62 protein-coding genes and 1 riboswitch (2 of these 63 running past the window's edge) are annotated in these 57,671 nt (G+C 35.7%); of the genes, 50 read left to right on the top strand and 12 right to left on the bottom strand.

Annotation, left to right across the window (positions count from 1 at the left end; translation table 11 throughout):
* The 7 genes from CSE16_RS10020 to CSE16_RS09995 form a co-directional block, all read left to right on the top strand.
* Positions 1 to 84, top strand: the end of a protein-coding gene (locus CSE16_RS10020) for a D-glycero-alpha-D-manno-heptose-1,7-bisphosphate 7-phosphatase (RefSeq protein ID WP_099425804.1). Its footprint begins 453 nt before the window's first position; the window shows 84 of its 537 coding nt (coding positions 454-537); its start codon lies beyond the left edge, outside the window; it ends in the stop codon at positions 82 to 84.
* A 760-nt stretch (positions 85 to 844) separates the two neighbouring features.
* Positions 845 to 1,237: a topoisomerase gene (locus CSE16_RS10015; protein WP_099423769.1), complete on the top strand. Its 393-nt coding sequence runs from the start codon at positions 845 to 847 to the stop codon at positions 1,235 to 1,237.
* 241 nt (positions 1,238 to 1,478) lie between these two features.
* The gene (locus tag CSE16_RS10010) at positions 1,479 to 2,756 is read left to right on the top strand and encodes an IS110 family RNA-guided transposase (protein ID WP_099423704.1); all 1,278 of its coding nucleotides are present in this window, start codon (positions 1,479 to 1,481) and stop codon (positions 2,754 to 2,756) included.
* A gap of 781 nt (positions 2,757 to 3,537) precedes the next feature.
* A complete protein-coding gene (locus CSE16_RS10005) occupies positions 3,538 to 3,846 on the top strand; it encodes a hypothetical protein (protein WP_099423768.1) in 309 nt (102 codons plus the stop codon).
* 197 nt (positions 3,847 to 4,043) lie between these two features.
* Complete coding sequence (locus tag CSE16_RS10000; protein WP_099423767.1) at positions 4,044 to 4,337, top strand: hypothetical protein; 294 nt, start codon at positions 4,044 to 4,046, stop codon at positions 4,335 to 4,337.
* A 96-nt stretch (positions 4,338 to 4,433) separates the two neighbouring features.
* The gene (locus CSE16_RS21355) at positions 4,434 to 4,601 is read left to right on the top strand and encodes a hypothetical protein (protein WP_157764786.1); all 168 of its coding nucleotides are present in this window, start codon (positions 4,434 to 4,436) and stop codon (positions 4,599 to 4,601) included.
* A 51-nt stretch (positions 4,602 to 4,652) separates the two neighbouring features.
* Positions 4,653 to 5,018 carry a hypothetical protein gene (locus CSE16_RS09995; protein WP_099423766.1) on the top strand — a complete coding sequence of 122 codons (366 nt, stop codon included), beginning with the start codon at positions 4,653 to 4,655 and terminating at the stop codon, positions 5,016 to 5,018.
* A 355-nt stretch (positions 5,019 to 5,373) separates the two neighbouring features.
* Here CSE16_RS09995 and CSE16_RS09990 read toward each other — a convergent pair whose 3' ends face one another.
* On the bottom strand, positions 5,374 to 6,597 hold the full coding sequence (locus CSE16_RS09990; protein ID WP_157764785.1) for a DUF418 domain-containing protein: 1,224 nt from the start codon (positions 6,595 to 6,597) through the stop codon (positions 5,374 to 5,376).
* A gap of 243 nt (positions 6,598 to 6,840) precedes the next feature.
* Between CSE16_RS09990 and CSE16_RS09985 the strand changes: the two genes are divergently transcribed.
* The 20 genes from CSE16_RS09985 to CSE16_RS09880 all read left to right on the top strand — a co-directional run bounded on the left by CSE16_RS09985 (position 6,841) and on the right by CSE16_RS09880 (position 24,919).
* Positions 6,841 to 7,521, top strand: coding sequence for a response regulator transcription factor (locus CSE16_RS09985; RefSeq protein WP_099423764.1), 681 nt, complete (start codon positions 6,841 to 6,843; stop codon positions 7,519 to 7,521).
* Positions 7,509 to 8,975 carry a HAMP domain-containing sensor histidine kinase gene (locus CSE16_RS09980; protein ID WP_172954375.1) on the top strand — a complete coding sequence of 489 codons (1,467 nt, stop codon included), beginning with the start codon at positions 7,509 to 7,511 and terminating at the stop codon, positions 8,973 to 8,975. The genes CSE16_RS09985 and CSE16_RS09980 overlap by 13 nt, the downstream gene beginning before the upstream one ends.
* Before the next feature lie 1,007 nt (positions 8,976 to 9,982).
* Entirely contained in the window at positions 9,983 to 10,387 is a 405-nt protein-coding gene (locus CSE16_RS09965) for a hypothetical protein (protein ID WP_099423760.1), read from the top strand.
* 128 nt (positions 10,388 to 10,515) lie between these two features.
* Positions 10,516 to 10,827 (top strand): YjcQ family protein, encoded by a 312-nt coding sequence (locus CSE16_RS09960; protein WP_099423759.1) that lies wholly within the window; start codon positions 10,516 to 10,518, stop codon positions 10,825 to 10,827.
* A 274-nt stretch (positions 10,828 to 11,101) separates the two neighbouring features.
* Positions 11,102 to 11,641 carry a hypothetical protein gene (locus CSE16_RS09955; RefSeq protein WP_157764784.1) on the top strand — a complete coding sequence of 180 codons (540 nt, stop codon included), beginning with the start codon at positions 11,102 to 11,104 and terminating at the stop codon, positions 11,639 to 11,641.
* A gap of 218 nt (positions 11,642 to 11,859) precedes the next feature.
* Positions 11,860 to 12,318 (top strand): NUDIX domain-containing protein, encoded by a 459-nt coding sequence (locus tag CSE16_RS09950; protein ID WP_099423757.1) that lies wholly within the window; start codon positions 11,860 to 11,862, stop codon positions 12,316 to 12,318.
* A gap of 174 nt (positions 12,319 to 12,492) precedes the next feature.
* Positions 12,493 to 12,711, top strand: coding sequence for a DUF3923 family protein (locus tag CSE16_RS09945; RefSeq protein WP_099423756.1), 219 nt, complete (start codon positions 12,493 to 12,495; stop codon positions 12,709 to 12,711).
* A 494-nt stretch (positions 12,712 to 13,205) separates the two neighbouring features.
* On the top strand, positions 13,206 to 13,700 hold the full coding sequence (locus CSE16_RS09940) for an RNA polymerase sigma factor SigV (RefSeq protein WP_099423755.1): 495 nt from the start codon (positions 13,206 to 13,208) through the stop codon (positions 13,698 to 13,700).
* A gap of 2 nt (positions 13,701 to 13,702) precedes the next feature.
* Entirely contained in the window at positions 13,703 to 14,590 is an 888-nt protein-coding gene (locus CSE16_RS09935; protein ID WP_099423754.1) for an anti-sigma-V factor RsiV, read from the top strand.
* Positions 14,591 to 14,806: 216 nt separating this feature from the next.
* Positions 14,807 to 15,262, top strand: coding sequence for a hypothetical protein (locus CSE16_RS09930; RefSeq protein ID WP_099423753.1), 456 nt, complete (start codon positions 14,807 to 14,809; stop codon positions 15,260 to 15,262).
* Positions 15,263 to 15,422: 160 nt separating this feature from the next.
* Positions 15,423 to 15,812, top strand: coding sequence for a hypothetical protein (locus CSE16_RS09925; protein WP_099423752.1), 390 nt, complete (start codon positions 15,423 to 15,425; stop codon positions 15,810 to 15,812).
* A gap of 337 nt (positions 15,813 to 16,149) precedes the next feature.
* Complete coding sequence (locus CSE16_RS09920) at positions 16,150 to 16,710, top strand: GNAT family N-acetyltransferase (protein ID WP_099423751.1); 561 nt, start codon at positions 16,150 to 16,152, stop codon at positions 16,708 to 16,710.
* A 539-nt stretch (positions 16,711 to 17,249) separates the two neighbouring features.
* Positions 17,250 to 17,531 carry a hypothetical protein gene (locus tag CSE16_RS09915; protein WP_099423750.1) on the top strand — a complete coding sequence of 94 codons (282 nt, stop codon included), beginning with the start codon at positions 17,250 to 17,252 and terminating at the stop codon, positions 17,529 to 17,531.
* Positions 17,532 to 17,850: 319 nt separating this feature from the next.
* The gene (locus tag CSE16_RS09910; RefSeq protein WP_099425803.1) at positions 17,851 to 18,081 is read left to right on the top strand and encodes a hypothetical protein; all 231 of its coding nucleotides are present in this window, start codon (positions 17,851 to 17,853) and stop codon (positions 18,079 to 18,081) included.
* Positions 18,082 to 18,385: 304 nt separating this feature from the next.
* Positions 18,386 to 18,973 carry a helix-turn-helix domain-containing protein gene (locus tag CSE16_RS09905; RefSeq protein WP_099423749.1) on the top strand — a complete coding sequence of 196 codons (588 nt, stop codon included), beginning with the start codon at positions 18,386 to 18,388 and terminating at the stop codon, positions 18,971 to 18,973.
* 538 nt (positions 18,974 to 19,511) lie between these two features.
* The gene (locus tag CSE16_RS09900) at positions 19,512 to 20,660 is read left to right on the top strand and encodes an acyl-CoA dehydrogenase family protein (protein ID WP_099423748.1); all 1,149 of its coding nucleotides are present in this window, start codon (positions 19,512 to 19,514) and stop codon (positions 20,658 to 20,660) included.
* A 9-nt stretch (positions 20,661 to 20,669) separates the two neighbouring features.
* Positions 20,670 to 21,254, top strand: coding sequence for a TetR/AcrR family transcriptional regulator (locus tag CSE16_RS09895; RefSeq protein WP_099423747.1), 585 nt, complete (start codon positions 20,670 to 20,672; stop codon positions 21,252 to 21,254).
* A gap of 13 nt (positions 21,255 to 21,267) precedes the next feature.
* Positions 21,268 to 22,770, top strand: a complete 1,503-nt coding sequence (locus tag CSE16_RS09890) for a class I adenylate-forming enzyme family protein (RefSeq protein ID WP_099423746.1) — start codon at positions 21,268 to 21,270, stop codon at positions 22,768 to 22,770.
* A gap of 97 nt (positions 22,771 to 22,867) precedes the next feature.
* Complete coding sequence (locus tag CSE16_RS09885; RefSeq protein WP_099423745.1) at positions 22,868 to 24,064, top strand: acetyl-CoA C-acetyltransferase; 1,197 nt, start codon at positions 22,868 to 22,870, stop codon at positions 24,062 to 24,064.
* A gap of 15 nt (positions 24,065 to 24,079) precedes the next feature.
* Positions 24,080 to 24,919, top strand: a complete 840-nt coding sequence (locus CSE16_RS09880; RefSeq protein ID WP_099423744.1) for a 3-hydroxyacyl-CoA dehydrogenase NAD-binding domain-containing protein — start codon at positions 24,080 to 24,082, stop codon at positions 24,917 to 24,919.
* Between the two features lie 229 nt (positions 24,920 to 25,148).
* On the opposite strand, the gene CSE16_RS09875 is transcribed toward CSE16_RS09880, so the two are convergent.
* Positions 25,149 to 26,435 (bottom strand): helix-turn-helix domain-containing protein, encoded by a 1,287-nt coding sequence (locus CSE16_RS09875; protein WP_099423743.1) that lies wholly within the window; start codon positions 26,433 to 26,435, stop codon positions 25,149 to 25,151.
* 422 nt (positions 26,436 to 26,857) lie between these two features.
* Between CSE16_RS09875 and CSE16_RS09870 the strand changes: the two genes are divergently transcribed.
* The 5 genes from CSE16_RS09870 to CSE16_RS09850 all read left to right on the top strand — a co-directional run bounded on the left by CSE16_RS09870 (position 26,858) and on the right by CSE16_RS09850 (position 31,529).
* Positions 26,858 to 27,709: an ABC transporter ATP-binding protein gene (locus CSE16_RS09870; RefSeq protein WP_099423742.1), complete on the top strand. Its 852-nt coding sequence runs from the start codon at positions 26,858 to 26,860 to the stop codon at positions 27,707 to 27,709.
* A complete protein-coding gene (locus CSE16_RS09865; RefSeq protein WP_099423741.1) occupies positions 27,710 to 28,363 on the top strand; it encodes an ABC-2 transporter permease in 654 nt (217 codons plus the stop codon).
* 767 nt (positions 28,364 to 29,130) lie between these two features.
* Positions 29,131 to 29,553 (top strand): ester cyclase, encoded by a 423-nt coding sequence (locus CSE16_RS09860; RefSeq protein WP_099423740.1) that lies wholly within the window; start codon positions 29,131 to 29,133, stop codon positions 29,551 to 29,553.
* 280 nt (positions 29,554 to 29,833) lie between these two features.
* Positions 29,834 to 30,586: a hypothetical protein gene (locus CSE16_RS09855; RefSeq protein WP_099423739.1), complete on the top strand. Its 753-nt coding sequence runs from the start codon at positions 29,834 to 29,836 to the stop codon at positions 30,584 to 30,586.
* A gap of 1 nt (position 30,587) precedes the next feature.
* Positions 30,588 to 31,529, top strand: a complete 942-nt coding sequence (locus tag CSE16_RS09850) for a DUF3307 domain-containing protein (protein ID WP_099423738.1) — start codon at positions 30,588 to 30,590, stop codon at positions 31,527 to 31,529.
* 383 nt (positions 31,530 to 31,912) lie between these two features.
* Here the strand turns inward: CSE16_RS09850 and CSE16_RS09840 are convergent, their stop codons facing one another.
* Positions 31,913 to 32,428: a tyrosine-type recombinase/integrase gene (locus CSE16_RS09840; RefSeq protein WP_099423737.1), complete on the bottom strand. Its 516-nt coding sequence runs from the start codon at positions 32,426 to 32,428 to the stop codon at positions 31,913 to 31,915.
* Between the two features lie 465 nt (positions 32,429 to 32,893).
* Here CSE16_RS09840 and CSE16_RS09835 point away from each other — a divergent pair, with 465 nt between their 5' ends.
* On the top strand, positions 32,894 to 33,145 hold the full coding sequence (locus tag CSE16_RS09835) for a hypothetical protein (RefSeq protein ID WP_099423736.1): 252 nt from the start codon (positions 32,894 to 32,896) through the stop codon (positions 33,143 to 33,145).
* Positions 33,146 to 33,278: 133 nt separating this feature from the next.
* Positions 33,279 to 33,698 (top strand): RusA family crossover junction endodeoxyribonuclease, encoded by a 420-nt coding sequence (locus CSE16_RS09830; protein ID WP_099423735.1) that lies wholly within the window; start codon positions 33,279 to 33,281, stop codon positions 33,696 to 33,698.
* Positions 33,699 to 34,157: 459 nt separating this feature from the next.
* Here the strand turns inward: CSE16_RS09830 and CSE16_RS09825 are convergent, their stop codons facing one another.
* Positions 34,158 to 34,286 carry an aspartyl-phosphate phosphatase Spo0E family protein gene (locus CSE16_RS09825; protein ID WP_099425802.1) on the bottom strand — a complete coding sequence of 43 codons (129 nt, stop codon included), beginning with the start codon at positions 34,284 to 34,286 and terminating at the stop codon, positions 34,158 to 34,160.
* A 135-nt stretch (positions 34,287 to 34,421) separates the two neighbouring features.
* Between CSE16_RS09825 and CSE16_RS21655 the strand changes: the two genes are divergently transcribed.
* Positions 34,422 to 34,550: a Holliday junction resolvase RecU gene (locus CSE16_RS21655; RefSeq protein ID WP_216641137.1), complete on the top strand. Its 129-nt coding sequence runs from the start codon at positions 34,422 to 34,424 to the stop codon at positions 34,548 to 34,550.
* 87 nt (positions 34,551 to 34,637) lie between these two features.
* Here CSE16_RS21655 and CSE16_RS09820 read toward each other — a convergent pair whose 3' ends face one another.
* Both CSE16_RS09820 and CSE16_RS09815 read right to left on the bottom strand, forming a co-directional pair.
* Positions 34,638 to 34,832, bottom strand: coding sequence for a hypothetical protein (locus tag CSE16_RS09820; RefSeq protein ID WP_099423734.1), 195 nt, complete (start codon positions 34,830 to 34,832; stop codon positions 34,638 to 34,640).
* Between the two features lie 162 nt (positions 34,833 to 34,994).
* Complete coding sequence (locus tag CSE16_RS09815) at positions 34,995 to 35,234, bottom strand: hypothetical protein (RefSeq protein ID WP_099423733.1); 240 nt, start codon at positions 35,232 to 35,234, stop codon at positions 34,995 to 34,997.
* A gap of 740 nt (positions 35,235 to 35,974) precedes the next feature.
* On the opposite strand from CSE16_RS09815, the gene CSE16_RS21350 reads away from it, so the two are divergent.
* Together CSE16_RS21350 and CSE16_RS21345 are read left to right on the top strand one after the other, a co-directional pair.
* The gene (locus CSE16_RS21350; protein ID WP_157764783.1) at positions 35,975 to 36,148 is read left to right on the top strand and encodes a hypothetical protein; all 174 of its coding nucleotides are present in this window, start codon (positions 35,975 to 35,977) and stop codon (positions 36,146 to 36,148) included.
* A 71-nt stretch (positions 36,149 to 36,219) separates the two neighbouring features.
* A complete protein-coding gene (locus CSE16_RS21345) occupies positions 36,220 to 36,375 on the top strand; it encodes a hypothetical protein (RefSeq protein WP_157764782.1) in 156 nt (51 codons plus the stop codon).
* Between the two features lie 107 nt (positions 36,376 to 36,482).
* Here the strand turns inward: CSE16_RS21345 and CSE16_RS09810 are convergent, their stop codons facing one another.
* Positions 36,483 to 36,716: a hydrolase gene (locus tag CSE16_RS09810; RefSeq protein WP_172954374.1), complete on the bottom strand. Its 234-nt coding sequence runs from the start codon at positions 36,714 to 36,716 to the stop codon at positions 36,483 to 36,485.
* A gap of 507 nt (positions 36,717 to 37,223) precedes the next feature.
* Positions 37,224 to 37,733: a DUF3231 family protein gene (locus tag CSE16_RS09805; RefSeq protein ID WP_099423731.1), complete on the bottom strand. Its 510-nt coding sequence runs from the start codon at positions 37,731 to 37,733 to the stop codon at positions 37,224 to 37,226.
* A gap of 188 nt (positions 37,734 to 37,921) precedes the next feature.
* Between CSE16_RS09805 and CSE16_RS09800 the strand changes: the two genes are divergently transcribed.
* Entirely contained in the window at positions 37,922 to 38,125 is a 204-nt protein-coding gene (locus tag CSE16_RS09800) for a hypothetical protein (protein ID WP_099423730.1), read from the top strand.
* Positions 38,126 to 38,964: 839 nt separating this feature from the next.
* The gene (locus CSE16_RS09795; protein WP_099423729.1) at positions 38,965 to 39,384 is read left to right on the top strand and encodes an acyl-CoA thioesterase; all 420 of its coding nucleotides are present in this window, start codon (positions 38,965 to 38,967) and stop codon (positions 39,382 to 39,384) included.
* 98 nt (positions 39,385 to 39,482) lie between these two features.
* On the opposite strand, the gene CSE16_RS21340 is transcribed toward CSE16_RS09795, so the two are convergent.
* A complete protein-coding gene (locus CSE16_RS21340) occupies positions 39,483 to 39,638 on the bottom strand; it encodes a hypothetical protein (protein WP_157764781.1) in 156 nt (51 codons plus the stop codon).
* Between the two features lie 190 nt (positions 39,639 to 39,828).
* Between CSE16_RS21340 and CSE16_RS09790 the strand changes: the two genes are divergently transcribed.
* The 9 genes from CSE16_RS09790 (at position 39,829) to CSE16_RS09750 (ending at position 51,291) form a co-directional block, all read left to right on the top strand.
* Positions 39,829 to 43,575, top strand: a complete 3,747-nt coding sequence (locus tag CSE16_RS09790; protein WP_099423728.1) for an AAA domain-containing protein — start codon at positions 39,829 to 39,831, stop codon at positions 43,573 to 43,575.
* Positions 43,576 to 43,617: 42 nt separating this feature from the next.
* Positions 43,618 to 44,370, top strand: coding sequence for a nucleoside-diphosphate sugar epimerase (locus CSE16_RS09785; RefSeq protein ID WP_099423727.1), 753 nt, complete (start codon positions 43,618 to 43,620; stop codon positions 44,368 to 44,370).
* Between the two features lie 223 nt (positions 44,371 to 44,593).
* A complete protein-coding gene (locus tag CSE16_RS09780) occupies positions 44,594 to 44,887 on the top strand; it encodes a site-specific integrase (RefSeq protein WP_099423726.1) in 294 nt (97 codons plus the stop codon).
* 505 nt (positions 44,888 to 45,392) lie between these two features.
* On the top strand, positions 45,393 to 46,823 hold the full coding sequence (locus CSE16_RS09775) for an S-layer homology domain-containing protein (protein ID WP_099423725.1): 1,431 nt from the start codon (positions 45,393 to 45,395) through the stop codon (positions 46,821 to 46,823).
* Between the two features lie 88 nt (positions 46,824 to 46,911).
* Positions 46,912 to 47,043: a hemolysin XhlA family protein gene (locus CSE16_RS09770; protein ID WP_216641136.1), complete on the top strand. Its 132-nt coding sequence runs from the start codon at positions 46,912 to 46,914 to the stop codon at positions 47,041 to 47,043.
* Positions 47,044 to 47,479: 436 nt separating this feature from the next.
* Positions 47,480 to 47,588: riboswitch (SAM riboswitch) on the top strand.
* A gap of 264 nt (positions 47,589 to 47,852) precedes the next feature.
* The gene (gene metA, locus CSE16_RS09765) at positions 47,853 to 48,794 is read left to right on the top strand and encodes a homoserine O-acetyltransferase MetA (protein WP_099423724.1); all 942 of its coding nucleotides are present in this window, start codon (positions 47,853 to 47,855) and stop codon (positions 48,792 to 48,794) included.
* A gap of 255 nt (positions 48,795 to 49,049) precedes the next feature.
* Positions 49,050 to 49,787, top strand: coding sequence for a methionine ABC transporter ATP-binding protein (locus CSE16_RS09760; protein WP_099423723.1), 738 nt, complete (start codon positions 49,050 to 49,052; stop codon positions 49,785 to 49,787).
* 1 nt (position 49,788) lies between these two features.
* Entirely contained in the window at positions 49,789 to 50,451 is a 663-nt protein-coding gene (locus CSE16_RS09755; RefSeq protein ID WP_099423722.1) for a methionine ABC transporter permease, read from the top strand.
* A 15-nt stretch (positions 50,452 to 50,466) separates the two neighbouring features.
* Positions 50,467 to 51,291 (top strand): MetQ/NlpA family ABC transporter substrate-binding protein, encoded by an 825-nt coding sequence (locus tag CSE16_RS09750; RefSeq protein WP_099423721.1) that lies wholly within the window; start codon positions 50,467 to 50,469, stop codon positions 51,289 to 51,291.
* 114 nt (positions 51,292 to 51,405) lie between these two features.
* Here the strand turns inward: CSE16_RS09750 and CSE16_RS09745 are convergent, their stop codons facing one another.
* The 3 genes from CSE16_RS09745 to plsY form a co-directional block, all read right to left on the bottom strand.
* Positions 51,406 to 52,032, bottom strand: a complete 627-nt coding sequence (locus tag CSE16_RS09745) for a YczE/YyaS/YitT family protein (RefSeq protein ID WP_172954430.1) — start codon at positions 52,030 to 52,032, stop codon at positions 51,406 to 51,408.
* A gap of 143 nt (positions 52,033 to 52,175) precedes the next feature.
* Positions 52,176 to 52,466, bottom strand: a complete 291-nt coding sequence (locus CSE16_RS09740) for a HesB/YadR/YfhF family protein (RefSeq protein ID WP_099423719.1) — start codon at positions 52,464 to 52,466, stop codon at positions 52,176 to 52,178.
* Between the two features lie 154 nt (positions 52,467 to 52,620).
* A complete protein-coding gene (gene plsY, locus CSE16_RS09735; protein WP_099423718.1) occupies positions 52,621 to 53,223 on the bottom strand; it encodes a glycerol-3-phosphate 1-O-acyltransferase PlsY in 603 nt (200 codons plus the stop codon).
* Between the two features lie 307 nt (positions 53,224 to 53,530).
* On the opposite strand from plsY, the gene parE reads away from it, so the two are divergent.
* Positions 53,531 to 55,501, top strand: a complete 1,971-nt coding sequence (parE, locus tag CSE16_RS09730; RefSeq protein WP_099423717.1) for a DNA topoisomerase IV subunit B — start codon at positions 53,531 to 53,533, stop codon at positions 55,499 to 55,501.
* Positions 55,502 to 57,671: the 5' portion of a DNA topoisomerase IV subunit A gene (gene parC / locus CSE16_RS09725; RefSeq protein WP_099423716.1), read on the top strand. It continues 260 nt past the right edge of the window; the window shows 2,170 of its 2,430 coding nt (coding positions 1-2,170); it begins with the start codon at positions 55,502 to 55,504; its stop codon lies beyond the right edge, outside the window.

Here is a 57,671-nt window from a genome sequence, read left to right as displayed (position 1 = left end):
GATCCATTAGCAGATGCAGTGTGTCCAAATTTAAAAGAGGCAGCACAATGGATTATTCGTGATATTAAAAATGATAAGAAATAACACATAGTGGAAAATTATCCATTGTGGAATTTAGTAGGGTGCATATTTGGACCGATTTCATTTACACTAACAATCGTTCCTTTACGTCTACGAAGACTCAAAATTCAAATCGAATAGTACTTAACTATCGCAAGCAACAAGAAATGAGGAAATAAGTTTGGGGACACAGAAAACTTTATAAAACGATTCTTTTGGTCATTTGTTTCAGCAATCAGTGGTGTTCTTATAGGTATGACTATTATTGATATGATTAACTGAAGTTTATCAAGAATTTCCATTTCATTTTTAGTGATAGGAATTATAATCATGCTGATTAGTATTTGGGGATATTAAAAATATGTTGGAAAGGCTTACTATTTAAACATAATGAATAATGTGGGATATTATAGACTTTTAGATAATCAAAATTAAAGAGAATAACACATCAATCTAGGGACTTGTGCGTTAAATTACACGCAAGTCCTTTTGTTTTGCTCTCACACTGACCTAGACAATCCACGTAACCAAGTATCCATCTGTCCCATTATCGAATCGTTTGAGCGATGTTTGTGCAAAGGTAAAAGAAATGCACACCTCTATATACCAGTATTTGTAAAAGTGTTAAACTGGATAAAACAGCTGATTATTCCACTAACGGGGCAGATTAGTTAAAGAAGATTATGTTTTAATTTGTAACTTTAACCAATATATACCTTCAAACTTATGTATGTAGAATTGTTGTGGAATGTGCAATTTATTTTTGAAAGGGGAAATAGAGGAGTTGAAAAAAACTATAATTTTAGGAATTGTATTTAGTTCGATTTTGTTAGTTGGGTGTAATGGAGAGGAAGTAATAGATATTACGGAAAACGGGGAAAATGATGCAATTTTATCACCCGAAAGAATTTTTTTATCAGAATTACACAATGAAATAATAATATCTATTACAGAACAAACGGAGCTTGATAGTGAGGAAATATCGATATCCGCAGGTGGAAATTTTAAAGAGTTGTCTGTATCAGTAAGTTTCCCGAAGGATGTAAAAGTTGATGATACGATGATTCAACAAATTGTTAAAGATTCTATAAAGAAAGTTTCTGAAACAGAAAACGTAAAAATTAATGAAGGAGACATAACAATAAAAATTAGAAAATACTATCGCAAAAGTTCTTAAAGGATTCAAACAACCTTAAAAATACAGTTGCTTAATAAGATTGTGAAGAAATGTACTTAAGCTAACGGAGGCTTTACTTGAAGATCATTGAGTTACATATGCAGCTCTTTTTCTTATTGAACTAACGGGGCAGCATTCCTGTTTGAAAGATGTTCGAGGTCTTGAAAGAAAAGGAGCCCTCTAGTATGATGCATGAGTGTCAACGACCATTGACCCATCATCAAACAAGGAGGACTCCTTTATGCATTCTAAATGGAATAACAAAATTAATCAAGTTACTGAAAATACACTGGTTGTCGGCATGGATATTGCTAAGCGTATTCATTACGCATGTTTTGTCGATGAACGCGGGCGAGTAATAGAAAAAGCTTTTGCGGTACATCAATCGAAAGAAGGCTTCGAAAATTTGTATGAAAAGATTCGTCAAATGATGAAGGAAGCTAAGAAAACTGAAGTAATAATAGGGATTGAGCCTACAGGCCACTACTGGATGAACTTAGCCTATTTCTTAGATCAATACGGAATCCCACTTGTCATGGTGAATCCAATGCACGTCAAACGTTCGAAAGAACTTGATGATAATTTGCCGACTAAGAATGATAAAAAAGATGCATTAGTCATCGCACGGTTATTGAAAGATGGACGCTTTAGCTATCCACGAATATTAAAAGAAGTAGAAGCTGAACTACGGATTGGTTCTACTCTTAGATTAAAGTTAACGGAAGATCTAGCAAGTATTAAAAATCGAATCATTCGTTGGCTCGATCGATATTTTCCTGAATTCACTCAAGTCTTTCCTACTTTCGGAAAAATGGCACTTACTGCATTAGAAAGAACACCAATGCCACAGGACATTCAAGGGAAAACCGCGGAAGAACTTGTATTTTTCTACCGTCAGGTAGGGGGTATGAGAGCTCCACAACTACCAAAAGCTAAGCTACTCATTGAAAAGGCTTCAAACTCTATAGGACTGACAGAAGGACAAAAGATGGCCAAACATGAAATCGCCACACTCCTACGTCAGTTTCGCTTATTAGAAACTGAAATCGAAGCAGTGAATGACCAATTAACTGAATTGGCAAAGACAACGATGGAATATGACCTACTCGCGTCAGTACCAGGTTTAGGAGATGCGACAATTGTTGATCTACTTTCCGAAGTAGGGAGTTTTTCACTTTACGAAAATCCACGCCAACTCATTAAACTAGCGGGACTAACATTACGTGAAAACTCTTCTGGTCAACATAAGGGTCAAAAACATATATCAAAACGTGGACGTAAGAGACTTAGACATATCCTTTTCAAAGTGATTGTTCCTTTGATTCGGCATAACCTAGCATTCAAACAACTTCACGAATACTACACCACAAGGAATCAGAATCCCTTACGGGGTAAGCAATCGATGGTAGTTCTCTGTGGTAAATTACTGAAAATATTACATGGTATTTGTAAAAAGAAAGTGTATTTTAACGAGCAACTTATGATGAAAGATCTCTACTCTCTCGGAGAGGCAGCGTAAGCATTTCGATCAAAGAGCTATAACAAAAAGGATGATACGGAGAAGCCGGCAATATCACTAAACTTAGACTATGAGTCCCCGGGGCAGCTTAGCAGGCCTCTGCCTTATGAATAGACCGAACGAAGGAATGTAAGCGCGTTGACGCTAAGAGACATGGGAGGGTACGTCGTCATAAGCATCGCAGAGATCCATTGTGCATCAAAATAATGGATAAAAAAGCTAATGATTTCCATTAGTTTTAGCGAAGCGTACGCTTTAATTGGTAATATAATCTATAAATTCAAGACTCTGTTTATCAGAGGGGAGAAAAATATTTTTCTTAAATCACGAAGTGATGGAAACCGTTGATATCTCAATGTTTATAGAGGGAGGTTAGTCAATCTTGAAAATAGAGTATCAATAAAGAACCTTTCTTTTTAAAATTTAGGTGAGGTGAAAATCATGAAAACTAAAACTTTATCGATTGTAATAATCCTTATTGGCTTAGTCGTTGGGGCTCTAGGCTACTACTTATTTATGGAAGTATTTATTCCAAATATGATGTAATGATTTCCCTAAGATGTACTCTGTATTTTTTGTTCGCAGTAGATACATCTTTCGGAATATTACATTTCAAAGTAACGGAGGCTTTAGTGCAACAAGCATTTCGAAAATTTTCCCAAACGACGCTTTGGTTTTTTTTTCTTTAACTATCGACGCAAATCTTTGAATAAGAAGGAAGTTTTAAAAGAGTAGTGAATAAATATTTATATATATAAAAATTGGAAGGGGAACTTTATTCTTGAACCAAGATTATAAAAAAATCGGGTTAGGTTCGATTTCATTATTACTATTTATATTTGGAATATTATTTTCATTTTCGTTTGGTGATAGAGAATCATACGGAGACAGTATATTAAGATTTATTGGATTAAATCCTTGGTCAAATGGTGACACAGGATTGCATTATACAATATTTTATTCGCTAATTTTCTATATATCAGCATTGATTCTGGGTTATAAGTTCAAAAATGACTTGGGGGCAAAATTGGGTAGAACCTTATCTTTGATTGCGACGATTTTCTTAATTCTGCTTTTTGTCGTAATTTAGTCCAAATATATTGCACAAGAAAATAATTCAAACAAGTGTAAGAGTTTCTAAAATTCTAATGCAACAAAAAATGGTTTTTAGTGCAAAAAGGATTTATAAAGCATACAAAACAAACTTAATAAACGTTCCCAAACCAAAGATTGGTAGCTATATAAAAGATTTAAGAAAGATTGTATAGTAACAAAGAGGTGATTTTTATGAGAAAAAAAATTAATGTATTGTCTTTTGTCCTTTCGATAGTCTGCTTAATATTCTTTTTGATAGCAGCATATTGGAAAGGATTTTCTAATTTTGTTATTGAAATAACAGGTACAGATGTTTTAAATATTATTTGCTTTATATCATGGATAACTTTATTCTTCGGGATAATTGGAATGACAAGTATAAGAGACGGGAAGCCACTTTTAAGAGGAGTAATAACAATTTTAATTACTGTTGGTTTATCAGGAATGTTGACTATTATGATGTTATTAAATCAATCTACATTTTAAATGAATTAACAAGTTTATTCGTTAAATAAAAAGTAAAATATAATGCTGGTGGAAGTAAAAGTAAAATAGAAACCATTCTTAGAAAGGGAGATAGTTATGTACGAATTACGTTGGATTAAAACAGTAATCTTAATGGGAGTCTTTGGTGGTTTTATTGGTCATTTCGTTGCAAAAAATATTGAATTAGGTTTAGTAATTGGAATAGCTATTGGGAGTTTATTAAAGTCTTATATCCAACAGAAACATAATAGACAAGAAAGTTGATTCAAACAAATCAATATAGTCAGCCTTAATTTTTTCGAAGGGAGAAAGATCATGATTGCAGATACTTTATTAGAGCAGTTGAAAAAAATAGATTTTTCAGATATGGATTTTGATAAAGTTTTAGATATGAGGGATTCATCCGTATTTGATAAAGAATGGGTACGTGTTTGGAATGAATTAGAGGCATTAAAAAAGAAAAAAGAAGCTTTAGATGGGGAAGAAAATTTGTCAGAAAGTGTGCGTAAAGAAGTATATTTGGAACTCTATAATTTGACCCAAAATGAAGAAATCGCCGCCTATGGTTCGGACGATTTTGGTTTAATATATGAGAGTGAAATTTGGGGACTTAGTGATGAATGGTTAAGTAAACTAGTAAAATGCTATCAAAATGCTCGATTCCCGCACGGAAAATTATAAACAGTTCAATTGTGGGTAGCTGTAATTTGCGGAATTATAATATTTCCATATAAAATATTCTTCAACTAACGGGGGCTTTAGTGAAAGATCGTTGAGTTGCTTAGGCAGCTCTTTTTTCCTCTTCAACTAACGCAGCAGTTTAATCCAAGAAGGCTAAAGTCACTTAATCAAACTTGGTTAATTAACACGTGTGATGGCGGTTTGAACTTATAATATGAAAAAGTGGATTTAAGAAAAGTCCCCCTCTTTAGGTTGGACGACTTTATCCCGTAAAAGTCCGATTGGTACTGACCAACAGGAAGTTCCTTAAATAATCAGTGGGGATAAAGAATATCCCCACTGATTAAGTTTCACTTTACCTTTTAATACCCCAATAAGTAATCGTTCTCCAAATATACTCCAACGGACCATAGCGGAATTTGGACAACCACCATTTACTAAAGAGCATCTGGAAAGCGTAGATTGCAATTGCAATCATAATTCCTGTTGTTAAGTGTAGCTTGCCATATACGCCAAATACAAAAGGACCGAATAAGAAAGTACATATGATGGATTGGCTAATGTAGTTAGTGAATGCCATTCTTCCTGGGAAAGTAAACCACTGTAATATTTTCTTACCTTTTACCGTGTGATAAATGAAAAGAAGACTAATCGCAAAAAAGATTGTTACAAGTGGTGAGCTTACATATTGAATCGTTTGAACAGCAGATTCATTTTCTAAAAGGAAAGGTAAGATCCAGTTCAAGGTGCCACCAATTATTAATGTAATGAGCCAAGTAATGAAAAAGCCTTTTCGATACTGTTGAAAATGATGTATCCACTTTTTCTTCGCGATAGCAGATCCGAATAAGAACATTAGTAGAAAAGGAAGGTTAGTAAACAAATAGCCGAGTGGCATCCCTGAATAAAGGGCGTATAACCCATTTCTCATTGTATAATAAGTTCTTTCAAATAGATTTGCTTCAAATAGGTCTTTAATGCTTCCATTTTGATGGACTTCTATTGTTGCTTGAATAAGCTGGCGGTCTTCTTCTGATATTTCCATCGTCATAGCGGCGGGATCGGATAACAGTGTTCCTACCGTAAAAAGAATGAATAGTAAGCTATATAAGGTTACGCTAATGATTAGCATAGTTTTAGGTTTTAACTTATGCATAAATAGGAGTAATAAACCTAGGATTGCATAGTCTGTTAAAATATCCCCAAACCAGATGAAATACGCATGTATACAACCGAAAATAAATAAAGCGATAAGTCGTCGAGAATAGATTCCCCAAAAGTGTAACTCATTAGCAGCTGCTCTTTCCTGCATAATGACCATTCCAAAACCGAACAGCATGGAAAAGAGCATCACAAACTTTCCGTCAACAAACATAGAGAGAATGGATTTGGCTGTGTAATCAGACTGATTCCAAAAGGACGTCCATTCATTTGTAAAAGAGGGATCTTGCTGCAAGTAAACAGGATAAAGAAACCAAACAATATTTGCTATAATGATGCCGAAAAGCGCAAAACCTCGTAACATATCGATTGTTTCTAGGCGATCTTTACTTGAAATAGGTGAAAGCTTTTGTTTCATAATCATCCATCCTTTGATTGATATATTGTCTCTCAGCAAATCGTTTTCTGCTGAAAAATATTTGATAATGGAACTTTAACTTGAAATTATCAAGATTTTATAAAGAGAATACATTTTTTTTGCAAAGGGTGCAGCTCTTTATTCTTTCTTGATAATTTTACAGTACTTTTAACTAAGCTCGACTGGACTTAAATTCGCCAAGGCGAATTTGATTGAGATAAATAAATGGATAGGGTGATTTTAATGAAAGAGAAGATTTTAATTATTGACGATGAAGTAGAGATACTTACTTTCTTGCAAGATGCTTTAGAAGATGAAGGTTATCAAGTCTTGAAAGCTGCAAATGGTATAGATGCATTAGGCCAATTAAAGCATAGGCCTGACTTGTTGATTCTTGATGTAATGATGCCAGGAATGAACGGGTTTGAGTTATGTGAGCAAATTAGAAAAAGTGTGAATATGCCTATTTTATTTTTAAGTGCAAAGCAAACAGAAAATGATCTCGTCCAAGGTTTGCTTGTTGGTGGCGATGATTATTTAATAAAGCCATTTAGTTTAAGAGAATTAAAAATGCGAATTTATGCCCATTTACGTAGGGAAGAAAGAAAAAGTAATAGTCAGTTGCATTGTTTATTTTTTGGGAAGATAATCATTGATTTAGCAAGCTATCAAATGTTCTACGATTCTCAAGAGGTTTTATTGACTACGAGAGAGTTTGAAATTATTCAATATCTTGCGGTAAATTGTGGACAAGTACTTACTCGAGAGCAAATTTATGAGAAAGTGTGGGGCTTAGAGGCGTCAGGTGATTCGATTACCATAAATGAGCACATCAAAAACATTAGAGCAAAGCTGCAAAAGGTTGGTGAACAAGTACCTAGTATCACAACGGTATGGGGAAGAGGTTATCGATGGGAAAAATAAATAGAAAAAATCAGACATTAAGAACCAAATTTATTACTTCTTTCCACCTTATTTTAGTCAAGAGTGTTGTAGCAACTATAATAACCTGGGTATTGTTACTCTTTTGTATGTATCTGCTGTATACAACGAATAAGCTAAATCCCGCTAATTATTATGAACAGGAACTACCTGCTATTGAAAAATATATAGATGATGTTGGGGCGTCTTTGCTTTCAAGTAATAGTCAAAAGCAATTAGAGTCAGTAATTCCTATAGATGGGATTGATTTTCAAGTCATTGATTTAAGCGGCGAGGTTGTTTACGGTACTTATCAGACAAATTCTGTTGACAGTGCTAAGGAGTTAAAGCAAAACATAAATGATGGTGTAACGAAAAAAGATGGTGGATTCGTAAAGTATTACCCAATTAAGGACGACCAAGGAAAGGTTCAAGGGGCTATTGCTTTAAAGTATGGACTTAGCCTAATCACATCAAACCCTCATAATGGATGGATGATTATCTTCTTTGGTTTAATGATTCTGTTTGTTGTAACACCATTTATGTGTTTCTATCTTTTTTCTTACTTTGCTGGAAAACTGTTAAGTCAACAGTTTGAACGACCATTTAACGAAATTATTGAAAGTACAAAAAAAATAAAAGAACAGGACTTAGACTTCACCTTGCCGACGATTAGTTATTCTATTGAATTGGAGCAACTAACTCAAGCGTTTGAAGAAATGAGATCGGCATTGAAAGACTCTCTGGATCGCCAACTTCAACTAGAGCAAGAACGAAAAGATATGATGGCAGCCATTTCACACGATTTGAGAAATCCATTAACTATTATTCAAGGTCATGCTGAAGGGTTATTAGAAAGTGGAAAAAGACAAAAAGAACGATTAGTGCCGTATTTACAAACGATTATTAGAAATACAAATTATGCAAGTCATTTAATAAGTGATTTGAATGAGATTGCACTTGTAGAGAAACCCACCTTCATCCTTAATACTAAACAAACAAATATCTATCAATTTGTGCAAATGAAAAGCCAAGAATATCAAAGGTTATGTGCGGAGAAATGTATCGCTTTTAATCATCGAATGATTGACGAAGATGACAAAAGTATACGAATGATTGATCCAGATCGAATTTCTCAGGTGCTTGATAATATTATTACGAATAGTATTCGTTATACACCTAAAAATGGTGAAATTGAATGGATTATAGCCGTAGAGACAGATGGAAGTCTTTCATTTGATATCCTTGATAACGGTCCGGGTTTTTCAATTGAAAGGAAACAAAATGTATTCGATAAATATTATCAGGAAAAAAATAAAGATTCGGAAGAAAATGGACTCTCAGGTTTAGGCCTATATATTGCTAAGGCGATTGTAAAGAAGCATGGAGGAGATATTACTGTCAATAACCGAGAAATTGGTGGGGCGCATGTGAAAGTAACGATCTGTGAGTTATAAAGTATTTGGATTAATTTGTTGTAATATCATTAGGTTTACGACACTTTTATATCAGAGATTATATGACCTTTTCAAATGATTGTATTTATAATTCTGAACATGTCCATTTTGAGAAAATACAAAATTTACTCCGATTAATTAAAAATAAAGAACTTTCTACAGATGAGCGAAATAAATTAAAAATTGAACGTACAAAATTATCTCTCTATATGCCAAATAAATATGAGCAGTATTTTTCATTGGCTATAACTAAAGATATATCAGCTATTAGTTTGAATTTTTTGATAGGGAAATTCAAATATATGACCTTACAAGAAAATTGAAATTAATTTCAACCCCTACTTTAATTGTTTGTGGAAAGCATGATGTCCAATACCCATTGGAATATTCAACCGAGATGGGTACAAAACCCCGTTAGGGGAGCATTTCTTGTTAAACTAACGGGGTGCTTTAGTACAACAAGCGTTTCGAAAATGTGCCCAACGACGCTTCGGGTTCGTTTTAAACAGATATTTACTTTGTATCCATAGGCATGTACACTGATAATAATTTAAATTCTTTAGTCTTTTAAAGTGAGGTTAGTAATTTGATAAAACTAAAAAAAATTCTTCTGCTTATAGGGTTTTTGTTTATGATGTTATATGGTGTCTACATAGCTGGGTACTCAACATCTCCTATTTTTAAATACGCCTTACTTATAGGAATGCTCTTTTGGTCAGTAGAATTGCTCATTCAGACGATAGGATACTCTGATTCTCTTGTTAAGAAGATTCGAGTGAAATGTGATACCAGACATTATAATAAGCACTAGTTATTATAAACAATAAGTTATTCATTACAATACAATAAACGTTCCCAAATCAGACTTTGGTGACTCTACGAGGAAGGCTTTCCAAACCACGCTTTGGTTGCATTTTTTTCACTTAACGGCGCAGAATAGTTGAATAAGAAGATGTAATTTTGATTGATTATCAGCAGTAAAATAAATTGAAAGGGGACGTTTTAGTTTGATTGATTATTTTGAACGTAAAATTAGATTAAGAGACTTTGAAGTGTGGGATGTTCGAATTGGCGACCAACATTATGCTTTAGCCATTTTAGATGAATTTCGACCTGCCACATTTGATGATTTTGAAATTCCAGATTTAATTTATGAAGAAGATGACCAACGTGCAAACTATGTCTCTGCTACATATTTCTCTGATGAAGCTGTTAAAGATGAACATAAAGAAATACTGCGTGAATTTGCACAAATGCTTACAGAACACTTAGCTTTGGCACATTGTGAAGTAATTATAAAGATTTATCAAGAGAACCCTGAAAAAGCGATAGAACAAATGATGTTAAAGAAATATGGTTTTAAAGAATCAGAAATGCCATTAGATAAATTATTGCATTTTAATCAAGAGTAGAGGCCTTTAGTTCTTCTTAAATTAACGGGGGCTTTACATAAAGATCATTGAGCAGCTTAAGGCAGCTCTTTTTCTTATTGTACTAACGGAGCAGCATAGTTTAAGATGAATTTTTTAGGGGGGAGAACGTGGATAAGGAAAAATTGATGTACAGTATACTGTTTGAAATAAATAATGGGAGAATCCCTAATCATATAGATTATAATTTAGAATTGTTTATGTGGGCTGAAATTTTAGACACCATGGAATATTATGGGTATGTGAAGGGTATCACCATTTCTTACTTTGAGGATGATGAGTGGTATGATGAAACTGTTCACTCGGTTGTACTTAACTCAGCACATCTTACTAATGTAGGATTAGAATTCTTAGAAAAAAACATCGTCTGGATTAAAACATATAGTGGCATTGCTAATGTGAATGAATGGTTAGAAATTTAAATGCCCCTTGTTCAACTAACGGGGGCTTTACTTGAATAACATTGAGTTGCCTATGCAGCTCTTTTTTCTTCTTGAACTAACGAGGCAGTTTACTGAAATAACAGTAATGCTTTTCTAATCGTACAAACGTGCAGGTTGATAATACTCGGAATTGGATATTTATGTGAGATAAAATGATTGGGGAGGAATATTTATTAGGACTTTAAGAATAACCAAGAACAATTGGATTACATATACACTAATTGTATTCATTGTTTTATCGATTATTAGTGAAATGATAAATCATTTCACCTCTAGTATTTTAGTTGCGCTTTTTATCTATTTCCCTTTGACGTTGCTTTTGCTTTTAGGAGGAATTGTACTTTTCATACTTTCAGTAGTACATATTTTTAGAAGATATAAAAAGACCAGAGTAAAAAGCTTCCTACCTTTAATCTTAAGTGTTACATTGATTTTTTTGGTAATCGATCGACCATTATCGCCTCTATTTCAGAACGTCGAATTTTCTTTTAAACTGGATAAGCGTGAAGAAGTGGCTAGACAAATTATAAATGGTGAAATCAAACCATCCAATGAAAGTGGGAATTTATTCCTAGTTCCAAAAAAGTACAATAATTTCTCATTGTCAGACGGAAATGAAGTTATGAAAATGAATGATAAATTATTCTTTTTCACAGTAAGGGGAATCCTAGATAATTTTTCGGGATACGTTTTTTCTCCAAGAGGATTAGAACCAACTAACGAAGATGTTCAGGCTACTATAATTAGGATGCAAAAATTGAATAATAATTGGTATTTTGTTTCCTGTACTTAGTGTCCCAATTAATATTTTAACTAACGGGGGCAATACTTGAATAATATTGAGTTGCATAGGCAGCTCTTTTTTCTTTTTTACTAACGGGGCAGGTTAGTTGAAGAAGGAGATGTACACTCTTTTGTTGAATAGAAGCAAAGCTCCTTTTTCTAATGTAGAGGAGTAGTTCATTAGAAAATTGAGAATAAATACTGAATTTTTAAAGGGGAGTATTTAAAATGGCAATAAGAAATTCAGCAAAAGCAGTTATAGTTAAAGACGGGAATTTATTAGTCATAAAAATACAAGAAAATAGTGGAACATATTATATTTTACCGGGTGGTGGTCAAGAACATGGTGAAAATCTTCACCAAGCTTTAGAAAGGGAGTGCAAAGAAGAGTTAGGTGCGGAGGTTGAAATTGGAGAATTGATCTTTGTACGAGAATACATTGGAAAAAACCATGAGTTAGCTTCCTATCATTCTCATGCACATCAAACTGAATTTATGTTTTTGTGTAATGTTAAGCTAGATACATTTCATATTGGAAACAGTCCTGACAAGGGGCAAATAGGTACAGAGTGGTTACCAATTAAGGAGTTGTTAGAATATAACTTATTTCCAAAAGCATTAAGGCCTCATTTAATTTCTTATTTTGACAGTGGAAAATCTACAACTTATGTAGGTGATATTAATTAATTCTAATACTCCCTTCTTCAAATAAAAGGGGCTTTAGTGCAACAAGCATTTCAATAATCTTCCCAAAGGATGCTTTGGGAACTATACTTTGATTTGATTTTAAATATATTTTTGGGGAAAATATGAAACTCCATTAACCTCTTTCCGTAGATTTAATTAAAAGGAGGAATAAAAATGATTAAAAAAATATGGTGGACGCTTACTGCTTTTTGGATTGTCGTATTTGGCGGTTTAGCTACATTTATTTATACTAGAGAAGTAGATGCTGCTGGTGTAGTTCAAACACCTGAATTAAAATGGTTTTCTCTAGTATTGTTAGGTGGTTTATTTATTTTCATTGCTATATGCCATCTTATATTTTTATTTATTATTAATAAAAGAGCATCTGTATAACCATGCATACAAAGTAAAATAACGTTCCCAAATAAAAGTTTTGGGACGAGATAAAACACTTAAAACATTGTCATACCAATGTATTAAGTGTTTTTCTGTATTTCATTCATATACACCTTTTTTTGCACTATCGTTAGAACTTAGATACAACAAAGCTTTCAATGCTGTTCAAAAGAAATTGAACTGGATCATATTTTGAATAAAATCTTGCATATACAGCGGATTCCTTAATTATAACATAGCCTTTTTCTTATTAAACTAACGAAGCAGGTTAGTTTAATAAGAACGACTTTTTGTGAAGTGTGAAAATTTTATCGACATCTAGATAGTTTACTTGTTTTGTTGTTAATCTTACATTATCAGTAACGTAATAAAAGAAGATTAATTGAATTGTTATATTTTATTTGTGTTAGCAAACTTTTTAGATTAGCTGTACGTCAAACTTATAGAGTGCACTTATAATGAATTTTCACCTTAAGGAGAAGTTGTAAAAGATGAACAAAACAGATTTAGGGACAAACATCGCAGATTTTGTGATGCAGAATCAAGAAAAGTACTACAGACTGGCTTACCAATATGTACAAAATCGGGAAGATGCACTTGATGTGGTGCATGATGCCATTAATAAAGCGTTCTCTAATAAGAATTCATTAAAAAATCCTGAGTATATCAGAACATGGTTCTATCGAATTGTCGTGAATACGGCCCTTGACCTGCTTCGGAAACAGAAAAAACTAATGGTTATAGATGACGAGATACTATCTAACTTAGATACAGGAATGATGGATAATTATGAAAATGTTGATTTAAATACAGCAATCAATGCGCTACCCGAGCAGTACCGTAGCGTGATTATACTCCGATACATCGAAGACTTCAAACTAGGTGAAATTGCTGAGATCTTAAACGAAAATGTCAGTACTGTTAAAACAAGGTTGTACAAAGCGTTACAAATATTACGCATCGATATGATTGAGGAGAATTATTAATAATGGATGATAAATTAAAACAAATGAAAAAAGAAAATGACAATATTCCTATTCCAGAAGAATTAGATTTTGTTGTTAGGCATGCAATAAAACAAGGAATGAAGAACAATAAAAATCATAAAAAATTGCCTAAAAAAATTACTGGAGGAGTAGCGGCAGCAGCACTAATTTTTGTATTAGGTGTGAACACGAGTGAATCCTTTGCGGCTTCAGTAAAAGACGTGCCTGTCATTGGTAGTCTAGCAAAAGTTGTTTCCTTCCACGAATTTAAAGAAGATAAAGAAACATATAAAGCAGATATCAAAGTACCGGCTATACAAGGATTGGAGAACACTGAATTTGAAGCAAGCTTGAATAAAAAATATATGGTTGAAGCCCAAGCACAATATGAAGCCTTCAAGGAAGCTATGAAATATGTTGAGAGCATGGGCGGAGGGCATATTGGAGTCGAAGGGGGTTATGAAGTGAAGACCGACAACGATCAAATCCTTTCTATCGAGCGTTATGAAGTCAGCACATCAAATGGTTACTCCGCAAGACAATTCGATACGATAGATAAGAAGAACGAACTTTTAATTACATTACCAAGTCTTTTCAAAGATGATAACTACATTTATAACATCAGCAACAATATCCGTGAGCAAATGATCGCAAATTATAAGAAAGATAGCAGTAATTACTACTGGGTAGCGGGGATTGTTGAAAAGCCTGAAGAGGTATCTTTTGTAAATGTCGATAGAAATCAAAGTTTCTACATCAATAACGAGGGTAAGTTAGTCATTTGCTTTGACAAATACGAAGTAGCACCAGGGGCAATGGGCGCTTTGGAGTTCATAATTCCTACTGAGGTCATTAAAGATGATCTTGAAAGCAATACGTATATCAAATAGTCCGAGAGCAGAGCCTTATTCAACTAACGGGGCTTTAATGCAACAAGGATTTCAAATGGTCCCCAAACGATGGTTTGGGGGCTTTATTTAATTCAAATAACGAAGCAGAATACTTTATTAAAGCGAGGATAAATATTTAAAACAAATGAATGAACAGTATATGATAAGATGGTTATTAATTACATTAAATGGTTTTAATTCATATGGAGGGTATTTATGCATGATTTTTATTTAATAAAAAAGACCGAAACACAAAATGAAGATTTTTTTAAATATTTTTGGAGAGATAAAGAGCATTACAAAGATTTAATTGTTGAATACATTGGACTTGAAGATAACATAGTTGAATATATTTATGATTCACTTACATGGATTCCATGCAGGAACCCTAGCTTGCCTGGAATGCCTAAACACATAGGCTTTAATAACATTGGCGTTACCCTATTTGATGAACATTCGGCTGCTTCCCTTATTTCTATTTTTACTGCTTGGAGTGATTTATTAAAAAATGGTCCAAAAGAAATCCTAAAAATGATTTATTACCATAATTACTCCGAGGATGAATTAGTGCGTTTCGATAGAGACTATGCGATAGCAAAATTTGAAAAATTCAGTTCTATATCCAAACAACTGTCTGAGGGCAATTATTATATATATCATTGTGGGATATGAAAACCAAAAACTAATTTTACTTTGAGCAGAAAGCGATAAGAGTTTATCCTGATTAACAATCATTAAGCAAAAATCGTTACCAGACACCGCTTTGGGAAAGATAATAAAATTAAATACAACTACGAGTGTTTAATTGGCATTGAGGTTGGAGGGGGATTTTTTGCATCCAGTAGATTTATTATTTCTAATAGGTATTGCAATTATTGTGTTAATAGCGGTTGTTATTACATTAATAATTTTTCGAAAAAGAAGAAAGTTGGCACGAATTATTGTTAGTATAATTGTCGGAAGTTATATTGTTTTTTTCGCAATTTATCCTACTATACGCTCAAATATTCATGCACAACGTTATGATGGATTAGAAGAATATTTACAGAACACATATCCTACTGAAGAGTTTTATATTGAATCAAGGGATTACGATAATGTCATTCAATTAGGTGATTTTTATGTAAGTAATAAATCTACACCAAATAGAGGTGTTGTTTATCGTGTTAAAAAAGGTGGAGAAATAATTCAACTTGAAGGTTCTTGGCAAAAGTACCACTAAAAATCCACTTTGCATTTCTCAATGATACATTCAAAATAATTTTAAATAACGTTCCCAAATGAAAGTTAGGTAACAATACACCCCATTCTAGTGTGAGTGGGGTGTTTGCTTTTGGCTGCTTATTAATAGTATGTCCTGAAACGGCGCTTTGGGAAGTTTTTTAGTCTACATAATTGCTAAAAATATTCAATTTATGTAAATTGTGATAAAATAAGGATAACTTTATTTTAGAAAGGATTGATTAATATGAAACAGGTAACAAAGGTGATTGAAAAGTAGATATATTTTTCTCTTTTCAATCTCAATGAAACTAAAACAATTGAAAAGAGGATAAATGATGTATTCAGACAAAGAATTGACGATTCGACCAATAGTAGAAGAAGATTTATTTCGCTTATGGGAGCTCATTTATAAAGATGAAAAACCAGAATGGAAAAAATGGGATGCCCCATATTTTCCCCATCACTCCAAATCATATGAAGATTTTCTGTTATCAAAAGATGAATGGATTGGTGATGAAAGCTATTGGGTGATTGAAGTGAGTGGAATTGTCCGAGGTATTGTTTCTTATTATTGGGAGCATGAGCCGTCTAAATGGCTTGAAATGGGAATAATATTACATGAAGCAGGCTCATGGGGAAAAGGCATTGGTACACGTGCATTAAATTTATGGATAATTCATCTATTTTCAACTATACCTTTAGTTCGTGTTGGCTTTACAACTTGGTCTGGGAACGAAAGAATGATTCGTGTTGGTGAAAAACTAGGTATGCAAATCGAAGCACGTATTCGTAAAGTTCGCTATCACGAAGGTTTTTATTACGATTCAATTCGTATGGGTATTTTAAGAGAAGAATGGGAAAATAATGCATTGCATATGGAATACATTGAAAGATAAATAATCGTTCCCAAATCAAAGTTAGGTAACAAAACACCCAATTCAATTGAATTAGGTGTTTTGTTTTGGCTGCTTATGATCAGTATGTCCCCAAACCTTGTTTTGGTAGCTCTGTTCTTCAACTAACGGGGGCTTTACTTGAATAACATTGAGTTGCAAATGCAGCTCTTTTTTCTTATTGAACTAAAGCAGCAGGTTAGTTTAATAAGGAAAAACTAGTATTTGTGTAGATTTTAAATGAAGTTTTACTGTTTTTAAAAAAGATGTACCGTTTTAAATAAAGTTATACCGTTTTACTCCTTTGGATTACTATAATCTAAAGGAGTGTTTTTATTTCTAAAAGAACTAGGACATCTAAAGTTGAGAAGTCGATTAAAGAAGGTCGAGGATCTGGAGTATTCGCGGATTATAAACTGTGGTTAAATATTCAGGATGTTTCATCATTGGGAAGGCCTACACGTTTAAGAGGAATTAAAACAAATAGACAACATGAATTGTGATAATATAATAATAAGAAGTCTTTGTTTTAGGAGGATTATATGAGCTTGATAGCGCAACATCCTTATATAAAAATAGAAAGAAAAGTGACAAGTATTGAACAGTTTGAAATTGAGCATGACCGAATCATTTACTTATACAATGATAAGGTCGTTACACAGAATAGAGAGTTTCCGATTAAGGTTGTGATGGATTTTTCTTATCGAGAAATTGCAAATCAAGGTGGTATTCTCTATTTACATACGCTACAAGGTGTATATACGTATATCGTGAAATCTTCACCAAAAGATTTTATCACAGCATATAGAGCATATTTCAAGTAAAGGTTGCATTATACGTTCTAGATGAAAAATCGGCAAAGGAGTTTAAATCTGGTTATGAAAAGGTTACGGGAATTCCAGATTTAACAAAATGTAGGGAGCCTTATCGGTACTTATATCGTTTATTGTCAGTTCAAGGGAAAGTTGATTTAAATGTTTGGTTAAATCACAAGATATTATTTTATATAATCCTTATTCAACTAACGGGGTGCTTTACTTCAAGAAGGAGTAAAGCATTTTTTCTTATTAAACTAAAGAAGCAGGATAATTGAATAAAGAAGATTGGAAGGAAAGTAATTCACAAAAAAAGGAGGTATAAATGGTGGACTTATTACTCTGGATAACAATTGCTTTCATAATAATCGGATTTGTTGTTCTCACTTCTATGAAAAAAGGTATGGAAAGTAAGCTCGCTTTTATAACAGTAAATATGGAAGGAGAGGAAAGTTCAACAAAAGATAAATCCATAATTTGGTGGATATTGAGTGCCACAGCTTGGGGAATAGTTAGTATGATTCTTGTTGTTTGGTGTTTTCATAATAACTTTGGATAACTGTTGGTTTCAAATGTACTTAAACAAACGGGGTGCTTTAATTGAAGTTACGTATCCTGAAATAATCAACCTTTATTATAAAAACCAAACTAGATAAATAAAGAACCAACTGTTTTGATCAAATTTTGTTTCAAAACGGTTGGTTTCTTTCTATATAAAATTAGCGTTTGTAACTTACTTTTTATCGAACTTTATTCAAAAGCTACATTTCTTTAAATTATTTTGGGGATTCACAAACTCTACGGAGCGTTTGTTGTAAAGGACATCAATGCACATTATTATAAAGTAGGAGGAGGGATTACACATGGATAATGAAAAAATTGGTCAGCTCATCTATCAACTGCGGAAGGAAAAAGGGCTGACACAAAAACAATTAGCTGATGAAATGCTTCTTTCAGACCGCACCATCTCAAAATGGGAGCGCGGTTCCGGATGTCCAGACATTTCACTACTCCCGCAATTATCAACCCTCCTAGAAGTACCCATTGAATATTTATTAGTTGGGGAAATCACATTAAATGAAATGGTAGGAGGAAATATGAAAAAGTCACTTTATTATGTTTGTCCAAATTGTACGAACATTGGGCTTGCAACAGGGAATTTCACTATTTCATGTTGCGGTCGTAAACTTGAACCACTTGAAGCAAAAAAAGCTACAGACACTGAAAAATTAAGCATTGTAGAAATTGACAATGAATGGTCTATTTCCAGCGAACACCCAATGACAAAGGCGCATTATATTTCGTTTGTAGCATTTGCAACGGGTGAACAAATCCAATTAATCAAACTATTCCCTGAATGGAGTTTGAACGTAAGACTGCCAAAGAAAAAACACGGCCAAATTCTATGGTACGATACGAATGACGGGTTGTTTTATCAGTATATTAGATAAAATTTGACCATTAAATGTTAAAACAAAAAGGACATGGAGCGCAGCATGTCCTTTTTTCGTATATGCATTTATTGTTTTAGGTAGCGTAACTCGGCTTCTTGGTCAATAGAGAACGTATTGAAAATAAATCAATTATTTGTTCTTGCTTTTGTTCAGTTTGTTTAAAACTACCAAACATATCGCTTTTTTCTGCTATTATCTCTGAATTCATCAAAACTTGTAATGTAATACTTCAAGTTGGGACTCCGTTCGTTCCATTTTTTTATAACATTTCAAGTGATTCATGATCCGTCATTTAAACCCCTCTTATTAATTTCATTCCATCCATTTCACACTATCACAGCCTTTTCTACCAAATAGAATACATATTTTTTATGTTCAAACTTTCATAATGAATGATATTCAAAGTTTGAACATAAATTAAAAATTGAACGCCGTTTAAAAAAACATTGCAATTTAGAATTTAGACCGCTAAAATGAAACTTAATTCAGAATATACAGAAAACAAATTTTATACCTTAAGGAGGAATAAAAACACATGAAAGCTACTTTTTTAACAAAAGAACATGAAATGTTTAGAGAAGCACTTAGAAAAATGCTCCAGAAAGAAGCGTATCCGTATTACGAAAAATGGGAAGAAGAACGTGATATTCCACGTGAATTTTGGTTAAAGCTAGGCGAAAATGGTTTCTTACTTCCATGGGTGGAAGAACAGTATGGTGGCTTGGAGCTTGATTTCTCTTACTCTATGATTTTAACCGAAGAATTAGAAAAAGTAGGGGTGGGTTTAGCGAGTGGAATCTGTTTGCATTCCGATATTGTAAGCCCTTACATCGCGACGTATGGGACAGAGCAACAAAAACAAAAGTGGCTTCCAAAAAGCGCTACTGGTGAATATATTTCCGCAATCGCCATGACTGAGCCTGGCGCTGGTTCAGACTTAGCCGGCATAAAAACTACTGCGCGTAAAGACGGTGAATACTATATTTTAAACGGAGAGAAAACGTTTATTACAAATGGCGTCCATGCAGATTACGTCGTTGTAGTTTGTAAAACAGATACTCATGCACAACCCGCGTATCGCGGAATTAGTTTACTAATCGTTGAAAATGGAACAAAGGGGTTCAAACGGGGGAAAAAGTTAAATAAAATCGGCATGCATTCTGGTGATACAGCAGAGCTAATTTTTGAGGACGTAAAAGTACCTGTTGAAAACCTACTTGGTGAAGAAGGTAAAGGATTTTATTATTTAATGGAAAAGCTGCAGCAAGAGCGCCTTGTCGTAGCACTTCAAGTTCAAGTAGAAGCAGAAGAAATGCTGAAACTGACAATAGATTATGTGAAAGAACGTAAAGCTTTCGGCAGCCGAATTGCCGATTTCCAAAATACTCAGTTTAAACTTGCTGAAATGGCAACAGAGATTGACATGGGACGAAACTATGTGAATACCTTGACCGAAAAACATATGCATGGCGATGATATCGTCAAAGAAGTATCGATGGCAAAGTGGTGGATTAGTGAAATGGCAAAACGAGTAGCTGCGGAATGTCTTCAACTTCATGGTGGCTATGGCTATATGGAGGAATATGAAATTGCTCGTAGATATCGTGACATTTCGGTGACGTCCATTTACGCTGGGACAACCGAAATTATGAAAGGAATTATCGCCAAAAAAATACTGTCGTAGGAGGCTAAAATGAAACTCTCTGAGAAAAAAATACTAAAGAAGAAAGAACAAATCTTATTATCCGCAATTACGATCGTTAATCGGAGAGGTTATGATGGCGCAACAATGGAAGAAATTGCGGCAGAGATGTTGATGACGAAAGGTTCTTTATATTATTACTTTAAAAATAAAGGCGATTTAATGTACCAATGTCATAAACTTGTGCTCGCGCAAGCAACGCAAGAGCTTGAGGAGGAGTTACAAGGAGAGGGCACCGCGGAAGAAATTCTTCGAAAAATGGTCGCCACACATATCAACTATGCAGTGGAGGAAAAAGAAACCTTTAACATGATTATCGAGCCGAAACAAATGTTTAATCCCGAACAAATCGAACCAGTGCTGAAATTACGAAAGCATTATTCTAGTCTATTTGACAAAGTAATTGAAAAAGGCTTCACAACAGGGGAATTTCATGTGAAGGAGCCGATTATAGTCCGAATGATCATACTTGGTGCAATGAATTGGATTCAACAATGGTATAGCCCAAATGGGAGAATGGCAAAGGAAGAGCTCAAACAGCATTTTGCAGACTACATTATTAAATTATTGAAATAAAGGGGCGATCGATATGTTACTACCGGAATTATTCGGCAATTATGCTCAAAGTCAACCAAACAAAGTGTTTACTTCTTATAACGGACGTGAGTGGACCTATCATGAATTTTATGAAAAGGCGAAACGAGTTGCGGCTTACTTTCAATCGAATGGCTATGAAAAGGGCGATATCATTGCGCTTTATTCATTAAACACCGATGTATTTTTAGTGTGCTACTTCGGTCTTCAATTAGGTGGATTTTCTGTTATGCCCGTAAATACGAAGCTCGCTGTTCCTGAAGTGGAATATATTTTCAATCATTCAGAAGCAAAGTCGCTTATTTATGATATACGTATTGAAAACGTCATTGACGCGACGAAATATGTCTTCCATGAAAAGCTAGCAATCGGAGGCGAAAATCAGCTCGGTAAGATTCTCGATGATGAATCACTCCACTTATCACCTGTGCCATTAGGTGAGCATGATACGTCCGTTATTATGTACACATCTGGAACAACCGGGAAGCCTAAAGGGGTTATGTTGACGCATCGAAATATCATTGCGGCAGGAGAAATTTGGTCAGAGGTAATGGATATTACAGAAAATGACCGCATGCTTGTATCCACACCATTATTCCATTGTGCAGCAGCGCATGTTTTCGTTGTCCCAGTTACGTATAAAGGTGGAACGATCATTATTGAAGAGACGTTCTCTACTGACAAAACATTAGCACTTTTACAAAATGCAAAGCCGACCATGTTCTTCGGTGTTCCAGCAATGTATACGATTATGTTGAATTTGCCACATATAAAGGAAATTGAGCTTCTAACACTGCGTTTATTCGGTTACGGAGCGGCACCTATGCCCTACGAAATTTTGAAGAAATTAAAAGAAACATTCCCGAATATAAAGGTACAAAACTTATATGGTCAAACGGAAAATGCACCTGCCGCTTCCTCACTTAAAGACCATCTTGCCCTTCATAAAATCGGATCAGTTGGTGAACCACTACCACAAACGGAAATACGAATCGTCGATGAATACGGCAATTCACTACCTGCTGGACAAGTTGGAGAAATTGTCGTAAAAGGCCCTCAAGTCATGAAAGGCTATTTAAAAAATGAAGAAGAAACAGCTCGCGCAATAAAAGATGGTTGGCTCTATTCAGGCGATTTAGGGCGATTCGACGAGGATGGGCTTCTGTATATTGTAGACCGCAAAAAAGATATGATTATTCGAGGCGGAGAAAATGTTTACCCAGTTGAAGTGGAAGAAGTGCTCTATCAAATTCCTGAACTATTAGAAGCGGCAGTAGTCGGCGTGCCTCATCCCGTCTACGGAGAAGTACCAAAAGCTTTCGCCGTTGTAAAAGAAGGGAAAACGATGACAGAAGCGCAAGTGAAGGACTACCTGGCAACACAGCTCGCGAAATATAAAGTGCCATTGGAAGTAGAATTCCTGAATGAATTACCGAGAAATGCTTCTGGTAAAGTGTTGAAGCATACATTGGGCCCTAAAGTGGATGTAGGTGTGTGAGGATAAGCTAACTATCTTCATTAAGTAGAAAAGTCAATTTTAATAGTAACCAAGTCATGTTGGCCAGAAAATCCGAAGAAGGAGGAGAAGTTGAATTATGAAAAACGTATACATTATTGATGGAGCAAGAACAGCATTTACAGCATTTGGAGGATCTTTTGCAGGTTTAGGTGCAACGGAACTCGGAGCAGCGACAGCGATTGAAGCGATGAAGCGTGCAAATGTAGAGCCGAATCAGGTAGATCATGTCGTTTACGGAAATGTCATTCATAGTAGTGAGAATGCATCGTATCTTTCGCGCCACATCGGACTTCATGCGGGTGTTCCACAAGAAGTCCCGGCCTTAACGCTGAATCGATTATGTGGATCAGGTTTGCAAGCCATTGTAACTGGCGCACAGCATATCTTGCTTGGAGAAGCACAAATTGTGTTAGCGGGTGGGGCAGAAAATATGTCACAATCCCCGTATGCAAACTTTGAGCAACGATTCGGTGGAGCAAAAATGGGTACACTGAAATTTCAAGACATGCTGCAAGCGACGTTAACCGATTGTTATACAGGAAGCGGTATGGGGCTTACGGCAGAAAAATTAGCTGAGCAGTACGAGATATCGCGTGAAGAACAAGATGCGTTTGCCATTGAATCCAATCAACGAGCTGCACAGGCTCAGCAAGACGGAATATTTGCTGAAGAAATTGTCCCAGTAGAAGTAAAAACACGAAAAGGTACGATTATCATAGACAAAGATGAACATATTAAACCGCAAGTACATGCAGAAGGAATGGCCAAGCTTCGTCCTGCATTTAAACAAGATGGAACCGTGACAGCTGGTAATGCCTCTGGAATTAATGATGGCGCGGCATCTTTTATCATTGCAGGAGAAGATGCCGTGAAAAATCACGGATTAAAACCATTAGCGCGGATTGTTTCTTGGGGAGTAGTTGGCGTCGATCCAACAATTATGGGGATTGGACCGGTACCGGCAATCAAGCAAGCATTAGAACGAGCGAACCTTACAATTGATGATATTGATGTATTTGAAGTGAATGAAGCGTTTGCGGCGCAATTTTTAGCAGTTGAAAAAGAGCTTGGGTTAAATCGTACCAAAACAAATATACACGGTGGTGCCATTGCACTCGGACATCCTGTAGGTGCAAGTGGCGCACGCGTATTATTGTCAGCTGCCTATGAATTAAAACGTCGTAACGGAAAATATGCAGTCGCGAGTCTATGTATCGGTGGTGGACAAGGAATTGCAGTGGTCATTGAACACGTAGAAAACGAATCAAATTAAGGCGGGTGAAAAAGGATGAAGGTAGGAGTTATCGGTTCAGGCATTATGGGAAACGGCATTGCCCAAACATTTGCCATGGCAGGATATGATGTCATACTTAGTGACCTTAATGAGGAGGCACTAGTGAAAGCGCGTGAAGTTATTGCTATTAATATTGAAAGAGTGCTAAAAAAACACGACAGCACGCGTAACGGAAATGAAATTCTCCAACGTATCCAATTTACTTCGGATAAGGCATTATTAGCAGATGCGGATTTGATTGTAGAGGCCATTATTGAAAATATGGAAATGAAAAAATCCATTTTCAAAGAGTTGGATGAAATTTGTGAGCAAAAGACTATTTTTGCCTCCAATACTTCCAGTTATTCTATCACAGAAATTGCAGCTGCAACAAAGCGTCCTGATCGTGTGTGCGGCATGCATTTTTTCAATCCAGTCCCTGTCATGAAGCTTGTTGAAGTGATTCGAGGGGAGGCAACTTCGGATGAAACGGTCGCCTTTGTCCAACAATTAACTGCTCAAATAGGAAAAGAAAGCATTACCGTGACAGATGCACCATTATTCGTTGTCAATCGCATTCTTATACCGATGATTAGTGAGGCAATTTTTGTTTTAGATGAAGGTATTGCAACCGCAGAAGATATTGATAAAGGAATGGTTTTAGGAACAAATCAACCCATTGGTCCGTTAAAGCTTGCGGATATGATTGGTTTGGATACGTTGCTTTATGTTCAAGAAACGCTTTTAAATGAAACCGGTGATTCGAAATATCGCATTCCACAGTCGTTGAAAAAGCTAGTTCGTGCAGGGCATTATGGGCGAAAAACAGGGCAAGGGTTTTATCGCTATACTTAGTGTAGAAGACGCATAATTTGAAAACAAAACATTTAGCTTATTGGACAGGGCGCTGCCGTTTCCAATAAGCTTTTTATATGCTGAATTATTCATATTGAACAAAATTATCGACTAATACCGTTAAATTTATTACCTTAAATGCCTCTTATTCCTTGTCCGAAATATTGACTTAAGTAGAATCATAATTCATAGAAAAAAGGATATCGAGGTTCTTTGTTTCTAATAAAAGTTATTCAGCTTCCATCAGTGACTCATAAATATCAAGGGATTTTTGATAATGGATATGAGACGCTTGATGTTCCCCTTGTAAGTAATAGATTTCCGCTAGTTTCGTTAACGATTTTGCTTGCCAACGCTTCATATCATGCTCTTCAAATAATTTGAGCGCTTGTCGCGTATACGTTATCGCTTCAGCCCAATTTGATAATGAAGCATGTGCGGAACCTAAAATATAGAAAGTCTTACCGCGTAACCGTTTCTCTTGAATAAGCTGTAAATTCTCTTCAACAAGGGAAAGGGCTTCTTCATATTGATGAGCTACTAGGAATGTGTCGGCAAGCTCATATAAGCTATTTTGCTTATGATAGTGTAAATGTGCTTCTTCTGCTGCGATTAAACTTTCTTTTAAGAAATGGATCGCTTGCTCGTAATCATACGTATATTTATAAAGGATTCCTAAATTGGTTAAGCAACCGACAATTTCTTGGATAGCGTTTGTACTTTTGAAAAAATGAAGGGCTTCTTTCGTATAGCGAATCCCTTTTTCATAATCCTTCAAATACGTATGGGCTAGGCCACGTAACATTTTAAGTGCACCGTAATTGTAATGAATTTGGATTGCGTCTGAAAGAGAAAGAGCCTCCTCTACATAACGGATTCCCTGCTTATATTCACCTCTTCGACAATGACAATAACCTAGTATGTTGAGAAGCTTTAATTCGAATAATCGCTCCTCATGATGATTACTTTTAATAATCGATAAGCCATAGAAGCCATAGTCAATCGCTTCATCATATTTTTGACCATTCATATAACTGTCAGCAAGCTTTACATAAATGTCGATTTTGGCGATTGGATCATGTGGATGAAGATAAATTAACGATTGTTTCAGTAAGTCAATCGCATCCAGGTATTGTTGTTGTTCATAAAAAACCTCACCCTTTAATGCTAAAATATCTCCCATAAAATCTTGATTGCCTACTTTCTCGATTTTTTCGATGATTGAAGATGCATCTCCATATTTGCGAAGGTTAATGAGCCTTTTCGCAATTTTAATCTTTTCCGATACTTTATGGTGCGTAGTAAATTCTACAGAGTCTTCACTTTCTCCCCCAATAAGATAGTTGATTGAGACAGCAAGCTTTGTCGCAATAATTTCTAACGTTTTAAGCGGTGGCTTTGTAATGTCATTCTCAATTTGACTAATAAACCCTCGTGTAAATTCAGGTTCAGCTAAATCAGCTTGTGTTAAGCCTAATTCCTTTCTACGAAGTTTAATTTTATGACCAATATCCATAGTTTTCCTCCCGAAAAATCATTTGCTTATAAAATATACAAAAAAACCTAAAAAAATCCAAAAATATAAATTGACATCACCAAAAAATAACCAGATAATGTTAGTAATTAACGGAAAGGTTAATATTACTATCGTTTAAAGGTGACATAAAATGAACAAGATGTTAGTATTATTATCTTTGTTCACTCTTCTAACGTCAAATGATTTTGTATTTTTAGGTACAGTTGATCCTAATGGTTTAGTCTGGCCGGCTCCAATGAATGATTCGTTAGTAGGCGACTTAGTCTGAACGACTCTAATATTTATAGATGAGGAGGCCAAAGTGTAAACCTTGATAAATTGTAAGAAGGTATTATAGAGGCTTCGGATCAATTCGAATTTCTTCTGGAAAGAGCTATAACTATTAATATAGGAGTGAAATGATGTCAAACCTTATTGAGATTGAAAATATTAGCAAATCATTTGGTGACAAAGTTGTCTTAAAAGACGTTACGTTCAATGTGCCTTATGGATCAATTGTTGGGTTTATTGGTGATAATGGGGCAGGTAAATCAACAACATTTAAAACAGTACTAGGATTAATTTCTAAAGATGGCGGTACAGTAAAAATATTTGGTGAAGAAAATATAAATAAATACGTCAAGATTAAAGAAAATATTGGCGTCGTATTTGATGCTATGAATTTACCGGCTCATCTTACAATAAAACAACTAAATAAAGTTTTTAAAAAACTTTTTGACTCTTGGGATCAAGCCAATTTTTATCGATTAGTTAATGCTTTCTCTTTACCGATAGATAAAAAAGTAAATAAATTCTCACGTGGGATGTCAATGAAACTGTCTGTATCTGTTGCATTGTCGCATAATGCAAAATTATTACTCCTAGATGAGGCGACGGGAGGCCTTGATCCCTCATCAAGGGAGGATTTGTTAGATGAATTAAAAAGTTTTGTGAGTAAAAGTAACGGCGGTATATTACTTTCATCTCATATCATGAGTGATGTCGAGAAAATAGCTAGCCACATTGTCTTTATAAAAGATGGTGAAATTTTATTAAATGAAGAAAAAGATAAGTTTTATGAAAATTATGCTGTTGTAGATATTGATGTGGAACAATTAACGTTACTCAACAAAGAAATATTTGTGGCCAAAAGGAAGTATGATTCTTATTTTAGTGTACTTGTATCAGATAAAAAGAAATTGCCAAATGGAATGGCTGCTCAAACTATCTCAATGGAAGAACTTAGTGTCTTCTTAAGCAGGAGTGAAAAATAAATGACCGGTCTATTATTGACAAACTATTACCTAGTTTATCGAAGCATTTTTGCGTACACAGGACTAACTATATTGGTGTCTGGGATACTTCTTTATTTTGGAGACTCTTCAATACATGGAATGGCTGCTATGCTTATTATCTTGTTAATGACTTTACCTGCAACTGAAGTTATAAAACTTGAGGCTAGGTCTGGTTATGACAAGTACGTACTTACTTTACCTGTTAGTAGAAGAAATATTGTACAAAGTCACTACCTTTTCTATTTTTTAATTGCATTTATCGGAGCTATATTATCATATGGCATTTTCTATATATATGATCTAGTTTCAATTACATCAATCGATGGCATATTTAGTATTGTCTCTTTTGGGACTTTCGTAGTTCTCTTTGCTGGTGCGATAGTTTTTCCACTCCTCTATATTTTTGGGCCAGAAAAGTCGGATGCTATTGTACTTGGAAGTGGAATGGGGGGACTTTTTGCTACTATTGGATTACAAAGCGTAGTTGGCTATTTAATAGAACAATTACCACTGTCAAATTTAAATATTAATCCATCTTTATACGTTCCGATTATATATCTAATATTGGGAGCTATCATATACATTATTTCTTATTTCATTGCAGCATTTATATATCATAAGAAAGAATTTTAACTTATTTTCAATTGAACCCTTTTTTTTATGCCTTTCACAACTGGACTGTGGGTGCAATCGACACGGGTAACTACCCGCAAAGTAGATTCTCGATGCGTCTCACAGCGCGGATTTTTAACAGTGGTGGGGCAGTGGATGTAGTAACAGCACCGTTTAATCTAATCATTACTCATCATTCTGTAACTAAATAAATTCAAAGTCCGTCAGTATTGTTTATTGCAGTCATGGCGGACATTTTTCTTTTTGCTATCGAACAGCATTTTTTGAGTGAAAACGTCTAAATAAGAAATAACGGAAAAAATGGGGGACATTATGCGGATTTTTTTCAATAAGGTAACACTTTTAAGTATAAGTTTTTTTCATAGTAATCTAATATTTATGTCAGGTAATTCTTATACCTATTCAAGATCTTGATTTTATAAGTAGTCCAGAGCTATTGGAAATTCAAAAAGAATACGCAATAAACTATCCCTTAGGAACAAGTCTACTTTATCTAGGTCTATTTCTGATGATTTTAGTTAAAATTTTTTCCTCTTTAAGAAAAAAAAACAAATTTCTCAATCAAAATTCTGATGCATATTGATTCAAACACTAAAACACATTTAATAACGTGAGCCGCTTTACACAAACAATGGAGCGCAAAGTTTTGTTTGGTTTTGAGAGAGATGTAAAAAATCATTCCATTTTCTTACCTCTCGAATTATTATTAAGTACGGGGGATATTGTTATCCTTCCCAAAATGTATAAATATAGAGCGGAGGATTTAAATGACACCAGAACAAATTGTTAAGAAATTTTTTGAAGAAGTACGTTCAGGGAATAATCCAGATTACGCAACTGAATTAATGGCAGACCAAGTATTGGCGCATCAAGTAATTTCTGAAGAGGAATTAACAGTTAAAAGAACGCCAAAAGATTATGCTGATCACGTAAAAGAAATGATCGAGGTATATGGCAAATTTTCATTAGAAATCCAAGAGTTTATGGGACAAGGTAATAAAGTATATGTACGCTGGAAACAAGTTGGTACGCATGTTGGAGAAGTCGATGGATATCAGCCAACAAGCCTTCCGGTTATTGAAATAGCAAGTGCAGTTTATAGAATTGAAGATGGTAAAATAGCAGAATATTGGATTCAAATTGATCGTGAGGGTATTGAAAAACAACTCAACCGTAATAAAAGTCAATAATCCAATAACGATTGAATGTAAAATTAGTAGGAGCTCGCAAAAAGACAATGTTGGTGGAAAACCTGCAATTGATGATAACATTAAAAGAAAGTAAACAGATTGTATAAAATATGGGAATGTGCGAAAGATAGTGGATGGGCAGTAGTTTATAGATAATACGGCTCTTAATACGGATTCCCGTAAATTCGGCTTTTTAAGCGAAATAATAAAAGTACGGTTGATTAGCCGAATTTCTAAGTTATCATTTAATATAAACCAAAATTGAAAGGGGGTGTCATTCGTGCAAAACGCAGTCTCTGTATTTATATTAGATGTTACAGATTCTAGTAAATTTAATAATGGACTAGAATTAAGTGAATATCTTACAAAATGGCAAAATGTTTTAGCGAATACTAATAGTACAAGGAAAATAGCAGTTAAACATAGAATGGGCGATGAAATAATATGTCTGGTCGAAGGTTATTCTAGTGCACTTATGATAGCTAACTATATCATCTACAATTGGAAATACCAAGATAATATGCCTTATTTCGGAGTTTCTTGTGGAATGATTGAAGAGAATATAAATCATATAAATATTGAAACCTGGAACAATATTTTAATTAAAAATGCAAGAATGGCAAATGATAAAATAAAAGAAAATAAAAATCGTAAGAAGTTAATTGAATTTAGCCCATTAAACAATAATGAGATTGGTGAAATTGAATTAATTAATATTTTATTGCAATTTCAAAGTGCAGTAATTTTAGAGCAAACAGCCAAGCAAAGAGAAATTCTAGGTTTATTTAGTCTTATGCGATCACAAAAAATAATTGCAGCTCGGGTAGGAAAATCTACTTCTACAATTTCTGGTCATTATACAGCTGGAAAGACAGATTTAATACTAGAAGCTGCGGAAACGCTTTATAACTTACTGACTTTAAAAGAAACACAATCTAGAATAGATAGTAATAATAAAAATACAGTTCAAGAAAAGTTGGAAGAGGAATTAAAAAGGAACATTAAACTATTTAGATTTGGTCAGGAGTACTAAAATGTTAATATTACTATTCATATTAGGACATTTAATAGCTGATTATCCGTTACAGTCTGATCGTTTAGTTAAGAAAAAGCAAAGTGGGACTATGGGGGTATTTCAACATGTCGGTATACATTTAATAACATATGTAGTATTAGTAATAGTGAGTATTTTTTTAGGTTTGATTGAATTCAATGTAATAATTATTTTCTATCTATTTATTATTTGTTTACTACACCTACTAACCGATTTAATTAAAGAAAAGTTAAATAATCGTATTGTAAAATGTAGTAATTTAAGCCCACATCAAATATCAATGCGACTCACTTTATTGTATATTTCAGACCAATTAATCCATATTTTTAGTATTGTGGCATTCGCGATTCTTCTGTTTGAAGATTATAATAGTTTACCGAATAAATTAATTGATTTTGTGACAGCCCGTGAGACTATTGAATTAAATTTCCAAACAAAAATTATTGGTACGTTAATTATTTTATTAACAAATACATATTTTTTTGGACATCTTATAGGGAAGATGTTATCTGAATTTAGACCGACAAATAAGATAATCGAAACTTCTATTGAGGGAAGCTTCACTTCTAGTAATACTAACTTGAGATATGAAGGATTTAGTGAATTAAATATAGAAACTCAATTAGATAAGTATGTTACGAAAGCTGAAGATGATGTGAAATTGAATAAGAAAATTTCGTTTATAAGTGATTCGCCTCCAAAGGCTGGTATGTGGATTGGAGTTTTAGAAAGAAATTTAATTTTAATACTTTGTGTGTCAAATAATTTATCAAGCATTGGATTTTTAATTGCAATGAAGGCATTAACTAGATTCAAACAATTTGATGATAAAAGTTTTTCTGAGTACTACTTAATTGGTACAATGCTAAGCGTAATATTAGGAATTACAGCTGGATTTGTAATGAATTTTATATGGGGATAATTAAAAATTTGATCTATAGTGCTGTAAATAGTTAAATTTATTGCTCCAACACGTCTACTGGATTGAGGCTCCAAATTTACGAAATATTTATATACATCATTTACTTTACGCCACCCCTCGACCTAATATTATTCCCAAAAAACAATTTCCAACAAACCCTTACATACCAATGGATTTAGCGTTATAATAGCATCTAAAGCTGAAAGAAATGTTTGTGTCAGAAACAACAGTACATCGGTTATGCGGAGACGGATCAAATTGGCATCGTGTACCATGCGAATTATTTGATTTGGTGTGAACAGAGCCTAGAACCCTTGGTATTAAAGGGTTTCTAGGCTCTAAATTGTTCATGGACCCCAATAGGGACCCCAAATGGAGCAAAATCACATAATTTGTTCCTTTTTAGTGACAATTAAATTTAATAATTCACTCGCTTCGGTTTCTTTCTTGACAAGTGAGTGAGCATAAATATTATTCACCGTATTAGGATGATCTCCAAGCATTTCAGCCACAGTGATTAATGAGACATTTCTTGATAACAAAATGGATGCAAACGTATGACGTAATCCATGTGTTTTAATTCGCCTAACTTTATACTTATCTGATATATACCTCATAGCATCTTTTGTATAGCTATCCGCAATTGGCTGTAAACCCCTCACTGTAATAAACACTACATCATCATTTTTAGGTTCGAAATTACGCTTCCATTTTTCCTTAACGGTCCAGTTATAATAAGTCTTTAATTCAGCTGCGAGTACATCGTAAATATGCACTTTAAGAATACTACGTTTGGTTTTCGGATTACGTTCACCATGTCTATCACGTGTTTTTGTAATTGAAATTGTCTTATTCACTAAATCAATATCAGAAAAAATAGAGGCCCATTGCTTCACCACGTCTCATTTCGGTCATTGCAAGTAAAGTAAATAGCGCAATGCGAGTAGGGGAGTCGTTTTTCTTAATAGCTACTTAAAAATTCATTTAACTCTTCTTCTGAATAAAACTAATCACGTTCAATTTCTTCCGCTTCATCAAAATTCAATTCAGTTATTGGGTTTCGTTTTAATGGCATTCAATTAAACTATCATCAGAAATTAATAGTTCGGCAGCAAAACGGTTGGCCTCACTTCGATTTTGAAGCAGAACGAGCAAAAGTTGAAAATTAGGTGGAGCATGACCAAGCAACAAGTAGATCAAGCAATCAGTGATTTAATCAGCGATTATGTATTTCTGTTTGAAGCATTGGTGGATGTACATACACGAATTTTGGGTTGCACAGATGCATATTATGCAACTTAGCAATTGCGCTATCTTCAAAATTTGATAAATGCCGGGATTGCGGAGAAAAGGGAGGAATAGGGATGACACCTACGTATGAGAGCAAAACAGCTATTTATGACAACTATCGTGCACCAGCAAGATTAATTGAGTTCGAGGGACATGTATATGAATTTAAGGGTATCGAACAAAAAGCAGATGTTGATACCCATAATTATAGATGTAATTACGAGCAACATAATTTACGGATCCATTTGCAAGGTGACGTGCCGTTTTATGTTGAAGGGATTTATAAGGTTGAGGATAGTGCTGATGCAGTACACAGAGCTATGTAAACTTGTAGATAAAGACGTGTTAGTATTCGTGGGAATGTTACAGCACTAGAAATTAAACAGTTGAAGTGCGAGGGATATAAGTTAGTAGCCCTTAATAAAAATGGTATTCGGGTGGCGTAGGAGGTTTAGGGCAATGATTCAATTTACAGTACCAGGTCCAGTTCAAGCACAGGAAAGGCCGAGGTTTTCGAGAATGGGTAAGGGTGTCAGAACACACGACGCTCCCAAGTCTCGTAATTATAAAGAGTTGGTCAAGCTCGTAGCATGGCAAAATAAGCCATTGGAGCCTATACAGGAATCGATACGACTTGAAGTGGATGTATTTATCATTCCACCGAAAAAGTACCATACAAAACCAAAACTGGCGCATATTGCGAGTGGGGAATTAAGACCGACGACTAAGCCAGATTTAGATAATTTGGTTAAGGGCATTAAAGATGGGTTCAGCAAAATTATTTGGAATGATGATGCGCAGATCGTTGAGATGGTGGTCCGTAAATTTTATGGGATGCAGCCACGTGCAGAGGTGAAGGTTAAGGTACTAAGCAATTGAAAGAAATTGTGCAGTAAAAAATAAATTCTTACTGCACAAAAAAATTAAATGGTAGTTGTTATATTCAAGTTGCTGGTGGAACAGGAAAGCAGTTAATAATTCATTTTCTAACAAGTGAATTTCTTTTATTAATTATTATTCCTGAACAAGCTAATACTGTACCCGTACTTGTCAAATAATAACTGTCTTTATTTCTGGTGAAAAATTCAATATACTACCTACTGCAGATAAAAATATAAGGAGAAAACCTGTAACAATCAAAATATTACCGAGTTTAAACATTTTAATTCTCCTCCTTTATGGTTTCATATTATATGCGAAAAAAATTGGAGCAATGTTTTTTCATTGCATAAATTAACCTGATATTTGGATTAACAAGAGGATAGCATAATTAAGGATTTTTTAAACAATCAATTCGACTATTGGACATTTTGTCAAAAGAAGAACGTAATTACCTAATTATTTCATGACGTATTCATTTAACAACCTATCAAGATCTTGACTAACTTTAATAGTTTTTGGATGGGTTAGACCTTTTTCCATTCCAAAATTTATTAATTGGGATCTTAGTTTTTCTATATTTTCCATAATTTTATTTTTATTGGTAAAAGGCACATTGAATTCTCCTTTAAATTAACTTATTAAGATAAATATACAATAAATAAAATTTTGGTGAAAGATGTAAATTGTGGAAATAATATTACATTGGAAGCAAAGGCTAACTTGGGCAAATATACGAGGGGGGCAAAAGCAGGTGGTCGTAAATCAATTGGACACAAGGAATTTGAAACGATGGCAACAGAGGTTAAGAGTAAAGACGGGTACACGCTGCATTATTTAAAGGCGATTTAGTAATAAGCAATTGAAAGAAATTGTGCTGTAGGGGAAATTTTGGACAAGGATAAAAAAGACTGTCCATAGACAGCCTTTGTGATAAATTTATTTAGTTTTTAGATTACTATTATTAGATTCTTTAGCAAAGGGGATTAAAATAATTCCTAATATAAACAAAATGTTACCTGTCCGTTTTATCCATAGATAATATTGGTGGTCTTTTAAAAAGTACAGTGAAGTAAAGATCAAAATAATACCAATACTAATCATCAACTTTAAAGAAATCGGAATTTTTGACACTCTTATGCTCCTCCTTTTATGTATATTTTTAGGGAGTAAATAAACATTTCCAAATATACCATATATAATATTTATTGAAAAAAATATACTATTTAATATTTTTTGATATATCATCTGTAATTTTGTAAGTGGTTAACAGTAGACAAAAAAATGGAAATAGACTTAATCGTCTATTTCCTCCTGCAACGCTCGCCATCTTACTTTATATTTAGCTTTTGGAATATCGTGATACTGCTCATAGCGACACAACCTACAAGAACAGTGAACCTTTCCTTTGCTTAATGTTCCACGTACAGGTAGGAACTCATCTTCCATTTGATAGACATTTTTTAAAATGGCCCATTTTTTTTGAATGATTCTCTCGCGATGATGGCGAGTGTAAGATTTTGAACGGTTTTTCATGTACATCAGCTCCCTTGAGAAACCCAAGCTTGCAAGGAGCATCAAGGGATGTAATAGCACTCCCTACAAGCTCGGTATTGAGCTGATATATTGAATTAATCGATTCATTGCATAATTCCTTTCATTATTAATTTGAAGATAGTATCACATAATAGTTCAAACAAATAAAGGAATTATTTATGAGGATTACTGAACACTTTGTAAATAATGTGCAGTAATCGGGGATTAAATGCCTCTGACGGGATTCGAACCCACACTCCTTTCGTAAGCATAGGCTAGGGGGAACACGCTTCCCTACGGACTTTCACCGGCTAGGAATTTCACCTGCCTCAGCTCTTTTGCTTTTCGGTGCTTCTGAAACCCTTCCCTTGCGACCCGGCGCTACAATTGTTTTCCGGCGCTCTTCCCTTCTAGAGCTACAGAGGCGAATATTTATACTATTATTATACAAATACGGCAAGGAATTGAAAATGTTTTTTAAATTATTTATTAATGTACAATTTGTCAATTATGCCTATTAAAAGGCATAAAAAAAGACCTGAGTTTCCACACCCAGATCAGCAAAATTATACAGGTCTAGTATAACAAAAAGCCACAGCTTTGCAGAGCTACGGCTTGACGTGTTGCTAGAGGTAAGGAGGGCAAGGTTTATTACATTAATAGCAAGATTAAATATGCAGAATGGGAAGAGAGGGTCGTGTCATAAGATGTGATATAAATATATGGAGGTGAACCTAATTATGGATTATATTGTGCATTTAAATGATTTCAAACCATATAAGGTGAAGTCAGTGAATTTGGTTGAAATAAAAGAAGGGTCTTACTTCCTTTATGATGAAAAAGGACGTGTATTGCTCACTGCACCAAGAGAAAAGGTTAAATGCATAGCGAGTAAAGATATTGTTGAAAAATAATTAGCCAAAGTCACTCATTTTAATGGAGTGGCTTTTTTTTATGTCTGAAATAATAGAAAGAAGGTAAAGACATGAAGAAATTTCAAAAGACAGCTCTTATTGAAGTGGTTGGAACAACAAATGACGGTGACTATCTTGTACAGAACGAAGATAACGACACTGATAGAAACTCTAAAAGGATCACTTGTCTAAAAGTGACCCTTTATGGCATAGCGGAAGAATTGTAACAGCAAAGATTTTTTGTAAGGCTAAATTTGCATTATCCTATTATTAATATTTTGTGTAATAACTTTTTTCTAATGGTGCCCTTCACCTAAATAAAGAGCCATATCTATTAGACTGTTTCTAATCGAATAGCTTGAATATATTGACAATCAACGATGATTGTTGAATCAGGATCTGTTGATGGATCAACAAAGAATGCGCAACAATCCTTGGAGCTAATGTTAATAAAAATAACATTTTCTATAATTTGTCCTCCAACTAAGTAGAGATCAACTTCAGTCTGAGGTTGCAAGCGTCTTAATTGATTACAAACACAACCTTGACAGCTTTCATAATTGTTCAATTTCAGGAACTCCTTTCTATTTTAAGGTAACGCTAGCCTTACTCTACTAATTTATGTATTTAAGATGAAAAGCTATTGGCAAATTGCCTATTTAGATATAAGTTATTTTGCTTAAAAGATAGAAAGAAATATAAACAAATGCACATGGTTAATTGACCAGTTCTAGAATTTCGATTATGTAAATGTAGAGTTGCTAAGAGATTCATTATCCAAAATCCAAAATGTACAGAGTTTATAACTAACATAATTATTCCTAAGTGGTTAATTTATGTATTGGAGGTGATAAAAAATATGCAAAAAAAGAAGGGCAATAAAAAAGAAAAAACAGAAGAGTTTGGAACAGTTTTAAGTCCTGATGATTTGGATATCCGCGAAGGAACGATTTAACGAAAGAACAGTGTAAGAATTCAAATCAAGGTAAACAATCCGACAATACTAAAAATAAAAAGTAAAAAAATCCCCAGTTTTAAACTGGGGACTACTTTAAATAGGCTTTATAAATTCTTATTATTTTTCTGGATGATTTACATGTAATGGTGGAGGTACTAGCCAACCTTTTTCTTTATTAAGGCGTAATAGTTTGGCGCCAAGCAGTGCTTTAGCTGTATGGAATTGACCGTACATTAAGCCGATGTCTTCTCTAATAGACGTACCAATCGCTTGACTACATGCAACTAAACTAGCAGCAGCGTCTAATGATATTGCGGCACTGATTTCTGGATCATTGAACTTTGCACCAGGAGGGATATCTTCTAGTCTTGCATCTGCACGTTCAGGCGGTGCAGGAGGTAATGCAATGCCATTGGTTTTTAGAATCTCTTCTAATGGTTTAACTTCTTCTTTTGCACCTTGAACAAATTCTTCTATGATTTTTTTCAAGTCTTTATCACCAGCATGATTATAAAATGTTTGATACCCAGCAATCATGCCATAGTTTGTAGCAAGATTTGTCCAGATACTGAACACCTCACCATAATGTAATGGTTGGTCTTTTGGATTACCGCTAAACATACCCATACTCGCACTTCCTTTTCTGTTTTTTTGCCATTATCAAGCAAGGATAGTATGAGCTGAAAAAATAATATAATACTTGAGATTGCAAAATTGGGTGATGGTTGATAATGAATAAATTGGTCGATGAAATTGCGGATAAAAAATATACCGATGTTCATTCTATGTTAAGAATTTTTTAAGGGGATGAAAAAATGTATATTCGCTTAGCATCACAAAATGGTGTATTCAGATTACAGCCAATTCAACGACAAAACGATACAGAATTAGATATTGCGATCGCTGACCTTGAGAAAAGGGGATTTATTTTGGTGAGACGTGGTAAAACACCTAGTCAATATAGTTGTGATAAAACATACCGACGAGCTTGGGCGGTTATGGAAAAATATATGTATTAGTATAAAAAAACAATTAAAAGGATCACTTGTTTAAAAGTGACCCTTTTATGGAAATATGGAAGAGGTTTTGTAAAGTTAAATCACTTTACGCTTTATTCTATGATAGGGAAGTGAACTTAATTAGCCGTGCGCCTGTATGATTGATAAAAAAAGCCGCAGCTAGTACAAGCGCTGCGACTAGATAAGCTCTCTTATATTGGGTGACACCATTACTATAGCATAAGAAAATTGGAGGATGATAAAAAAATTGCATCTGGAATCTTGAATAGTAGTGAATTTGTTGCGTTACGAGCAAAGTAGGAAAGTTTAACTACAATATCTTAATTAAATTCGGAAGTGAAGTCGAGGATGATAAGATTTTAGATTTAATAAGAATTCTATCTATCATAATCAAAAAAAATGAATTAAACCAGAATATTTTAGGTTATGTCCAATTTAATTAGGAGATCTTGAGCGCTCACTTTTTATGGAAGTAAGAATATTTAATGAAGCTCGAACAAAAATTGTAAGAGACTTAGGTTTTAACGTGAAATTCTACCACTAGATTTGATGAAAGATAGAGCCCTCCACAAAATATAAATTCCAATCTAATTGCACTGGATATTACAAATTTGAAAGCGAATATTTTTTGCTGGACATGGAAGTAATGAATTTTAATGGAGTAAGCATGTGTTTAATAACGTTTATTTGGATTATTCTCCCAATTTTTGTAAAACAACTGAATTTTTTATTTTCTTAATTCCACACTTCACCTCGATATTATTTCAAAAAAACAATTTCCAACAAACCCTTACATACCAATGGATTTAGCGGTATAATAGCATTTAGAGGTGATAGAAATGTTTGTATCAGAAACAACAGTAGACATCCGTTATGCGGAGACGGATCAAATGGGTGTGGTGTACCATGCGAATTATTTGATTTGGTGTGAGATTGGTCGCTCAAAAATTTTAAAAGACCTCGGCTATAACTATGCAGAGCTAGAAGAGAGCGGCTATTTGTCACCAGTAATGGACTTTTCAATTCAATATAAGGCGGCGATGCGTTACGGTCAGACAGCGACTGTTCGCACGTGGATCGAGGCGCATACAAAACTACGTACGACATACGGCTATGAAATTTTACACGAGGATGGAACGATTGCGGCAACAGCTACATCCGAGCACATTCTTGTGAAGAAGGAAAATTTCCGCCCGGTTTCATTAAAGAAAATCAATCCTGATTGGGATGCAAAATATGTAGAGATTGCACGTACTTAGTAAACTCCAAAAACAATAACCATATGCAAAACCCCATCTCGCTAAGTAGTGCGAAATGGGGTTTTACAATATATGAAGTCCAAAACTATAACATCTACCTACCACACTCGAATCGATTGCGCTACTTCATACGTTTCATCGATGTATTTCGCAATGGCTTTTTGGTCCTCTGAAATATTCATAAGTGTTGCACTTAACTCTTCAATAGTTGCCGTGCTTTCTTCAATGATGGCGGCAAATTCATTTGTACTCATGTGAATCGCTTCACTGTTCGCAGAAATTATCTGGACATCATGCGTGAATGCAGCTTGATTTTAATGCATAACTTAAGAATGCTATTTCACGCAATACTTACTCGTTCATTTAAACCCGAGTTGTTACTTTCTAACGACGTGAAATCTTGGTATAATGGAAGCTATGACTATTATGAAAAGGAGGGTGTTCATGGTACAGAAAACAATGACATATGAGCAAACGCGTTGTCACATTTTATTGACAAACACCGCGCGTGAAGCGTTGAAGCAGCATGTTCCAGATGAACACGCCTTTTTTAATTTCCAGCAATATTTCATCGTGCATATTGAGAAGGTTTCAGTGGATGACGAGCAAATGAATGTCACACTTTATTTTGATAATGAAAAAAATAATGTTTTGAAGCAAAAGTTTAATGAACGTGTCGTCATTATGGATTGTGTGTTTGATACGAAAAATGGACTCGTAGCAAAAAGCTTCAGAACGCGCGGCAAGGGGACACCGGTCGCAACGAATCGACGAGCAGCAATGCAAATTCATTTTGTGCCATCACGAATTAGCGGTCATACATATAAGGAAAATTTCACTCAAATGCTTGCCGCATTACCGATTGCTCAGGAGCGATTTGACTATGTCAATAAACGAATTTCGAGCTGGGAAGGGTATTTAAAAGTACAAAATAAAAACGCAGACATTGAAGATATTCATGCCCGTTTTTCGACTGTTATGTATAATGCCGCCTTTTCACATATGACGATGCGTCTTGCCAATGTGGACAAAAAACAGTGGCAGCAGCTAAAAGGACTCAGTGCACGCCTACGTGGCTACGTACAGGAAATTGGCGAAGTGGTAAAGGTTAATCGTGCAGAACAAACAGTCGAAATCGAGTTAAAACCATTTAACGCGCAATTAGCCCGAAAAAATGAATTGCATTTTCAATCTGAGGATGTTTCGTTTTCGAATGCCTCGACGAAATCTCAGCTAAAGCGCTTATTAAAAGGCTTTGAGCGGTTAAAAGAGGGCTTAGCGGCCAATGCCAATCTCGAAACGATTTTATTTGAAGACAAGCCTGTTTTAGCAGAGCGTAAAAAAACGGTGGAGCTCGAATTTCATAATCGTTTAAATGAATTCCAGCAAGCAGCTGTTGCAGGAGCGTTCAGCGCGGAAGATTTATACGTCATCCAAGGCCCGCCTGGAACCGGAAAAACAACGGTTATCTCAGAGATTTGCTATCAAAATGCAAAGGCCGGATTAAAAACGCTTGTAGCCTCCCAATCCAATTTAGCGGTCGATAATGCGCTTAGTCGTTTACTTTCGAATCAGGACATTCGTATATTACGTTATGGTCGAACGGAAAGTATTGAAGAGGAAGGGAAAAAATTCATCGAGGAAAATGTCGCCTCTTATTGGCAAAAGCAAACGTTTGAAGCGATTTCGAGTGAAATTTCCTTGCATGCAACAAAAGAGCAATTACTAACCGACAATATTCAAACGTTTGAAGAGGAAATCGCTGTTCTCCAGCAAAAACAGCTGGAACTTCAGCAACAAATCAAGCAAAAAGAAGCAGCCGAAGCAGAACTGCATGTATTAGCAGAAAAAATCTCGGCGTTAAAAAAAGAGTTAACGGTTTGCAATAAAGCTCTTGATGAAACCGAGCGCACATTAGAAAAATTACAGCAAACGCATACGCCGCTAATTGACATCGTTCTAGGATTAGCCACACAGCTCGAACAAGGTAAAACGACAACTGCCTTACAGGAAGAATTACAGCAACTACACGAGGTAAAAAACACCCTTACCGAGCAGCTGCATTTTTCAAAAGAAACACTCCAGCTCCAACAGCTTGAAGTGAAACAGCAGCACCTCTCACAAGCACTTGAACGAGAGCAGGAAACGGCCAATTATGAATCACTAATCGACAAAATTGCAGCATTAAAAAAAGTCGTTCAAATTGAAGAATTCATGGAGCAATACAATATTCGCCGCAATTATGCGATGGACCGATTGTTATCGGCTCTAGAACGGACTCAACCAGAGATGGAGCAGTACAAGCCAATTAAGGACGTATACGAGCGTGTTGAAAAGGCAATCAAGTACAGTGAAACTGCACTCGCGATTCACGTGACACCGCTCAGTTTACCGATGAACCATACGTATTCTTTAGCAGAAGTAAGTGAGTTTTTAACAAAGCTCAGCATGGCATTTCGGGACAAAAAGGTGAATGCAACGAACGGGACACGCTCGATTCAAGGGCTCCATTTACGCAAGCAATACCTCGATCAGCTAAATGAAAAATATATGGATGCCATTCGTGAAACAGTGCTCATTTTTGAAAAGCTAAAGGAAGAAATCATTACCCAGTTCAAAGAGCAAAATAGTGAAAAAGCACAAAGATTACAGACGTTACAGCAGGAGCACGAAAAAATCTCCGTGCAAATGAAGACGATACAAGATGCGATTCCCGCTAATTTTACGGCTGACATACCAATAGATGCATTAAAAGAACAATTCGCGCAAAATGAGCTGGAGCAAGTGAAAACAGAAACGCAAATCGGCAATCGTGAAAAGCTTGAGGCACAGCATACGAAAAAAGCACAGGAACTCGATGTGCTTACAGAGCAAATCACGCTTGGTAAGGAAACACTAGAACAGCATACGATCCAATTTAAAGAAATTAATGTACAAGGTGTTCAGCTTGAAAAACGCCGAGCGGAACTTGAACAATTGACGCGGTCAAATCCTGAACAAGCGCTGGCACAAACGACCGAAGCATTGAATATATGCAATGAAGAAATTATTGGTTTACGCTTAAAAATCGACATACTGCCCGTTACGCAACAGCTTCAAACGGAGTGGCATAGCTTATTAGCACAAGCGAACAGTCATGATTTAGACGAAATCCGAAAATTATACGTAAAGCATGCAAATGTTATCGGGACAACATGCGTCGCTTCTGCAAACAAGGAATTCATGGACAATTATCCAACGTTTGATGTTGTGATCATTGATGAAGTTTCCAAAGCGACCCCACCCGAGCTACTTTTACCGATGCTCAAGGGCGCAAAAATTATCCTAGTAGGGGATCACCATCAACTACCACCACTTGTAGGCGACGAAACGTTTGAAGAAACATTAGAGCAAGTTGTAAAGGAAAGTACAACATTTGAACAAAAACGCGAGCTTGAAAAATTGCTTGAGGAATCGTTATTCGAACGTTTGTATAAAAATTTACCGAAGCAAAATAAGACGATGCTCGCAATCCAGTACCGGATGCATGAAAATATTATGGCGACGATTGCGCCGTTTTATAAAAATGAAAATGAAGCACTTCAATGCGGGTTAGAAGATTCCGATCAATTACGGGACCATTATTTAGAAACCGATTTAGTGAAACGTGAAAACCATTTAATGTGGCTTGATATTCCAAATGACAAGCAGCATTTTGAGGAACGTATGAAAGAGGGCGCCAGCTTATTTAATGCAAGTGAGCTCGAGCAAATTAAACAGCAGCTTATCGCAATGAATGAAGCAACGGCTAGTGCCAAACAGCAAGGACTCATTGAAGAAGACGCATTAAAGTCTGTTGGTGTTATTTCCTTCTACGCAGAGCAAGTGAAGCGGATTAATCGTTTAATTGAACAGGAAATTTCTGTTCCCCATTTGCATATCCGTACAGGCTCTGTCGATAAATTCCAAGGAATGGAGATGGATGTCATCATCGTTAGCATGGTGCGTAATCATGCAAACGAGCGCGGAGATATTGGCTTTGCGAAAGATTATCGCCGTTTAAATGTTGCCTTATCTCGTGCACGTGAACTGCTCATGCTCATCGGTAGTGCCACGATGTTTACGAAACGTCCGAAGCAGGAAAAAACGAAAGCAATGTACACACATTTACTTGAAACCGTTAAACAGCAGGGTGGCTACCATTCGATGTAACTTGTTTCAATGCCAAGTACGCACGTAGAAAGGAGCGAAAAAATGGATTTACACGCATTCCAAGAACAGTTAGCAAAACAGCTCTTGCAAAATCCAAACATAGAAATCAAAAAGCAAATGCAATATTCCATTCCCGTTCATACATTGGAAGTGAGCTATCATCCCGTTGTACGCAATGCGATGGATATTTTAATGAAAATGATGTTGCTATCCTTTCAAAAGGCAAAACTGCAAAGCGCTGCGATTTTAGCGGATATTTTATTAGTTGAGCCGCTTTTTATTCACGATTTAACAAATAAAATGCTGCACCTTCAAATGATTGAAAAGGAAGAGTATTTCACATTAACAGCAAAAGGGCTTGCACAATTACAGTCTGGCATTTTTGAAGAAGAATTACCGCTCGTTTCGCGTCAATTGCAATATAGCGCGTTGCATAAAGACATTTTACAAGGGGATATCGAGGCATTATTGGATATCGAACAGTTTCCTGACAGTTTCCCTTACATGGAGTCAGAGGAAATCGGGGAACTTGAGGAATCGAAGTTAATCGAGCAATTGCAAGCGCTCGAACAATCCAACGAACTTGCGGAAGACGAAGTGCAAACATTTATTACGTCCATCCATGGAACCGAATCCATTCAAATTAATGATGTACCCTTGCTGTGCTTTGTCCTTTACGATCTAACAGAGGAACGGCATGATATACAAGTGTATAACACATTAACAAATGAATGGGATGCACAAGTAGCGTCCGTTCTCTTTACACATGAAAAAGAGAACTGGCAAAAGAGCTAAAAGAACACATTTTTAAGAATTATTGCAAAACTCCTAATTCCATGTTACAATTTTTAACAATTAAATAGTCTTATCAAGAGAAGCGGAGGGGTACGTTTTAAAAATCCAGTCGTACCAATGGTTTGATCCACTTGATAAGAAGCGGAGAAAAATTGAATTTATTTATTATTAATAATGCACTTCTTATTGTCTATTAAAATTAGACAATGGAGGTGCATTTTTTGTGCTTTTAAAATTTGCATATGACGATTTTATCGCTGATCGTAAGTTTAAAATTACGACTCAGGCAAATATTAGTACTTACAAATATGTCGTTAAGCCATTTGTTGATTATTGCCTTGAAGAGGGCGCAATTAATATTGAGGATGTTACTCGTATCCACTTAAAGCAATTCCTGATAATTAATCAGCAAAAAAATAAGAAGCCGCATACCATCAATACGATTATTTTAAGGGTTAGAGCCTTTTTTAATTATTTGGAAGAAGAAGAAGGGATAATCATTGCGGCATTAACATAAACAATAGTCGCACGTTGTTCAGTGACATACTAAACCCAAGCAGAGGCTTAGCGTTATTTTTATTGCCTTAATTCAAAATATTATAAAAAATTTAACCTTTGCATTATATATTAAAAGTGGGGAAATAAGTTTTGAAGAGTTACAGCTGACGGATCGCCGTGTGTGATGAAAGTCGCCTGCACGGTGAAGGCTCGTTATAAAACCGAGATATAGAGAAGGTATAAGACCGGAATAGCATAAATGCAACTGCTCTAAATGCCATGTATCAAAACGCAATCAATCGATTAGCGCTATTTTTTTGGATGATTTTAAGTTTAACTTTCGCTTCTATAATTACCAAATAATTATTTTTATGTTAAATTATAACAAACTCTCGTATAATGTATGGTGTGGAGAAATATTATGACACCATACAATTAAGAATCTACTTTTGCTGAATTTTGGATATGTAAATATTTCTATTCCCCATTTGATGATAGCTAAAAGAAAATAGGAGGAGATTGAAATGAAAAACACACAAACATTTAAAACATTAGTAACAAGTATGGTATTAGCATCAGGAATTTTTGTATCAACTTCAGCAGATGCCAACGCTGCTAAAGCTTTTACAGACTTAAGCAATAATGGGATACATACAGAAGCAGTAAATTATTTAAACAGCATTAACGCATTTGATTTCAAAGTTGGAAATCAAATAAACGGTAAAGAACCGGTTACGCGCGCTGAGGTAAGTGCTATCCTTTACTCTATGAGCAAAGTTCAATTAAGTACAGTACGTACTTACAACAATAACTTTAAAGATGTGAATGCAAACACTCAATATGCTGATGCAATTATTTGGAGCTATGAGGTTGGTATTTTCGGTGGAGACAACAAAAACAACTTTAACCCAAATGGTAAATTAACACGTGCTGAAATGTCAAAGATTTTAGTTAACGCTTTTAAATTACAAAGTGCTGGTAAATCAACATTTAAAGATATTAAGACTAACCACTGGGCTTACAAGTACATTAATATCTTAGCTTCAAACGAAGTATCTAAAGGTGATGGTAAAGGCAACTACTTACCTAAAAACAATGTAACTACAAATGAACTATCTAGCTTCATTTTCCGTATTTTGAATGGTAATGTAGTTGTTGAAACACCATCTACAAAACCAGAAACTTCTAAACCTCCTGTTTCAAACAGTGGTTCTGGCGAGTTTAAATCATTTGGAGATATTAAAAATATTATGACAAATCTTTACAATGATCCTTCCAAAGATTTTAAAGAAACAATCGTTTACACTAAAACTGATATGGAAGAACAGTTAATTAATTATCATTTTAATTCAGCTGACTTTAGTCAAGAAGTAAAGGGTTACACTTGGTATGGTCGTACTTTTCAAACAAGTAGCGAGAAAGTGAGTGAAGGTAAATATAAAGTAACACTCTACGTTTTCAATAATCGTAATGCAGAACAGCATTCTGCATGGGTTAAACGTATGGATAAAGCTGAAAAAGCCATTGTAGATAATTACAAATTAGAAACTGATTATGATGTGATATACGCTATTAATGATTTTATAGGTTCTAATATTTCTTACGGGACTGATATTCCTAGTGATAATCCATACATGGTTAGGGGAGAAGAGAACACAACTTGTAACGGTTATACAGATTTTGCAGCAGAGTTATATAAACGTTTTGGTATTGAATCTCGATTAGTGCAAGGAACAGAAAAACACACAGGCTTTGCCCATTCTTGGAATGCGGTAAAAGTTGGTGGTAACTGGTATTACTCAGATGCTACTGGTTATGATTCTGCAGATCAGAAAAATGAAAAGTATTTATTAATGACTAATGCCGAGGGTTCTACACCAATGAACACTAATTTTAAAGTATCAAATGTTGAGTTCAACCAGAGCATGGCAAAACCTTACACATACAAAAAATAATACAACTAATAGATACTAGAAACACGCATAGCACTTCACATTAATTTGTGGAGTGTTTTTTATTTTACCTAGAAAGAGAGGTCAGCATATGGAAAACAGAGTTGGAAAACTAGAAACAGATGTATCAGACATTAAAACTCGACTAGCGGTCGCTGAGAGTAATATTAAGGATGTTAAAGAGGACATCGGATCAATTAAAGAGGATACACGCTGGAGATGATTAATGAGTTACAAAAGTAAGTTGATGCTAAATTAGACGTAGAAAAGGTACGTACAGTTAATACACATCATAAGCATTCATGGGAATGGTTATATAAAGAAGCTAAATTATCAGTTGGAACTAATCCGCAGAATTTCATGACGAGAGAACAGTTTGCAAGTTTATTACATAGGTATCATGTTAAATTTGTGGCTAAAAAGTAATCATCTAATAAGAAAAGTAGTCCTAGCATCCCACTTCTCATTTCCAAAAGTATGAGTTTATTATGATTTTTACATAGTTACAATAAGAAGTGGAATTAATAAGTAATAAATTGAACTCCCCCATAAATTTAAAATTATCTGTAGCGGGAAAGCTGTATTAGCAATGATTTCTAAATTTTTAAGAATTATTGCAAAATTCCTAATTCCATGTTACGATGTTTAACAATTAAATATTCTTATCAAGAGAAGCGGAGGGGATTGGCCCGATGATGCTTCAGCAACCTCTAATTTGTATTAGAAAGGTGCTACTTCCAGCAAGGGTTTTCCCTTGAAAGATAAGAGCGAACTTAGGGTCTCTCATTCTTTTTCTGGAATGAGGGATTTTTTTTCAAACTTCTTTCAGCAGAAATTTCCCACCTATATAGGTTGTGTGAAAAACGTGGATTTTAAGATACTATTCAGTGGGTTTCAAAAATCTGCTGAAAGAAAGCCTCCGGCGGATGTCACGGAATTAGAAGGAGTTCTTTGCGCAAGCGCAAAGCCGATTCTGGACGCAATTATGCCGAGGCATAATTGATAAAAAATAGAGAAATTGGGGGAACGAGCATGCCTATTAATATTCCGAAACAACTACCAGCAGGGGCGTTATTGCGACAAGAGAAAATTTTCGTCATGGAGGAAGACCGCGCGAAAACGCAGCAAATTCGTCCGCTGAATATCTTAGTATTTAATTTAATGCCTGAAAAAGAAAAAACGGAGCTTCAACTTTTACGCTTACTTGGGAATACACCATTGCAAGTGGATGTTACATTTCTAAATACAGCCACATACGAATCAAAAAATGTTTCGAAATCTCATTTAGACACGTTTTATCAAACATTCGACGAAATCAAGCACCGCCGTTATGACGGGCTCATTATTACAGGTGCACCAGTTGAAAAGATGGAATTTGAAGAGGTTGGCTATTGGAATGAAATTAAGGATGTTATGGACTGGGCAGATCAAAACGTCACGTCCATCATGCATATTTGTTGGGGGGCACAAGCGGCGTTATACCACCACTTCGACATTGGAAAATTTGAATTACCGAAAAAATGCTCGGGCATTTATTCGCATGTCATTACCGATTTAACCGTGGATTTAGTACGTGGTTTCAGCGATTATTATGTCGCACCACATTCGCGTCATACATCGGTTTCGATCGAGGAAGTTCGTGCCCATCCAGAATTGCGCTTGCTAAGCTATTCAGATGATGCTGGCGTATTTATCGTTCAATCCAAAAATAACAAGCACATTATGATTACTGGTCATTTAGAGTACGATGCAACGACGCTGTCAGATGAGTATTTCCGTGATATTGAGAAGAATCCGGAAGATACAGAAATACCGGTTAATTACTTCCCAAATAATGATCCACAAAAAGAACCGCAAAATACTTGGCGCGCGCATTCACATTTACTGTTTTATAATTGGTTGAACTATTACGTATACCAAGAAACACCATATGAATGGCATTTTGTTAATGATGCATTAGAATATCATATATAATAAAAAAACCGTCTGAAACATTGATAACTCAACATTTCAGATGGTTTTTTATTGCGTATCGTAAAAATTTTATGCAAAAAGAATGAATTTCCATTTCATTTTTCTTCACAAGTTCGTTATACTTAAAATCGATGTGAAGCAATCAATAACGCCTTGGCGTAATTGCGTCCAGATTTTTTTCAAGCGTGCTTGAAAACTCCAAAGAAGTGGAAGACTTCTGCTGAAGCAAGTTAATACCTAGGTAGGGATTCGTTTATGATTCAATTAAAAAACGTTAGTAAAAAATTTAATCAAGAAATGGCCATTCATGACGTATCGATTTCCATTCAAAAAGGGGAAATTTACGGATTAATCGGTCCTAGTGGTGCAGGGAAATCAACGTTGCTACGTACGATGAATTTATTAGAACGTCCAACTACTGGAGAAATATTAATAGAAGGACAAAACTTAATGCATTTATCGAATGGAAATCTGCGTGAAGCGCGGAAATCGATTGGCATGATTTTTCAGCAATTTAACCTCGTTGCAAATCAATCTGTCTTTAAAAATATCGAAATCGCCTTACAACTTGCGAATTACCCAAAAAGCGAGCGGCAATCCAGAGTAGAGGAATGCTTACGGTTTGTTGGTTTAGAAGCAATGCAGCATAAATACCCTGCACAACTGAGTGGTGGTCAAAAGCAGCGTGTTGCCATAGCTCGTGCCATTGCAAACAATCCAACTATATTGTTATGCGATGAGCCGACCTCATCACTCGACCCTTCGACAACAAATGAGATTTTATCGGTTCTCCAGTCAATCAATCAAACGTTTGGCGTGACAATTGTTATCGTAAGTCATGAAATGGATGTCATTAAGAGTATTTGTACCCGTGTAAGTGTGCTTTCAGATGGACAATTATATGATACAATCGACATTACGCCGACAGGTATTCATTCCATTGAAGCCCATCCACAGTCGTTTGTAGATGCGTTACGAATGGGGGACGAATAATATGCCTGATGTGCTCATTCAATATCAAACAGAAATTGTACAAGCCATTTTAGAAACATTGATTATGGTTGGTGCTTCTATAATAGCTGCTGTTGTCGTCGGCTTACCAGTCGGGACGTTGCTATTTTTATGTCAAAAAGGACGTGTATTAGAGAACAAATGGGTGCATACTATACTCAATTTGCTCGTCAACATTATTCGCTCGTTCCCGTTTTTATTATTAGTCGTCTTTTTAATTCCATTTACACGTTGGCTCGTCGGCACAGCCATTGGTACTACTGCGGCAATTGTCCCGCTTGCTATTATCGCGATTGCTCACTACTCACGTCTTGTTGAACAATCGTTACTTGATGTACCTAAAGGGGTCATAGAAGCTGCAATTTCGATGGGTGCTTCAGTAAACGCTATCATTTTTAAGTTTTTATTTGTAGAAGCACGCTCTGGACTTGTACTCGGCTTGACTACTTCGACGATTAGTTTTATTTCGTATTCAACGATTATGGGCGTCGTAGGTGGTGGTGGCATTGGAGACTTTGCCATCCGCTATGGTTATCAGCAATTCCAAACGGATCTTATGATGTATATGATCATCATTATGATACTTCTTGTACAGCTCATTCAAATCATTGGCATGACTGTGGCAAGAAAAATAGACAAAAGATAGGTAAGGAGCATTCAAATGAAGAAATACTTGTTAGTTGTTACCGCGCTATTCGTCCTTGTTTTAGCCGCTTGTGGTGACAAGAAAGAAAAAGAAGTCGATACATCATCACCATCATCAGAAAAAACGGTTTTAAAAGTGGCATCACTTATTCCACCGATGACCGAAATTCTAGAACAAACGAAACCGCTTTTAGCAAAGGATAACATTGAGCTTGAAATCGTTATTTTAAGTGATAATGTGCAACCAAATGCCGCTTTAGCAGCAAAAGAAGTCGATGCAAACTTTTTCCAGCACCAATTTTATATGCAAGAATATAATCGCAATAACAATACTGATTTAGTTGCGATTCAAGAAATTTATTACCCGAACTTTGGGATTTACGCGAAAAACTATGATTCATGGGATGCTTTACCTGAGGGGGCTTCTATTGCCATCGCTAACGACGCATCAAATATCGACCGTACTTTACAGCTATTAGCCCAAAATGATGCGATCAAACTAAAAGAAAAATCAGGTCCATATTATACATTAAAGGACATTACGACAAACGTGAAAAATCTGCAATTTAAAGAAGTTGATTTGTTAATGCTAGCACGTATGTATGATGAGGCGGATGCGGTTGTTATGTATCCATCTTATGCAGCACCACTTGGCTTAACACCAACAGAGGATGCGATTTTAACTGAAGGCGAAGGAAATGAATTTGCCATTCAATTAGTAACGCGTGAAGAAAATCAAAATGACGAAGCAATTCAAAAATTAAAAGAAGCGATGACAAGCGATACTGTTCGCCAATTTTTAGAGAAAAATTATAAAGAAACGGCAACACCAGCGTTTTAGGTAAATCCCAAAATCTGTGACATCCACTGAATGAAAATAAGAGCTGAGACGAATCGAAACATAATGTAGTAGGCTATACTACTTATCGATTCATCTCAGCTCTTTTTTATTTCATTACATTATCGCACTTTCCACACCCGAAGCCCGGTAAAACAACTTTTCATTGACACGCAGAGCCCATTGTACAATCGGTCCTAAAGCAAATGCCATAATGACCGTCCCAATACCAATCGGACCGCCCAAAAGGAAGCCTAGCACCGCAACGATGATTTCGATCGTCGTACGTGCCCGTTTAACAGACCAACTCAACTTATTAACAATGAGCAGCATTAACGTATCACGCGGTCCTACACCTAGATTTGCGACAATATACATGCCACAGCCAAAGCCTAGCAATAGTAAGCCTAGTATAAAGGCGAGTGTTTGTTCCACAAGACCATTCGGATTTGGCAATAGAAAATTAAATATATCAATAAAAATACCGGCTAAAAACATATCTATATACGTTCCGGCACGAGGTAGTCGCTTTGTAAATAGGGCATCAATCACTAAAATTAACAAGCCCAATAAAATGGACCATGCACCAATTGTTAAACCTAGGTTTTTCGCAAGACCTATATGCAACACGTCCCACGAGCCCACGCCAAGCGCCTGTCCCTTTACTGTCAGTGCCACGCCTAATGAAAGTATGATAATTCCTGTAATAAAAAACAAGCAGCGCCAAAAAAATTCTTGCTTTATCTTCATAAAAAAATCCCTCTATATTCCATCTTAGTTGTCATAATCTAACTACCATTATAACGACAACAAGCAAAAAAGAGGGATAACTGTTAATTCAAAAAACTTAAAGGGAAACAACATACAGACAAAACGTTTATAATAGACTATTTTTCATACGTATAACTTAATTCATCCAAGCTGTTATCGACGTTTACGATTAAATTATGCTCATTAAAAAACCATTCATCGGATTTTTCAATATAAAAATGAACATCCTCTACTACGACGTTAACGCCCATTTCATGCGGTTGCTCGCGGTTCATCCCTAATGAAAAGCCTTCATGAAAAGGAGAAGAACCCCCGTACCGTGCATAAAAGCGAATAAAGTCGCCATTTTCAATTTCCATTTCATTGCGGAACCATTCAATCGCTTCATTTGATAATCTAATTTCCATAAGCTCACCTCAACATCAATTATGCAATACATGTCTCATCTCAAATCATACAAGTTGATGATGAGAATTACCACAAAAATAGATTTTTTCATTCTTTAAATGAAAAAAAACTCCCTCTAAGTCAGAGAGAGTTTCACTATTCAACTAGAAGGGGCTAAATCCATTTCACTTTTGGTTCCGTCCCGTTCTTTATACGCTTTATATTTTCACGGTGACGGTAAAAAATAAATGTTGCTAAAAAGGCGATCAAAATAATGAGCGCAAAATCTCCTGTCACAACCCAATAAACTGAACTATAAATTAATGCGACAACCGCTGCAATCATAGAAGTTAAACTGACCATTTTCGTCATTTTTAATGAGAGGAAAAATGTAAAGAATAGCACGATAAAAAGTGGCCAAGAATAACCAAGAATGACACCGGCACTTGTTGCTACGGCTTTCCCACCGCGGAAACCTGCAAAAACAGGGAACATATGGCCAACAACTGCCACAACGCCTAAAATAAGCGGATGAATTGTCGAATCCGAAAAGAATGGCAACGCTAATAATAATACAGCAGCGGTCCCCTTAAAGACGTCGATAAATGTAACAACAATTCCTGGTTTTTTACCTAGCACACGAAATGTATTTGTCGCGCCTAAATTACCGCTACCATGCTGGCGAATATCCGTATTATAAAATAGTTTTCCGATCCAAAGCCCTGAAGGAATCGAACCGATTACATAAGCACAAAGGAGAATTAATCCATTAATCATAAGTTGTGCTCCTTTCAATTTTCGAAATTAATAGTTGGTACTAATACTATGTGATGATTATTTTACACCGTTTTAGAAAGGAAGGAAAGAAGAATTATTTTTTACTCTTTAAAAAAAAAAAACAGGAAAATAGTTACATTGTAAAGAATCAATCACAGGATGAACTTTTAATGCGCATTCGTTGATGGTACAATTAATCTTTGCAAAGCTGATTATTTCGGATTCACTAATTGACAGTGGGTGCGATAGTATGTACGATTAACAATGTAAATAGAACGTTCGTTTGTGTTTTGGAGGGGATTTCATTTTGGTTAAAAACCAACCGGGCATCGCATACAATGATGATGCCATTCAAGTATTAGAAGGTTTAGAAGCCGTTCGTAAAAGACCAGGTATGTATATTGGTTCCACTGATAGCCGAGGTCTTCATCATTTAGTGTTTGAAATTGTGGACAATGCGGTTGATGAAGCACTTGCTGGTTTTGGGAATCATATTACTGTAAAGATTCATGAGGATAATAGTATATCTGTACGTGACTTTGGTCGAGGTATGCCTACAGGGATGCATAAAATGGGCAAACCGACGCCTGAAATTATTTTTACCGTGCTTCATGCAGGGGGAAAATTCGGACAAGGTGGCTACAAAACAAGTGGTGGCTTACACGGGGTTGGTTCCTCTGTTGTAAACGCGTTATCGACTTTTTTAGAAGTTACCATTCATCGTGACGGTGAAATTTTCCGTCAACGTTTTGAGAATGGCGGAAAGCCTGTTACGTCACTTGATACAATAGGCAAAACGAAGGAAATGGGTACACTCGTCCATTTCTTGCCGGATGAAACGATTTTCTCAGCAACGAAGTATAACTACGATACGTTAGCTGAGCGCTTAAGAGAATCTGCCTTTTTATTAAAGGGTTTAAAAATTGAACTAATTGACGAACGCGGAGAAGGAAAGCATGAAGTATTCCACTATGAAAATGGAATTGAAGCGTTTGTAACCTATTTGAATGAGGAAAAAGATGTTCTTCACCCAGTTAAATATGTAGAGGGGCTCATTTCTGAAATTGAAGTAGAATTTGCTTTCCAATTTAATGATGGCTATTCAGAAACCATTTTATCGTTCGTAAATAATGTACGTACGAAAGATGGAGGCACACATGAAACAGGCGCAAAAGCTGCATTAACACGTGTATTTAATGAATATGCCCGTAAAATTGGTTTATTAAAGGAAAAGGATAAAAACCTCGAGGGCGCTGATATTCGAGAAGGCTTAACAGGTATTGTTTCTGTTCGAATACCTGAGCAACTCCTGCAATTTGAAGGCCAAACAAAAGGCAAGCTTGGTACAAGTGAAGCACGCTCTGCTGTCGATACCGTCGTGTTTGAAAAATTACTTTATGTATTAGAAGAAAATGCTGAGCTTTCGGCATCGTTAGTACGTAAGGCGATTCGTGCTCAGCAAGTTCGTGAAGCCGCACGTAAGGCTAGAGATGATGCACGGAACGGCAAAAAGAAAAAATCGAGCACGCTGCTATCAGGGAAGCTTACACCAGCTCAATCAAAAAATGCGGCACGAAATGAATTATACCTAGTAGAGGGTGATTCAGCAGGTGGTTCAGCGAAACAAGGACGCGACCGCACATTCCAAGCGATTTTACCATTGCGTGGAAAAGTTATTAATACCGAAAAAGCCAAGCTGCAAGATATTATGAAAAACGAAGAAATTGCAACAATTATCCATACTATTGGTGCTGGTGTTGGGGCCGATTTTACTGTGGCAGACGCAGCTTATGACAAAGTTGTCATTATGACCGATGCCGATACAGATGGCGCGCATATTCAAGTGCTACTACTGACATTCTTCTACCGTTACATGCGACCACTCATCGAGGCAGGAAAAGTATTTATCGCCTTACCACCTCTTTATAAAGTGTCAAAGGGTTCTGGAAAGAAACAGGAACTCGTTTATGCATGGACAGAAAACGAATTACAAGCTGCCATTAAAAAAATTGGTAAAGGCTATATTATCCAGCGCTATAAAGGTTTAGGTGAGATGAATGCGGACCAACTCTGGGATACAACGATGAATCCTGAAACGCGTACTTTAATCCGTGTAAAAATTGAAGACGGTGCGCGTGCAGAACGCCGTGTCACAACATTAATGGGTGATAAAGTAGAGCCTCGCCGCAAATGGATCGAAATGAATGTAAACTTCGGCATGGAAGAGGATGCAAGCATTTTAGAAAATGAATTCATCCAGCATGAGGAGGTTAACTAGATGAGCTTCGTTGAGAAATATCAAGATTTACCATTAGAAGAAGTTATGGGAGACCGTTTCGGACGTTACTCCAAATATATAATTCAAGACCGCGCATTACCTGATACACGTGATGGGCTTAAGCCTGTACAACGACGAATTTTATATGCGATGTTCCATGAGGGCAATACGTTTGAAAAGCCTTTCCGAAAATCTGCTAAAACAGTCGGAAATGTTATTGGTAACTACCACCCACATGGCGATTCTTCCGTATACGAAGCGATGGTACGCATGAGTCAGGACTGGAAATCTCGTCATATGTTAATCGAAATGCACGGGAATAACGGTTCTGTTGATGGTGACCCACCCGCAGCGATGCGTTATACAGAAGCACGTCTTTCGGCCATTGCTGCTGAAATGCTTCGTGATATTAATAAAAATACCGTCGAATTCGTGCCAAACTTTGATGACCAAGACATGGAACCAACTGTGTTACCATCACGTTTCCCGAATTTACTTGTCAATGGTGCGACCGGAATTTCTGCTGGTTATGCAACGGATATTCCACCGCATAATTTACAAGAGGTATTAGATGGCGTATTAATGCGACTTGACAACCCAAACTGCACCATTGATGAGCTTATGACCCTTATTAAAGGACCTGATTTCCCTACAGGAGGCATTATTCAAGGGGTAGAGGGGATTAAAAAGGCATACGAAACCGGGAAGGGTAAGATTATCGTTCGCTCCCGTACTGAAATGGAAGCGTTAAAAGGCAATAAAGAACAAATCATCATTACAGAAATTCCATTCGAAGTGAATAAAGCCAATTTAATTCGCAAAATGGATGAGTTGCGTGTGAGTGACCGCCGACTAGAGGGAATTTCCGAAATTCGTGATGAATCCGATCGTAATGGTCTTCGTATTGTAATAGAACTAAAAAAGGACGTGCCATCACAAGGAATTTTAAATTTCCTTTTTAAATCAACGGACCTGCAAGTTTCTTACAATTTCAATATGATTGCCATACATGATCGTCGTCCAACGATGATGACATTACCTTTAATGCTTGATGCCTATATAGACCATCAAAAAGTAATCATTCGTCGACGCTGTCAATATGATTTAAAACGTGCAGAAGACCGTTTACATATTGTTGAGGGCTTAATGAAAGCATTATCGATTTTAGATGAGGTCATCGCCACAATCCGCGCCTCAAAAGACAAACGTGATGCGAAAACAAATATTATTAATAAATTTGGTTTTTCTGAGGAGCAAGCAGAAGCTATTGTCAGCTTGCAACTGTATCGTTTAACAAATACCGATATTACAGAGCTACAACATGAGCATGATGAGTTAGATCAATTAGTCATTAAATTGACTGCTATTTTAGCAGATGAGAAAAAATTAATTCGTGTCATTAAAACCGAGCTGACAGATATCCGCAAACGTTTTGCTGTGCCACGACTTTCAACAATTGAGGCAGAAATAGAAGAACTTAAAATCACGCTTGATGTACTTGTTCCGAGCGAAGAAGTCATCGTTACTGTTACGAAGGACGGCTATGTGAAGCGTACAAGTTTACGCTCTCACAATGCTTCAAATGGCAAAGATTTCGCAATGAAGGAATCGGACTATTTACTATTCGAAGCAAGCATTAATACGCAGCATCATTTATTGCTCTTTACAAATCGCGGAAATTATATTTTCCAGCCTGTGCATGAGCTCCCAGACATTCGTTGGAAAGATCTCGGCCAGCACATTTCAAGTATCGTTCCACTAGAAGCGAATGAGGAAATCCTTCAAGTCATTGGCATTGATAAGTTTGAGCAGCCAGAGAAATTTGTATTTACTGCGACAAAGGATGGGCAAATAAAACGTTCGCCATTAACTGACTATGTCGTAACGCGTTATTCTAAGCCAATTAAAACAATGAATGTAAAAGAGCAGGATGAAATGATTTTTGCTTCCCTTGTAACGGAAAACGAAGAGCTGTTGTTAGTAACGAATACAAGCTATGCTATCCGCTTCCCAATCAGTGAACTCCCTGTTACAGGCGTCAAAACAGCAGGGGTGAAGGGTATCATTATTAAAGACGAAGAATCCCTTACAGCCGTCTCTATTTTACAGCCAGATAGCGTGCAGGAGCTTATCATTGTCACGCAGCGCGGCGCCGTAAAGCGTATGAGCA

Source organism: Solibacillus sp. R5-41 (assembly GCF_002736105.1).
GTDB lineage: Bacteria > Bacillota > Bacilli > Bacillales_A > Planococcaceae > Solibacillus.
Note: the sequence above shows the minus strand (reverse complement) of the source record. Positions and strands in the feature narration are given on the sequence as shown.

What these genes read in the sequence shown, in the direction of transcription:
- CSE16_RS09940 (WP_099423755.1), top strand. Translation starts at nt 13,206, where the DNA reads ATGAACAAAACAGATTTAGGGACAAACATCGCAGATTTTGTGATGCAG.
- CSE16_RS21355 (WP_157764786.1), top strand. Translation starts at nt 4,434, where the DNA reads ATGTACGAATTACGTTGGATTAAAACAGTAATCTTAATGGGAGTCTTT.
- CSE16_RS09740 (WP_099423719.1), bottom strand. Translation starts at nt 52,466, where the DNA reads ATGGAAATTAGATTATCAAATGAAGCGATTGAATGGTTCCGCAATGAA.
- CSE16_RS09950 (WP_099423757.1), top strand. Translation starts at nt 11,860, where the DNA reads ATGGCAATAAGAAATTCAGCAAAAGCAGTTATAGTTAAAGACGGGAAT.
- CSE16_RS21350 (WP_157764783.1), top strand. Translation starts at nt 35,975, where the DNA reads ATGGATTATATTGTGCATTTAAATGATTTCAAACCATATAAGGTGAAG.
- CSE16_RS09870 (WP_099423742.1), top strand. Translation starts at nt 26,858, where the DNA reads ATGTCAAACCTTATTGAGATTGAAAATATTAGCAAATCATTTGGTGAC.
- CSE16_RS09835 (WP_099423736.1), top strand. Translation starts at nt 32,894, where the DNA reads ATGACACCTACGTATGAGAGCAAAACAGCTATTTATGACAACTATCGT.
- CSE16_RS09875 (WP_099423743.1), bottom strand. Translation starts at nt 26,435, where the DNA reads ATGGATATTGGTCATAAAATTAAACTTCGTAGAAAGGAATTAGGCTTA.
- metA (WP_099423724.1), top strand. Translation starts at nt 47,853, where the DNA reads ATGCCTATTAATATTCCGAAACAACTACCAGCAGGGGCGTTATTGCGA.
- CSE16_RS09885 (WP_099423745.1), top strand. Translation starts at nt 22,868, where the DNA reads ATGAAAAACGTATACATTATTGATGGAGCAAGAACAGCATTTACAGCA.
- CSE16_RS09990 (WP_157764785.1), bottom strand. Translation starts at nt 6,597, where the DNA reads ATGAAACAAAAGCTTTCACCTATTTCAAGTAAAGATCGCCTAGAAACA.
- CSE16_RS09860 (WP_099423740.1), top strand. Translation starts at nt 29,131, where the DNA reads ATGACACCAGAACAAATTGTTAAGAAATTTTTTGAAGAAGTACGTTCA.
- CSE16_RS21340 (WP_157764781.1), bottom strand. Translation starts at nt 39,638, where the DNA reads ATGAGTACAAATGAATTTGCCGCCATCATTGAAGAAAGCACGGCAACT.
- CSE16_RS09865 (WP_099423741.1), top strand. Translation starts at nt 27,710, where the DNA reads ATGACCGGTCTATTATTGACAAACTATTACCTAGTTTATCGAAGCATT.
- CSE16_RS09770 (WP_216641136.1), top strand. Translation starts at nt 46,912, where the DNA reads ATGGAAAACAGAGTTGGAAAACTAGAAACAGATGTATCAGACATTAAA.
- CSE16_RS09830 (WP_099423735.1), top strand. Translation starts at nt 33,279, where the DNA reads ATGATTCAATTTACAGTACCAGGTCCAGTTCAAGCACAGGAAAGGCCG.
- CSE16_RS09790 (WP_099423728.1), top strand. Translation starts at nt 39,829, where the DNA reads ATGGTACAGAAAACAATGACATATGAGCAAACGCGTTGTCACATTTTA.
- CSE16_RS09900 (WP_099423748.1), top strand. Translation starts at nt 19,512, where the DNA reads ATGAAAGCTACTTTTTTAACAAAAGAACATGAAATGTTTAGAGAAGCA.
- CSE16_RS09795 (WP_099423729.1), top strand. Translation starts at nt 38,965, where the DNA reads ATGTTTGTATCAGAAACAACAGTAGACATCCGTTATGCGGAGACGGAT.
- CSE16_RS09915 (WP_099423750.1), top strand. Translation starts at nt 17,250, where the DNA reads ATGAGCTTGATAGCGCAACATCCTTATATAAAAATAGAAAGAAAAGTG.
- CSE16_RS09920 (WP_099423751.1), top strand. Translation starts at nt 16,150, where the DNA reads ATGTATTCAGACAAAGAATTGACGATTCGACCAATAGTAGAAGAAGAT.
- CSE16_RS09905 (WP_099423749.1), top strand. Translation starts at nt 18,386, where the DNA reads ATGGATAATGAAAAAATTGGTCAGCTCATCTATCAACTGCGGAAGGAA.
- CSE16_RS09995 (WP_099423766.1), top strand. Translation starts at nt 4,653, where the DNA reads ATGATTGCAGATACTTTATTAGAGCAGTTGAAAAAAATAGATTTTTCA.
- CSE16_RS09760 (WP_099423723.1), top strand. Translation starts at nt 49,050, where the DNA reads ATGATTCAATTAAAAAACGTTAGTAAAAAATTTAATCAAGAAATGGCC.
- CSE16_RS21345 (WP_157764782.1), top strand. Translation starts at nt 36,220, where the DNA reads ATGAAGAAATTTCAAAAGACAGCTCTTATTGAAGTGGTTGGAACAACA.
- CSE16_RS09930 (WP_099423753.1), top strand. Translation starts at nt 14,807, where the DNA reads ATGCATGATTTTTATTTAATAAAAAAGACCGAAACACAAAATGAAGAT.
- CSE16_RS09800 (WP_099423730.1), top strand. Translation starts at nt 37,922, where the DNA reads ATGTATATTCGCTTAGCATCACAAAATGGTGTATTCAGATTACAGCCA.
- CSE16_RS09785 (WP_099423727.1), top strand. Translation starts at nt 43,618, where the DNA reads ATGGATTTACACGCATTCCAAGAACAGTTAGCAAAACAGCTCTTGCAA.
- CSE16_RS09935 (WP_099423754.1), top strand. Translation starts at nt 13,703, where the DNA reads ATGGATGATAAATTAAAACAAATGAAAAAAGAAAATGACAATATTCCT.
- CSE16_RS10000 (WP_099423767.1), top strand. Translation starts at nt 4,044, where the DNA reads ATGAGAAAAAAAATTAATGTATTGTCTTTTGTCCTTTCGATAGTCTGC.
- CSE16_RS09955 (WP_157764784.1), top strand. Translation starts at nt 11,102, where the DNA reads ATGATAAATCATTTCACCTCTAGTATTTTAGTTGCGCTTTTTATCTAT.
- CSE16_RS09750 (WP_099423721.1), top strand. Translation starts at nt 50,467, where the DNA reads ATGAAGAAATACTTGTTAGTTGTTACCGCGCTATTCGTCCTTGTTTTA.
- CSE16_RS09980 (WP_172954375.1), top strand. Translation starts at nt 7,509, where the DNA reads ATGGGAAAAATAAATAGAAAAAATCAGACATTAAGAACCAAATTTATT.
- CSE16_RS09880 (WP_099423744.1), top strand. Translation starts at nt 24,080, where the DNA reads ATGAAGGTAGGAGTTATCGGTTCAGGCATTATGGGAAACGGCATTGCC.
- CSE16_RS09805 (WP_099423731.1), bottom strand. Translation starts at nt 37,733, where the DNA reads ATGGGTATGTTTAGCGGTAATCCAAAAGACCAACCATTACATTATGGT.
- CSE16_RS09985 (WP_099423764.1), top strand. Translation starts at nt 6,841, where the DNA reads ATGAAAGAGAAGATTTTAATTATTGACGATGAAGTAGAGATACTTACT.
- CSE16_RS09755 (WP_099423722.1), top strand. Translation starts at nt 49,789, where the DNA reads ATGCCTGATGTGCTCATTCAATATCAAACAGAAATTGTACAAGCCATT.
- CSE16_RS09895 (WP_099423747.1), top strand. Translation starts at nt 20,670, where the DNA reads ATGAAACTCTCTGAGAAAAAAATACTAAAGAAGAAAGAACAAATCTTA.
- CSE16_RS09945 (WP_099423756.1), top strand. Translation starts at nt 12,493, where the DNA reads ATGATTAAAAAAATATGGTGGACGCTTACTGCTTTTTGGATTGTCGTA.
- plsY (WP_099423718.1), bottom strand. Translation starts at nt 53,223, where the DNA reads ATGATTAATGGATTAATTCTCCTTTGTGCTTATGTAATCGGTTCGATT.
- CSE16_RS09850 (WP_099423738.1), top strand. Translation starts at nt 30,588, where the DNA reads ATGTTAATATTACTATTCATATTAGGACATTTAATAGCTGATTATCCG.
- CSE16_RS09890 (WP_099423746.1), top strand. Translation starts at nt 21,268, where the DNA reads ATGTTACTACCGGAATTATTCGGCAATTATGCTCAAAGTCAACCAAAC.
- CSE16_RS10010 (WP_099423704.1), top strand. Translation starts at nt 1,479, where the DNA reads ATGCATTCTAAATGGAATAACAAAATTAATCAAGTTACTGAAAATACA.
- CSE16_RS09825 (WP_099425802.1), bottom strand. Translation starts at nt 34,286, where the DNA reads ATGGAAAATATAGAAAAACTAAGATCCCAATTAATAAATTTTGGAATG.
- CSE16_RS09815 (WP_099423733.1), bottom strand. Translation starts at nt 35,234, where the DNA reads ATGAAAAACCGTTCAAAATCTTACACTCGCCATCATCGCGAGAGAATC.
- CSE16_RS09775 (WP_099423725.1), top strand. Translation starts at nt 45,393, where the DNA reads ATGAAAAACACACAAACATTTAAAACATTAGTAACAAGTATGGTATTA.